58 protein-coding genes (2 of these 58 only partly in view) are annotated in these 54351 nt (G+C 69.7%); 31 read left to right on the forward strand and 27 right to left on the reverse strand.

From position 1 onward, the window contains the following. The 3 genes from cbiQ to ilvD all read left to right on the forward strand — a co-directional run. Positions 1 to 662 carry the 3' portion of a cobalt ECF transporter T component CbiQ gene (cbiQ, locus tag AC0QTQ_RS16345; RefSeq protein WP_480257448.1) on the forward strand. Its footprint begins 49 nt before the window's first position, so the window shows 662 of its 711 coding nt (coding positions 50-711); its start codon lies off the left edge, out of view; its stop codon occupies positions 660 to 662. Further along, positions 659 to 1363, forward strand: coding sequence for an energy-coupling factor ABC transporter ATP-binding protein (locus AC0QTQ_RS16350; protein ID WP_113901290.1), 705 nt, complete (start codon positions 659 to 661; stop codon positions 1361 to 1363). Before cbiQ ends, AC0QTQ_RS16350 begins: the two co-directional genes overlap by 4 nt. Before the next feature lie 106 nt (positions 1364 to 1469). Then, on the forward strand, positions 1470 to 3305 hold the full coding sequence (gene ilvD, locus AC0QTQ_RS16355; protein WP_480257449.1) for a dihydroxy-acid dehydratase: 1836 nt from the start codon (positions 1470 to 1472) through the stop codon (positions 3303 to 3305). A 61-nt stretch (positions 3306 to 3366) separates the two neighbouring features. Here the strand turns inward: ilvD and AC0QTQ_RS16360 are convergent, their stop codons facing one another. The 4 genes from AC0QTQ_RS16360 to AC0QTQ_RS16375 all read right to left on the reverse strand — a co-directional run bounded on the left by AC0QTQ_RS16360 (position 3367) and on the right by AC0QTQ_RS16375 (position 6206). Then, a complete protein-coding gene (locus AC0QTQ_RS16360; protein WP_480257450.1) occupies positions 3367 to 3774 on the reverse strand; it encodes a GFA family protein in 408 nt (135 codons plus the stop codon). A gap of 161 nt (positions 3775 to 3935) precedes the next feature. Beyond that, positions 3936 to 4439, reverse strand: a complete 504-nt coding sequence (locus AC0QTQ_RS16365) for an FUSC family protein (RefSeq protein WP_480257451.1) — start codon at positions 4437 to 4439, stop codon at positions 3936 to 3938. A 21-nt stretch (positions 4440 to 4460) separates the two neighbouring features. Then, entirely contained in the window at positions 4461 to 4856 is a 396-nt protein-coding gene (locus tag AC0QTQ_RS16370) for a VOC family protein (RefSeq protein WP_480257452.1), read from the reverse strand. Positions 4857 to 4907: 51 nt separating this feature from the next. Continuing rightward, positions 4908 to 6206: an Nramp family divalent metal transporter gene (locus tag AC0QTQ_RS16375; protein WP_480257453.1), complete on the reverse strand. Its 1299-nt coding sequence runs from the start codon at positions 6204 to 6206 to the stop codon at positions 4908 to 4910. Between the two features lie 145 nt (positions 6207 to 6351). Between AC0QTQ_RS16375 and mntR the strand changes: the two genes are divergently transcribed. Then, positions 6352 to 6810 carry a manganese-binding transcriptional regulator MntR gene (mntR, locus tag AC0QTQ_RS16380; protein WP_480257454.1) on the forward strand — a complete coding sequence of 153 codons (459 nt, stop codon included), beginning with the start codon at positions 6352 to 6354 and terminating at the stop codon, positions 6808 to 6810. A 202-nt stretch (positions 6811 to 7012) separates the two neighbouring features. Further along, a complete protein-coding gene (locus AC0QTQ_RS16385; RefSeq protein WP_245965255.1) occupies positions 7013 to 7339 on the forward strand; it encodes a hypothetical protein in 327 nt (108 codons plus the stop codon). Positions 7340 to 7431: 92 nt separating this feature from the next. Here the strand turns inward: AC0QTQ_RS16385 and AC0QTQ_RS16390 are convergent, their stop codons facing one another. Then, the gene (locus tag AC0QTQ_RS16390) at positions 7432 to 9081 is read right to left on the reverse strand and encodes an electron transfer flavoprotein-ubiquinone oxidoreductase (RefSeq protein WP_480257455.1); all 1650 of its coding nucleotides are present in this window, start codon (positions 9079 to 9081) and stop codon (positions 7432 to 7434) included. Positions 9082 to 9320: 239 nt separating this feature from the next. Here AC0QTQ_RS16390 and greA point away from each other — a divergent pair, with 239 nt between their 5' ends. Both greA and AC0QTQ_RS16400 read left to right on the forward strand, forming a co-directional pair. Further along, complete coding sequence (gene greA / locus AC0QTQ_RS16395; RefSeq protein ID WP_183077503.1) at positions 9321 to 9791, forward strand: transcription elongation factor GreA; 471 nt, start codon at positions 9321 to 9323, stop codon at positions 9789 to 9791. Between the two features lie 25 nt (positions 9792 to 9816). Next, positions 9817 to 10896: a hypothetical protein gene (locus AC0QTQ_RS16400; protein ID WP_480257456.1), complete on the forward strand. Its 1080-nt coding sequence runs from the start codon at positions 9817 to 9819 to the stop codon at positions 10894 to 10896. Positions 10897 to 10962: 66 nt separating this feature from the next. Here AC0QTQ_RS16400 and AC0QTQ_RS16405 read toward each other — a convergent pair whose 3' ends face one another. Both AC0QTQ_RS16405 and mobA read right to left on the reverse strand, forming a co-directional pair. Next, positions 10963 to 11544, reverse strand: a complete 582-nt coding sequence (locus AC0QTQ_RS16405; RefSeq protein ID WP_480257457.1) for a GNAT family N-acetyltransferase — start codon at positions 11542 to 11544, stop codon at positions 10963 to 10965. Further along, positions 11544 to 12128: a molybdenum cofactor guanylyltransferase MobA gene (mobA, locus tag AC0QTQ_RS16410; protein WP_480257458.1), complete on the reverse strand. Its 585-nt coding sequence runs from the start codon at positions 12126 to 12128 to the stop codon at positions 11544 to 11546. Before mobA ends, AC0QTQ_RS16405 begins: the two co-directional genes overlap by 1 nt. Before the next feature lie 84 nt (positions 12129 to 12212). Here mobA and AC0QTQ_RS16415 point away from each other — a divergent pair, with 84 nt between their 5' ends. Both AC0QTQ_RS16415 and AC0QTQ_RS16420 read left to right on the forward strand, forming a co-directional pair. Continuing rightward, positions 12213 to 12929: an AzlC family ABC transporter permease gene (locus tag AC0QTQ_RS16415; protein WP_480257459.1), complete on the forward strand. Its 717-nt coding sequence runs from the start codon at positions 12213 to 12215 to the stop codon at positions 12927 to 12929. Continuing rightward, the gene (locus AC0QTQ_RS16420) at positions 12926 to 13264 is read left to right on the forward strand and encodes an AzlD domain-containing protein (RefSeq protein ID WP_121533450.1); all 339 of its coding nucleotides are present in this window, start codon (positions 12926 to 12928) and stop codon (positions 13262 to 13264) included. The genes AC0QTQ_RS16415 and AC0QTQ_RS16420 overlap by 4 nt, the downstream gene beginning before the upstream one ends. A 58-nt stretch (positions 13265 to 13322) precedes the next feature. Here the strand turns inward: AC0QTQ_RS16420 and AC0QTQ_RS16425 are convergent, their stop codons facing one another. The 5 genes from AC0QTQ_RS16425 to AC0QTQ_RS16445 all read right to left on the reverse strand — a co-directional run bounded on the left by AC0QTQ_RS16425 (position 13323) and on the right by AC0QTQ_RS16445 (position 17401). Further along, complete coding sequence (locus AC0QTQ_RS16425) at positions 13323 to 13949, reverse strand: hypothetical protein (protein WP_480257460.1); 627 nt, start codon at positions 13947 to 13949, stop codon at positions 13323 to 13325. Between the two features lie 36 nt (positions 13950 to 13985). After that, positions 13986 to 14120, reverse strand: a complete 135-nt coding sequence (locus AC0QTQ_RS16430; RefSeq protein ID WP_121533454.1) for an aa3-type cytochrome c oxidase subunit IV — start codon at positions 14118 to 14120, stop codon at positions 13986 to 13988. Between the two features lie 76 nt (positions 14121 to 14196). Then, positions 14197 to 14670: a DUF6173 family protein gene (locus tag AC0QTQ_RS16435; protein WP_121533456.1), complete on the reverse strand. Its 474-nt coding sequence runs from the start codon at positions 14668 to 14670 to the stop codon at positions 14197 to 14199. Then, positions 14667 to 15713: an MBL fold metallo-hydrolase gene (locus AC0QTQ_RS16440; protein WP_480257461.1), complete on the reverse strand. Its 1047-nt coding sequence runs from the start codon at positions 15711 to 15713 to the stop codon at positions 14667 to 14669. Before AC0QTQ_RS16440 ends, AC0QTQ_RS16435 begins: the two co-directional genes overlap by 4 nt. Then, positions 15710 to 17401 (reverse strand): acyl-CoA dehydrogenase family protein, encoded by a 1692-nt coding sequence (locus AC0QTQ_RS16445; protein WP_480257462.1) that lies wholly within the window; start codon positions 17399 to 17401, stop codon positions 15710 to 15712. The genes AC0QTQ_RS16440 and AC0QTQ_RS16445 overlap by 4 nt, the downstream gene beginning before the upstream one ends. A gap of 128 nt (positions 17402 to 17529) precedes the next feature. Here AC0QTQ_RS16445 and AC0QTQ_RS16450 point away from each other — a divergent pair, with 128 nt between their 5' ends. Further along, on the forward strand, positions 17530 to 18480 hold the full coding sequence (locus tag AC0QTQ_RS16450; RefSeq protein WP_480257463.1) for an L-threonylcarbamoyladenylate synthase: 951 nt from the start codon (positions 17530 to 17532) through the stop codon (positions 18478 to 18480). A 21-nt stretch (positions 18481 to 18501) separates the two neighbouring features. On the opposite strand, the gene AC0QTQ_RS16455 is transcribed toward AC0QTQ_RS16450, so the two are convergent. Then, positions 18502 to 19062, reverse strand: coding sequence for a YqgE/AlgH family protein (locus AC0QTQ_RS16455; protein ID WP_480257464.1), 561 nt, complete (start codon positions 19060 to 19062; stop codon positions 18502 to 18504). Positions 19063 to 19226: 164 nt separating this feature from the next. Here AC0QTQ_RS16455 and AC0QTQ_RS16460 point away from each other — a divergent pair, with 164 nt between their 5' ends. Further along, positions 19227 to 20033 carry a protein-disulfide reductase DsbD domain-containing protein gene (locus AC0QTQ_RS16460; protein WP_480257465.1) on the forward strand — a complete coding sequence of 269 codons (807 nt, stop codon included), beginning with the start codon at positions 19227 to 19229 and terminating at the stop codon, positions 20031 to 20033. A gap of 6 nt (positions 20034 to 20039) precedes the next feature. On the opposite strand, the gene AC0QTQ_RS16465 is transcribed toward AC0QTQ_RS16460, so the two are convergent. From AC0QTQ_RS16465 to AC0QTQ_RS16480, 4 genes are all read right to left on the reverse strand, one after another. Next, positions 20040 to 23387: an efflux RND transporter permease subunit gene (locus AC0QTQ_RS16465; protein ID WP_480259243.1), complete on the reverse strand. Its 3348-nt coding sequence runs from the start codon at positions 23385 to 23387 to the stop codon at positions 20040 to 20042. 97 nt (positions 23388 to 23484) lie between these two features. Next, positions 23485 to 24936, reverse strand: a complete 1452-nt coding sequence (locus AC0QTQ_RS16470; RefSeq protein WP_480257466.1) for an efflux RND transporter periplasmic adaptor subunit — start codon at positions 24934 to 24936, stop codon at positions 23485 to 23487. A gap of 114 nt (positions 24937 to 25050) precedes the next feature. After that, positions 25051 to 25866, reverse strand: coding sequence for a uracil-DNA glycosylase (locus tag AC0QTQ_RS16475; RefSeq protein ID WP_480257467.1), 816 nt, complete (start codon positions 25864 to 25866; stop codon positions 25051 to 25053). 9 nt (positions 25867 to 25875) lie between these two features. Continuing rightward, positions 25876 to 26229 carry a DUF2628 domain-containing protein gene (locus tag AC0QTQ_RS16480; RefSeq protein ID WP_480257468.1) on the reverse strand — a complete coding sequence of 118 codons (354 nt, stop codon included), beginning with the start codon at positions 26227 to 26229 and terminating at the stop codon, positions 25876 to 25878. A 170-nt stretch (positions 26230 to 26399) separates the two neighbouring features. Here AC0QTQ_RS16480 and AC0QTQ_RS16485 point away from each other — a divergent pair, with 170 nt between their 5' ends. The 6 genes from AC0QTQ_RS16485 to AC0QTQ_RS16510 are packed head-to-tail and all read left to right on the forward strand — an operon-like array spanning position 26400 to position 30799. After that, positions 26400 to 27365, forward strand: a complete 966-nt coding sequence (locus tag AC0QTQ_RS16485) for an aspartate carbamoyltransferase catalytic subunit (protein ID WP_121533472.1) — start codon at positions 26400 to 26402, stop codon at positions 27363 to 27365. Further along, the gene (locus AC0QTQ_RS16490) at positions 27358 to 27843 is read left to right on the forward strand and encodes a hypothetical protein (protein ID WP_121533474.1); all 486 of its coding nucleotides are present in this window, start codon (positions 27358 to 27360) and stop codon (positions 27841 to 27843) included. The genes AC0QTQ_RS16485 and AC0QTQ_RS16490 overlap by 8 nt, the downstream gene beginning before the upstream one ends. Continuing rightward, positions 27840 to 28421, forward strand: a complete 582-nt coding sequence (locus tag AC0QTQ_RS16495; RefSeq protein ID WP_480257469.1) for a hypothetical protein — start codon at positions 27840 to 27842, stop codon at positions 28419 to 28421. The genes AC0QTQ_RS16490 and AC0QTQ_RS16495 overlap by 4 nt, the downstream gene beginning before the upstream one ends. Further along, entirely contained in the window at positions 28418 to 29695 is a 1278-nt protein-coding gene (gene pyrC / locus AC0QTQ_RS16500; protein ID WP_480257470.1) for a dihydroorotase, read from the forward strand. Before AC0QTQ_RS16495 ends, pyrC begins: the two co-directional genes overlap by 4 nt. A gap of 20 nt (positions 29696 to 29715) precedes the next feature. Beyond that, positions 29716 to 30324: a glycerol-3-phosphate 1-O-acyltransferase PlsY gene (gene plsY, locus AC0QTQ_RS16505; protein WP_121533480.1), complete on the forward strand. Its 609-nt coding sequence runs from the start codon at positions 29716 to 29718 to the stop codon at positions 30322 to 30324. A 49-nt stretch (positions 30325 to 30373) separates the two neighbouring features. After that, entirely contained in the window at positions 30374 to 30799 is a 426-nt protein-coding gene (locus tag AC0QTQ_RS16510) for a DUF805 domain-containing protein (RefSeq protein ID WP_480257471.1), read from the forward strand. A gap of 152 nt (positions 30800 to 30951) precedes the next feature. Here the strand turns inward: AC0QTQ_RS16510 and AC0QTQ_RS16515 are convergent, their stop codons facing one another. From AC0QTQ_RS16515 to AC0QTQ_RS16525, 3 genes are read right to left on the reverse strand one after another with little or no spacing between them, the layout of a single operon-like run. After that, entirely contained in the window at positions 30952 to 32322 is a 1371-nt protein-coding gene (locus AC0QTQ_RS16515; RefSeq protein WP_480257472.1) for a glutamate--cysteine ligase, read from the reverse strand. A 44-nt stretch (positions 32323 to 32366) separates the two neighbouring features. Continuing rightward, complete coding sequence (locus AC0QTQ_RS16520) at positions 32367 to 32891, reverse strand: hypothetical protein (protein ID WP_480257473.1); 525 nt, start codon at positions 32889 to 32891, stop codon at positions 32367 to 32369. After that, complete coding sequence (locus AC0QTQ_RS16525) at positions 32888 to 33613, reverse strand: 16S rRNA (uracil(1498)-N(3))-methyltransferase (protein WP_480257474.1); 726 nt, start codon at positions 33611 to 33613, stop codon at positions 32888 to 32890. The genes AC0QTQ_RS16520 and AC0QTQ_RS16525 overlap by 4 nt, the downstream gene beginning before the upstream one ends. A gap of 30 nt (positions 33614 to 33643) precedes the next feature. Here AC0QTQ_RS16525 and ubiA point away from each other — a divergent pair, with 30 nt between their 5' ends. The 3 genes from ubiA to AC0QTQ_RS16540 all read left to right on the forward strand — a co-directional run bounded on the left by ubiA (position 33644) and on the right by AC0QTQ_RS16540 (position 37369). After that, positions 33644 to 34594 carry a 4-hydroxybenzoate octaprenyltransferase gene (ubiA, locus tag AC0QTQ_RS16530; RefSeq protein WP_480257475.1) on the forward strand — a complete coding sequence of 317 codons (951 nt, stop codon included), beginning with the start codon at positions 33644 to 33646 and terminating at the stop codon, positions 34592 to 34594. Between the two features lie 61 nt (positions 34595 to 34655). Continuing rightward, on the forward strand, positions 34656 to 37019 hold the full coding sequence (locus AC0QTQ_RS16535; protein ID WP_480257476.1) for an OmpA family protein: 2364 nt from the start codon (positions 34656 to 34658) through the stop codon (positions 37017 to 37019). Positions 37020 to 37036: 17 nt separating this feature from the next. Next, entirely contained in the window at positions 37037 to 37369 is a 333-nt protein-coding gene (locus tag AC0QTQ_RS16540; protein WP_480257477.1) for a hypothetical protein, read from the forward strand. A 142-nt stretch (positions 37370 to 37511) separates the two neighbouring features. Here AC0QTQ_RS16540 and AC0QTQ_RS16545 read toward each other — a convergent pair whose 3' ends face one another. The 6 genes from AC0QTQ_RS16545 to AC0QTQ_RS16570 all read right to left on the reverse strand — a co-directional run bounded on the left by AC0QTQ_RS16545 (position 37512) and on the right by AC0QTQ_RS16570 (position 44339). After that, entirely contained in the window at positions 37512 to 37739 is a 228-nt protein-coding gene (locus AC0QTQ_RS16545; RefSeq protein ID WP_480257478.1) for a formate dehydrogenase subunit delta, read from the reverse strand. After that, a complete protein-coding gene (fdhD, locus tag AC0QTQ_RS16550; protein WP_480257479.1) occupies positions 37736 to 38521 on the reverse strand; it encodes a formate dehydrogenase accessory sulfurtransferase FdhD in 786 nt (261 codons plus the stop codon). The genes AC0QTQ_RS16545 and fdhD overlap by 4 nt, the downstream gene beginning before the upstream one ends. Then, positions 38518 to 41394 (reverse strand): formate dehydrogenase subunit alpha, encoded by a 2877-nt coding sequence (fdhF, locus tag AC0QTQ_RS16555; protein ID WP_480257480.1) that lies wholly within the window; start codon positions 41392 to 41394, stop codon positions 38518 to 38520. Before fdhF ends, fdhD begins: the two co-directional genes overlap by 4 nt. Continuing rightward, positions 41391 to 42917, reverse strand: coding sequence for an NADH-ubiquinone oxidoreductase-F iron-sulfur binding region domain-containing protein (locus tag AC0QTQ_RS16560; protein WP_480257481.1), 1527 nt, complete (start codon positions 42915 to 42917; stop codon positions 41391 to 41393). The genes fdhF and AC0QTQ_RS16560 overlap by 4 nt, the downstream gene beginning before the upstream one ends. Continuing rightward, positions 42914 to 43366: a formate dehydrogenase subunit gamma gene (locus tag AC0QTQ_RS16565; protein ID WP_121533502.1), complete on the reverse strand. Its 453-nt coding sequence runs from the start codon at positions 43364 to 43366 to the stop codon at positions 42914 to 42916. The genes AC0QTQ_RS16560 and AC0QTQ_RS16565 overlap by 4 nt, the downstream gene beginning before the upstream one ends. Before the next feature lie 100 nt (positions 43367 to 43466). Then, positions 43467 to 44339 carry a LysR family transcriptional regulator gene (locus AC0QTQ_RS16570; RefSeq protein WP_480257482.1) on the reverse strand — a complete coding sequence of 291 codons (873 nt, stop codon included), beginning with the start codon at positions 44337 to 44339 and terminating at the stop codon, positions 43467 to 43469. 144 nt (positions 44340 to 44483) lie between these two features. On the opposite strand from AC0QTQ_RS16570, the gene AC0QTQ_RS16575 reads away from it, so the two are divergent. The 9 genes from AC0QTQ_RS16575 to AC0QTQ_RS16615 all read left to right on the forward strand — a co-directional run bounded on the left by AC0QTQ_RS16575 (position 44484) and on the right by AC0QTQ_RS16615 (position 51912). Further along, on the forward strand, positions 44484 to 45302 hold the full coding sequence (locus tag AC0QTQ_RS16575) for a S49 family peptidase (RefSeq protein WP_480257483.1): 819 nt from the start codon (positions 44484 to 44486) through the stop codon (positions 45300 to 45302). A gap of 1 nt (position 45303) precedes the next feature. After that, positions 45304 to 45483, forward strand: coding sequence for a hypothetical protein (locus AC0QTQ_RS16580; protein WP_480257484.1), 180 nt, complete (start codon positions 45304 to 45306; stop codon positions 45481 to 45483). Continuing rightward, positions 45484 to 46437 (forward strand): calcium/sodium antiporter, encoded by a 954-nt coding sequence (locus AC0QTQ_RS16585; protein ID WP_480257485.1) that lies wholly within the window; start codon positions 45484 to 45486, stop codon positions 46435 to 46437. It abuts the gene before it with no gap. Positions 46438 to 46447: 10 nt separating this feature from the next. Further along, a complete protein-coding gene (locus tag AC0QTQ_RS16590; protein ID WP_480257486.1) occupies positions 46448 to 47224 on the forward strand; it encodes an SDR family oxidoreductase in 777 nt (258 codons plus the stop codon). Positions 47225 to 47533: 309 nt separating this feature from the next. After that, positions 47534 to 49429 carry an excinuclease ABC subunit UvrC gene (uvrC, locus tag AC0QTQ_RS16595; protein ID WP_480257487.1) on the forward strand — a complete coding sequence of 632 codons (1896 nt, stop codon included), beginning with the start codon at positions 47534 to 47536 and terminating at the stop codon, positions 49427 to 49429. A 64-nt stretch (positions 49430 to 49493) separates the two neighbouring features. Next, complete coding sequence (locus AC0QTQ_RS16600) at positions 49494 to 50558, forward strand: lysine-2,3-aminomutase-like protein (RefSeq protein WP_480257488.1); 1065 nt, start codon at positions 49494 to 49496, stop codon at positions 50556 to 50558. Between the two features lie 44 nt (positions 50559 to 50602). Then, positions 50603 to 51232, forward strand: a complete 630-nt coding sequence (gene pgsA / locus AC0QTQ_RS16605) for a CDP-diacylglycerol--glycerol-3-phosphate 3-phosphatidyltransferase (RefSeq protein ID WP_121533518.1) — start codon at positions 50603 to 50605, stop codon at positions 51230 to 51232. Then, positions 51228 to 51473, forward strand: coding sequence for a molybdopterin converting factor subunit 1 (moaD, locus tag AC0QTQ_RS16610; protein ID WP_480259244.1), 246 nt, complete (start codon positions 51228 to 51230; stop codon positions 51471 to 51473). Before pgsA ends, moaD begins: the two co-directional genes overlap by 5 nt. Before the next feature lies 1 nt (position 51474). Continuing rightward, a complete protein-coding gene (locus AC0QTQ_RS16615; protein ID WP_480257489.1) occupies positions 51475 to 51912 on the forward strand; it encodes a molybdenum cofactor biosynthesis protein MoaE in 438 nt (145 codons plus the stop codon). Positions 51913 to 52069: 157 nt separating this feature from the next. Here the strand turns inward: AC0QTQ_RS16615 and AC0QTQ_RS16620 are convergent, their stop codons facing one another. Continuing rightward, on the reverse strand, positions 52070 to 53116 hold the full coding sequence (locus tag AC0QTQ_RS16620) for an NAD(P)/FAD-dependent oxidoreductase (RefSeq protein ID WP_480257490.1): 1047 nt from the start codon (positions 53114 to 53116) through the stop codon (positions 52070 to 52072). A 53-nt stretch (positions 53117 to 53169) separates the two neighbouring features. Between AC0QTQ_RS16620 and mnmC2 the strand changes: the two genes are divergently transcribed. Next, the gene (gene mnmC2 / locus AC0QTQ_RS16625; RefSeq protein ID WP_480257491.1) at positions 53170 to 53835 is read left to right on the forward strand and encodes a tRNA (5-methylaminomethyl-2-thiouridine)(34)-methyltransferase MnmC2; all 666 of its coding nucleotides are present in this window, start codon (positions 53170 to 53172) and stop codon (positions 53833 to 53835) included. Continuing rightward, positions 53832 to 54351, forward strand: the 5' portion of a protein-coding gene (locus tag AC0QTQ_RS16630) for a DMT family transporter (RefSeq protein ID WP_480257492.1). Its footprint extends 353 nt past the window's final position; only the first 520 of its 873 coding nucleotides appear in the window; it begins with the start codon at positions 53832 to 53834; the stop codon falls past the right edge of the window. The genes mnmC2 and AC0QTQ_RS16630 overlap by 4 nt, the downstream gene beginning before the upstream one ends.

Genomic DNA, 54351 nt, shown 5'->3' on the forward strand with positions numbered 1-54351 from the left:
TACTGGCCGCCTCGCAGCTTGCCCATCTCGGCCCGGCGCTGGCCGCGCTCGCACTCGCCCTGATCCTCGCCCTTGCCACCCGCCCGGACCGCGCGCTCTGGCGCCGGCTGCGCCATGTCGAGGGCTTCGTGGCGCTGCTCCTTCTCACCCTGCCCTTCGCCGTGCCGGGCGCGCCGCTGCTCACCCTCGGCCCGCTCAGCGCCAGCCTCGAGGGGCTGAGCCGCGCCGCACTTCTGACCGCCAAGGTCACCACCGCGGCGTTGGTGCTGCTCGCCCTTCTCGGCACCGTCGAGCCGATCCGCCTTGGCGCGGCACTCCACGCCCTGCGCCTGCCCGAACCGCTGGTGCGGCTTTTCGTGCTGACCCTGCGCTATCTCGGCCTGATCGGCGACGAGGCGCGGCGCCTGCGCGAGGCGATGCGCGCCCGCGCCTTTCGCGCCCGCACCGACCGCCACACCTGGCGCAGCTTCGGCAACCTGATTGGCATGCTCTTGGTGCGCGCCCTCGACCGCGCCCGCCGGGTCGAGGAGGCGATGCGGCTGCGCGGATTTTCCGGCCGCTTCCCCCATGCCGCGCTCGCCGCCCCCACCGCACGCGACTGGACGGGCTTCGCGCTTCTGACTGGCCTTGCGGCCGCCGCGCTGTTACTCGACAGGCTATGATCCCGCTTCTGTCCCTCACCGATGTGCGCGTCTGCCGCGGCGAAAGCCCGGTGCTCGACGCCGTGTCGCTGACCCTGCGCCCGCGCGACCGGCTGGCGATCGTCGGGCCGAACGGGGCGGGCAAGACCACGCTTCTGCGCACCCTCGTCGGGCTCGAACGCCCCGCCTCGGGCCGCGTGCGGCTCTTCGGGCAGGACTGCACGACCGAGGCCGAGTTCCGCGCCGCCCGCCCGCGCATCGGCTTCCTGTTCCAGGACAGCGACGACCAGCTCTTCTGCCCGACCGTGCTCGAGGACGTCGCCTTCGGCCCGCTGAACACCGGCTGCACCCTGCCCGAGGCCGAGGCGCGCGGCCGCGAGACGCTCGCGGCCCTTGGCATCGCCCATCTCGCCGAGCGTGTCACCCACCGGCTCTCGGGCGGCGAGAAGCGGCTCGTCTGCCTTGCCGGCCTCTTGGCGATGCGCCCCGAGGTGCTGCTGCTCGACGAACCGACGAACGGCGTCGATGCCGCGAACGGGGCGCGGCTGCGCGCGGCGCTTGCGGGGTTCGACGGCGCGATGATCCTCGTCTCGCATGACGAGGGCTTCGTCGCCGAGCTTGCCACCCGCGCGCTGCTGATCGCGGACGGCCGCCTGACCGAGGCCGAGATCCACACCCACCCGCATCTGCACGCCCACCCGCACCTGCACCCCCATCCCTGAACGGCAGGGCAGCGCTTCTGACCCTTTGTGCGTTGGCATTTCCGCATTCCCTGCGCTAAGACGGCCCGAGCCGCCACACGGCGCGAGAGGTCCCGGAGGAAGCCAGATGCCCTATTACCGTTCCCGCAAATCGACCCATGGCCGCAACATGGCCGGCGCGCGTGGCCTTTGGCGCGCCACCGGCATGACCGACAGCGACTTCGGCAAGCCGATCATCGCGGTCGTCAACTCCTTCACCCAGTTCGTGCCGGGCCACGTCCACCTCAAGGATCTGGGCCAGATGGTCTCGCGCGAGATCGAGGCTGCGGGCGGCGTCGCCAAGGAATTCAACACCATCGCCATCGACGACGGCATCGCCATGGGCCACGACGGGATGCTCTATTCCCTGCCCTCGCGCGAGATCATCGCGGATTCGGTCGAATACATGGTGAACGCGCATTGCGCCGACGCGATGGTCTGCATCTCGAACTGCGACAAGATCACCCCCGGCATGATGATGGCCGCGATGCGGCTGAACATCCCGGTGATCTTCGTCTCGGGCGGGCCGATGGAAGCGGGCAAGGTCACGGTGAACGATCTCGAGCACGCCGTCGATCTGGTCGACGCGATGGTGGTGGCAGCCGATGATGCCTATACCGACGCGCAGGTGGACGAGTTCGAGAAGAACGCCTGCCCGACCTGCGGCTCCTGCTCGGGCATGTTCACCGCGAACTCGATGAACTGTTTGGCCGAGGCGCTTGGCCTGGCGCTGCCGGGCAACGGCTCGATGCTGGCGACCCATGCCGACCGCAAGGAGCTGTTCCTCGAGGCCGGGCGCAAGATCGTCGAGATCACCAAGCGCCATTACGAGGGCGAGGAAAAGGGCCTGCTGCCGCGCGACATCGCCACCTTCGAGGCCTTCGAGAACGCGATGAGCCTCGACATCGCCATGGGCGGCTCGACCAACACCGTGCTGCACCTGCTGGCGATCGCCCATGAGGGCGAGGTCGACTTCACCATGGACGACATCGACCGGCTCAGCCGCAAGGTGCCCTGCCTGTGCAAGGTCGCGCCGGCGAAGCAGGACGTGCACATGGAAGACGTGCACCGCGCCGGCGGCATCATGGGCATTCTGGGCGAGATGGGCCGCGCCGGCCTGCTGCACACCGACGTGCGCACCGTGCACAGCGAAAGCCTGGGCGAGGCGATCCGGAAATGGGACGTGATGACCGCGAACGACCCGTCGGTCGAGGAATTCTACCGCGCCGCGCCGGGCGGCGTGCGCACCACCCAGGCCTTCTCGACCGGCAACCGCTACAAGGCGCTCGACCGCGACCGCGAGGCCGGCGTGATCCGCGACCTCGACCATGCCTTCTCGAAGGATGGTGGTCTCGCCGTGCTCTTCGGCAATATCGCGCTGAACGGCTGCATCGTGAAGACCGCGGGCGTCGATGACTCGATCCTGAAATTCTCCGGCCCGGCGAAGGTGTTCGAAAGCCAGGACGACGCGGTCTCGGGCATCCTCACCGGCAAGGTGAAGGAAGGCGAGGTCGTGGTGATCCGCTTCGAGGGCCCGCGCGGCGGCCCGGGGATGCAGGAAATGCTCTACCCGACGAGCTATCTGAAATCGAAGGGGCTGGGCAAGAAATGCGCCCTGCTCACCGACGGCCGCTTCTCGGGCGGCACCTCGGGGCTGTCGATCGGGCACGTCTCGCCCGAGGCGGAAGAGGGCGGCACCATCGCGCTGGTGGAAACCGGCGACCTGATCGAGATCGACATCCCGAACCGCACGATCAACCTGGCCGTCGACGAGGCGACGCTCGCCGCCCGCCGCGCCGCCAAGGGCCCGCTGCCGTGGAAACCCGCCGCGCCGCGCCCGCGCCAGGTCTCGACCGCGCTCAAGGCCTACGCGATGTTCGCCTCCTCGGCGGCGAAGGGTGGCGTGCGCATCCTGCCGGAGTGAGCGCCGCGACCAGAGACTGACGAAGGCCCCCGCAAGGGGGCCTTTTGCTTGCCGGGAGCGGCTAGCCGGGCAGCCCGTCGATCCTTGGCACATCCTCGAGACCCTCGGCCCAATCCGCGCGGCTCGCGTAACAGATATGCGCCTCCGGGCGCACCTCGATCCGGCTGTCGAGCGCCCCGGCAGGCACCACAAGCAGCGCGCCGTCCATCTGGACGTTCGGCAAAGCCGCCCCACATTCCCGGCAGAAGCCTTTTGCATGGTGCGTGCCGGGCAACCGGAAGGTCCGGACGTTCTCCTGCCCCGAAAGCCAGGTGATCTCGGCCGTCGTGGAAAACAGGTTCGCGGCGTGGTCCGAGCCTGTGTCCTTTCGGCAGCGCGCGCAGTGGCACAGGAAAAAATGCTCGAACGCCCCCGAGATCTCGAACCTGACAGCGCCACACAGGCAGCTTCCGGTAGTCAATGGCTTCATCGCCTCGTTCCTCCTGACCTCGTCATGTCCGCTTGCCGTGGCGGGCGTCGATGCGAACAGCCCCGTCCCGCCCCGCTTCTTCTTGGCCCCAATACCTCGGGGGTCCGGGGGCAGCGCCCCCGACGGGTCGCCTCGCCCCCGCGAGGCGAAACCGCCACACCTCACTCCGGGTGGTCGATCTTCCCCGCCGCCCCCGCCTGTGCCGGCATCAGCCGCCGGAAAAGCGTGTCGACCAGGAAGTGGATCGCCGCACCGGTCAGCCCGCCGACCAGCACCTCGGCCCCGCGCCACAGCCCGTCGGCAAGCGGCTGCGGATCGGCCGCATGCGAGAGATAGACGATCGGCACCGTCCACATCGCCACCTTCAGCTGCGGCCATTTCCGCGCGATCCAGGCGGCGATCGCGACCCCCGCCGACATCTGCACCACCGTGCCGAACTGCAGCTGAGCAAGCGCAATCCCCGTCGCCATCGCCGTCACCACCCCGGCCAGCGTTCCCGCCAGCCGCTGCAGCGTGGCGCTGCGGGTCTCCGAAAGACGTTCCTGCGAGACGATGATCGCGCTGACCGAGGCCCAGGACGGGTAGTCCAGCCCCAGCCACAGCGCGATCAGATAGGCCGCCGCCGCTGCCAGCGTGCAGCGCAGAACGAAGAGAGCGTCGCGCAACCCCGCCTGCATCCGCCCGCCTTACAGATAGCGCCCGCCGCGTTCGAGCACCTCGATCTGATAGCCATCGGGATCGGCGATGAAGAAGAACCGAGCGATCACCGTGCCAGCGGGGGCGAAATCGACGATCTTGCGCGGGGCGAGCCCCGCCGCCTCCATCCGCGCATGCTCCGCCGCGACGTCCGCGACCGACACCGCCAGATGGCCATAGCCATTGCCCAGATCGTAAGGCTCGGCCCGGCCTTTGTTCACCGTCAGCTCAAGCTCGAACGTGCTTTCCGCATTCGCCAGATAGATCAGCGAGAAGTCGGGGAAATCGAGCCGCTCGGCCACGGTCAGCCCGAAGGCTGCCTCGTAGAACGCCAGCGACCGCGCCTCGTCCAGCACGCGGATCATCGAATGGATCATCTTGGCCATGTCTGCCCTCCGTTTTGCCCCTGTCTGGCAGGGGCGCGGGCGAAGGGCAAGTCAGGCCTGCAGGAAGGGGACCGGCACGCCGAAGGCCTGGGCCAGCAGCACGAAGTTCAGGCACAGCACGACCAGCGCGCCCGCCCCGGCGGCGATGCGCACCTTCAGCCCCGAGACGAAATCGCCCATCACCGAGCGCTGCGCCGTCAGCCACAGCAGCGCCAGCATCGGCACCGGCAGCGCGATCGACAGCACCACCTGGCTCATCACCAGCGCTTCGGTGGCGTTCACCCCCGCCAGCACCACGGCAAAGGCCGGCACCATCGTCACCGCCCGCCGCAGCCAGAGCGGAACGCTGATCCGCAGGAAGCCCTGCATGATCATCTGCCCCGCCATCGTGCCGACGACCGAGGAGGAGATCCCCGAGGCGATCAGCGAGACGAGGAACACCCCGGCCGAGGCCGCGCCCAGCAGCGGCGTCAGCGTGTGATAGGCGGTCTCGATCTCGGCCACCTCGGCATGGCCCTGATGGAAGGCCGAAGCCGCCATCATCACCATCGCCATGTTCACCATGCCGGCGACGGACAGCGCCACGATCACCTCGATGTTGGAGAACCGCAGCACGGCCCGACGCTCGGTATCGTTGCGCACCCTTGCGCGGTGCTGGGTCAGCCCCGAATGCAGATAGATCGCATGTGGCATCACCGTGGCGCCGATGATCCCCACGGCAATCGTCAGCGCGCCGAGATCGGGCAGCACCGGCGTCGTCAGCCCGTGCACCGCCCCGCCCCAGTCGATCGGCGCGATCAGGATCTCGGCCAGATAGCAGATGCCGATGACGCCCACGAGCGCCCCGATGATGATCTCCATCGGGCGGAAGCCGAAGGCCTCGAAGGTCAGGATCAGATAGGTGACGACCGCGGTGATCGCCATGCCCCACAAGAGCGGGATGCCCAGAAGCAGCGACAGCCCGATCGCGCCGCCCAGGAATTCGGCGAGGTCGGTGGCCATCGCCGCCACCTCGCTCACCGCCCACATCGCCATCACCAGCGGCTTCGGCAGATGCTCGCGGCTGAGTTCGGCCAGGTTCTTGCCGGTGACGATGCCCAGCTTCGCCGACAGCGCCTGGAACAGCATGGCGATCAGGTTGGCGAACAGCACCACCCAGAGCAGCGCATAGCCATAGCCCGCCCCCGCCTGGATGTTCGTCGCGTAATTGCCCGGGTCCATATAGGCGACCGAGGCGATCACCGCCGGGCCGAGGAACACCAGCCACACCCGCGGCCCGCGGATCCGGCCATGGATCGCGGCGGTCATCACCGTCTGCGTGCGTCGCGTCAGCCTGTCGCTCGGTTCCATTGCGCCCCTGCTCTCCCCGATTGCTCGGCCGGAATTTAAAGCCTTGGCTACACTTCTGTCAAACGGCTTCCTTCGCTGCCGCGACCTTTCACACGGTTTTCAAGGTGAAGCCGAGGCTGTAAAGTGTTCCGCACCGGAGGATCCCATGACAGAGCCCACCCAGACCGACGACGCCGGGACCACCCCCGCCACGTCCGCCCGCTTCAGCCAGGCCCGCGCCGCCCAGTCGATGGCGGTGCTCGAGGATTACGCCGAGATGATCGACGACCTCACCGCCGAGATGGGCGAGGCGCGGATCACCGACATCGCGGCGCGGATGGGGGTGACGCATCCGACGGCGACGAAGGCGGTGGCGCGGCTCAAGCGCGAGGGGCTGGCGAATTCGCGCCCCTATCGCGGCGTGTTCCTGACCGAGGCGGGCGCGGCGCTGGCCGCGCGGGTGCGGGCGCGACACCGGGTGGTGGTCGACCTGCTTGTTGCCGTGGGCGTGCCGAACGAGACCGCCGAGCTTGATGCCGAGGGGCTCGAGCATCACGTCTCGGAGGTCACGCTGCGGGCCTTCGAGGCCTTCCTCGACGAGGCGCGGGGCGGCAGCGCGGCCTGATCCGCCCCGGGCGTGACGCCGCGGCAACGCCGCCACATCGGCGACACAGAGCCCTCTTGCGAAATGCCGGCTTTCGGTCACACTTGCGTGAGGGCCGAAGCTTTTCGGCCCGCCGTTCCCGGGGCGGGCGAACGGATTTCCGACACTTCTGACAGGACCGGCGCAGCCGGGAACTTCGTTCCAAAAGGATCACAGCAGCATCATGCACTTCAGAAACGCAACCGTGGCGGGCCTCGTGCTTCTCACCCTGTCCGCCGGCGCCAGCTTCGCCCTCGACCGCAAGCTGACAGTCTACAACAAGTCGGGCTACACGATCACCGAGTTCTACGGCTCGAACAGCGGCTCGAACAACTGGGAGGAAGACATCCTCGGCAAGGACGTCCTGCCCCCCGGCGGCTCGGTCACCATCGATTTCAACGACGGCACCGGCTACTGCATGTTCGACTTCCTGGTGAAGTTCGAGGATGGCGACGAGATGACCGACAAGATCGACGTCTGCACCGTCGGCACCTACAACATCACCAACTGAGCCCGCCGGCACCGCAACGGGATCAGGCCCGAAATGCAAACGGGGGAGGCAACGCCTCCCCCGTTTCGTTTTCCGCTGCGGGCCTTGCGGCCTCACATGTTGGGATAGTTCGGGCCGTCGCCGCCCTGCGGCGTGGTCCAGGTGATGTTCTGCGACGGGTCCTTGATGTCGCAGGTCTTGCAATGCACGCAGTTCTGGAAGTTGATCTGGAAGCGCGGATTGCCGGCCTCGTCGGTCAGCACCTCGTAGACCCCCGCCGGGCAATAGCGCTGCGCGGGCTCGGCATATTTCGCCAGGTTCACCGCGATCGGGATCGACGGGTCCTTCAGCTTCAGATGACACGGCTGGCTCTCTTCATGGTTGGTGAAGGAGAAGGCCACGTTCGTCAGACGGTCGAACGAGATCTTGCCATCGGGCTTCGGATAGTCGATCGGCTTGAACTTCTTCGCCTCGCCCGTATGCGCCGCGTCGGTCTTGCCGTGCTTGATCGTGCCGAAGAACGAGAAGCCGAACAGGTTGTTCGTCCACATGTCGAGCCCGCCGAGAACCAGCGAGGCGGCCAGCCCCCAATGCGACCACAGCGGCTTGACGTTGCGCACCTTCTTCAGGTCGGCCGCGATCGGGCCCGAACGCAGGTCGGCCTCGTACTCGACCAGCTCGTCCCCCTCGCGCCCGGCCTTGATCGCCGCCGCAGCCGCCTCGGCCGCCGCGATGCCCGACAGCATGGCGTTGTGGTTGCCCTTGATGCGCGGCACGTTGACGAGCCCCGCCGAACAGCCGAGCAGCACGCCGCCCGGGAAGGTCACCTTCGGGATCGACTGCCAGCCGCCCTCCGAGATCGCCCGCGCGCCATAGGCCACGCGCTTGCCGCCCTCGAGCAGGTTCTGCACCATCGGGTGATGCTTGAAGCGCTGGAATTCCATGTAGGGGAAGAGATACGGGTTCTCGTAGTTCAGGTGCACCACGAAGCCGATGAACACCTGATTGTTCTCGAGATGGTAGATGAAGGCGCCGCCGCCGGCGTTCTTGCCCAGCGGCCAGCCCATGGTGTGGGTGACCGTGCCCTCGCGATGCTTCGCCGGGTCGATCTCCCAGATCTCCTTCATGCCGAGGCCGAACTTCTGCGGGCAATGGCCCTTCGACAGGTCGAACTTCTGCATCACCACCTTGGAGAGCGAGCCGCGCACGCCCTCGGCCAGCATCACGTATTTGCCGCGCAGCTCCATGCCCGGTTCATAATGCGGGCCGGGCGTGCCGTCCGACTCGAGCCCCATCTCGCCCGCGACGACGCCGGCGACCCGGTCGCCGTCCCAGACGATTTCCGAGGCCGACATGCCCGGGAAGATCTCGACCCCCAGCTCCTCGGCCTGCTCGGCCATCCAGCGGCAGACATTCGCCATCGAGACGATGTATTTGCCGTGGTTCGACATCAGCGGCGGCATCGGCCAGTTCGGGATGCGCATGTGCCCGGCCGGCCCGAGAATGAAGAAATTGTCCTTCTTCACCTCGGTCTTGATCGGCGCGCCCTTTTCCTTCCAGTCCGGGATCAGCTTGTCGAGCCCGACCGGGTCGAGCACCGCGCCCGACAGGATATGCGCGCCGACCTCCGAGCCCTTCTCGAGCACCACGACGTTGAGATCCGGGTCGATCTGCTTCAAGCGGATCGCCGCCGACAGCCCCGCGGGACCGCCACCCACGATCACCACATCATATTCCATCGACTCGCGTTCGATCTCCGCCATGGCCTGGCTCCCTCGACTGGCTTCAGCACTACGGCCCCGTTGCTAACTTACCTGACGGAACGAAGCAATTGTGACGCAGCGACTATGCGCAACATTCTTTCGCTTTTTCGCGGCACCGGCGCGACCGCAACGGCGGCCGGCGGCGCAAATTCCGGCGCGACCCTTGACTTCGGGGGGCGATGGCGGATTTACACTCCTGTCAACACGATGTTGCCAGCAAGCTCGGAGCAGGGGCTCTCATGGAAAAGATACCGATGACGCGCGCGGGTTTCGACGCGCTCGATGCCGAACTGAAAACCCTCAAGACCGTCGAACGCCCCACTGTCATCAAGGCGATCGCCGAGGCGCGCGAGCATGGCGACCTGTCGGAAAATGCCGAATACCACGCCGCGCGCGAGAAGCAGAGCTTCATCGAGGGCCGGATCAAGGAGCTCGAGTCGATTCTCGGCCGCGCCGAGGTGATCGATCCCTCGAAGATGTCGGGCGCGATCAAGTTCGGCGCCACCGTCACCCTCGTCGACGAGGACACCGACGAGGAACGCACCTATCAGATCGTGGGCGAGGCCGAGGCCGATCTCGAACGCGGCCTGCTGAACATGAAATCCCCGCTCGCCCGCGCCCTGATCGGCAAGGACGAGGGCGACAGCGTCGAGGTCCGCACCCCGGGCGGCGAACGCAGCTATGAAATCCTCACGGTCCGCTACCTCTGAGGACCAGACCGAAAGGTTTGCCGTGATGAGCGACGCCAAACCGGATCGCATCGCCCCCGAGCCGCCGGCGCCCGTCGCCGCGGCCACGGCGGGCGCGCCGATCAGCCCCCCGATCGCGGATGTGCGCACGCGCGCCGAGGCCGGCCGCGGCTTCGGCCCGATCGAGCGCATCGCCGCCGGGCTCAGCCTTGTCTGGCTGGTGCTCGTCGCGGCGTTCTGGCTGTTCGTGCCGGGCAATGGCGCCGGGCTCGACGCCGCCTCGCTGGTGATGGCGGTGACCGGTATCCTGCTGCCGCTGGTGATGATCTGGATCGCCGCGATCACCGCCCGCACCGCGGCCGAGATGCGCGCCGAGGCGCAGGCGCTGAAGGCCTCGGTCGAGACGATGCGCGCAGCCTGGCTCAGCCAGTCGCAGCTGCGCGCCGGCGCCACGATCGAGAAGAAGCTCGACGAGGTGGCGCAGGTCGCCCGCCAGGCGGAAACCGCAATCGCCACCTTCACCTCGCGGCGCGACGCCGGTGCGACGCCGCCCTCGGCCGACCGCAAGGCGGCGCTCGCGGCGCCCCGCCCCGCCGCGCCCGGCGAGGACCAGCCCGCCCTTGCCCTCGGCACGCCGGCCGAGGCGCTCGCCCAGCCGGTCTCGGTCGCCGATTTCATCTGCGCGCTCAATTTCCCCGACAATGCCGATGACCGCGAGGGCTTCCGCGCGCTGCGCCGCGCGCTCGAGGACCGGACGATGGCGAAGCTGATCCGTGCCGCGCAGGACGTGCTGAACCTGCTCGCCCAGGACGGCATCTACATGGACGACCTGACGCCCGACCGCGCCCGGCCCGAGCTGTGGCGCCGCTTCGCCCAGGGCGAACGCGGCCGCGAGATCGCCGCGCTCGGCGGCGTGCGCGACCGCTCCTCGCTTGCCCTCACCGCCGGCCGGATGCGCTCGGACACGATCTTCCGCGACGCCGCGCACCACTTCCTGCGCCAGTTCGACCGCACCTTCACCGAATTCGAGACGAACGCCTCGGATCAGGAAGTGGCGGAACTTGCCGAGACCCGCACCGCGCGCGCCTTCATGCTGCTCGGCCGCGTCACCGGCACCTTCGACTGAACGCCTCGGCTTTCACCTTGCCCGAAAGACCTCGGGGTGCGGGGCAGCGCCCCGCGCCGCCCACCGTCACAGGTGCCGCGCCATGGTGATGCTCGAGCGATAGCCGAAGATCAGCGCCTTCAGCCGGCTCTCGCGGCGCCCGATCACCTCGAAGCCGAGCCGGTCATAGAGCGCGCGCGCCCGCAGGTTCTCGCCGATCACATCGAGCCGCAGCTGCGAAAAGCCACGCATCGTCGCCTCGCGCGACAGCGCCTCGACCAGCGCCGCCCCCACCCCGGTGCCGCGCGCCTCCTCGGCCACCGCCAGCCCGTCGACGGAAATCGTGCCCGTCGCCAGATCCTCGGCCAGCACGCCAAGCGCATGCGCCCGCCACCAGGCGCCGAAGCGGCCATAGACCGCGATCAGGTCCGACATCCGGCCACCGACAAAGGATCCTCGCGCCGTGCGATAACCGATCACGCCCAGCAACGCCCCCGCCTCGTCGCTGGCCGAGATCACGTGATCGGGCGACATCACCCGTTCGATGAAGGCCATCGCCTTCGGCTCGGGCCCCATCACCGCGCCAAGCTTGCCGCCGAAGGCCTGCCAGTAAAGCCGCGCGGCCTGCGCCCGCTGCCCCGGGGTGACGCCGTGACGAATGATCGTCATCACCGCGCCCCCCCGAGCCGAACCGCGGCGGCGGCCAGATCTTCGGGCGTGTTCAGATTGGCGAAAGGGTCCTCGGGCAGATCGTCGAAGGCGACCTCGGTCGCCGCGCCAAGCGCCACCCGCACACGCCGCTCGCCGGTCGCGAACAACGCCTCGATCCGATCCGCCTCGCAAAGCGGCCAGAGCGCCGCGGTGTAATGCGCCCGGCCGCGCCAGGTGGCACAGGCGACGCCCCCCGGCGCAGCGAGCCGCGCCACCAGATCCGCGGGCAGGAAGGGCGTGTCGGTCGCCGCGGTCACCAGCGCCCCGGCGCCCTCGGCGGCGGCCCAGCGAAACCCGGCGCGCAGCCCGGCCAGCGGCCCCTCCCCCGCCTCGCCCGGCAGATCGGCCAGCACCGGCAGGCCGAATCCCGCAAGGCGCGCCGGATCGCCATTGGCTGACAGCGCCAGCCGGTCGACCTGCGGCGCCAGCCGCGCGATGACATGGGCCGCGAGCGGACGGCCGGAGAGCGGCAGCAGCGCCTTCGCGACACCGCCCATGCGGCGGCCCTGCCCGCCGGCCAGGATCAGCCCGGCGATCCGCATAATGCCTCCGATACAATCGCGCCCTTGGCGCCCTTCGTCACTGCCCCTAGAACTGGCGCAACACGCCTCAGCGAGCAAGCCACCATGACCGACCGCCCCTCACTTTCCGCCGCCTACTGGCGCGGCCTGCGCAACGGATTGCCCTTCATGCTGGTGATCGTGCCCTTCGGCACCCTCTTCGGCGTCGCGGCGACCGAGGCCGGGCTGAACGTCGCCGAGGTGATGGGCTTCTCGATCCTGGTCATTGCGGGCGCCTCGCAATTCACCGCGGTGCAGCTGATGAACGACCACACGCCGGCGCTTCTGGTGATCCTGACCTCGCTCGCGGTCAATCTGCGCATGGCGATGTATTCGGCCTCGCTCGCGCCGCATCTGGGCGCCGCGCCGCGCTGGCAGAAGGCGCTCGTCGCCTATTTCATGATCGACCAGAGCTTTGCCGTCGCCGCGCAGGATTATGAGCGCGCGCCGCAGCAGAGCCTGGCCGAGAAGCTCGCCTATTACGCCGGGGCCTGCACGCCGAACTGTCCGACCTGGTATGTCGCGACGCTCGCGGGCGCGCTTCTGGGCGCGGCGATCCCGCCCGAATTCGCGCTCGACTTCGCCGTGCCGGTGACCTTCCTCGCGATGATCGCACCGATGCTGCGCTCGCTGCCGCATCTGGTGGCGGCGACGGTCTCGGTCGTCGCGGCGCTCGTCTTCTCGTTCCTGCCCTCGGGGCTGGGCGTGCTGGTCGCCGCGGTGCTGGCGATGGTCGCGGGCGCGCGGGCCGAAACCTTCCTGACCCGGAGGGCGGCACGATGAGCGCGGATTTCTACGGCCCCACCGAGATCTGGATCATCATCCTCGCCCTCGGCATCGGCACTTTCTTCCTGCGCTATTCCTTCCTCGGCCTCGCCGGGCGCCGGCCGCTGCCGGAATGGGCGCTGCGCTATCTGCGCTATACCGCAGTGGCGGTGCTGCCGGGGCTCGTCGCGCCGCTGGTGCTCTGGCCGCAGGCGACGGGCGGCGCACCGGACCCGGCGCGGCTGATCGCCGCCGCGGTGACGGTGCTGGCGGGGCTCGCCACGCGCAACACCCTCGCCGCGATCCTCGGCGGCTTCGTCTCGCTCTACCTCGCGCTCTGGCTGGTCGGCTGAGACGGAAACGCCCGGGGCAAGCCCCGGGCGTTCGTCTTTCCGAAGCGGCCCAGCCGGATCAGAACGGCAGCTCGGTGCCGTGCTTGATCTCTTCCTGCTGCACCATCAGCACGCCCGAATTGTCGTCGGGATCGTTGTCGTAATGGTCCTTGGTCACCACGCCCGGCAGCTTGCCGAAGGCCTTCGACAGCTTCAGCGGCGAGAAGGTATTCGGCAGCGATTCGAAACCCGGGATGTCGCGCAGCACCGCCGAGGTGTCATTGGCGCACATCATCTTGTTCACCGCGCCATTCGCCTCGGCCCGGCGGATCATCGCATCCGCCTGCGCAAGCGTCACCGGCACGCGCTGCTCGCGCACGAACCAGGTCTCGCGCGCGTGGTAGTCGATGTAGAACTTGTACATCCGTTCGGTGATGCCGTAGTCGACGTCGTTGCGCTCGGGCACCCAGGGGTGGTTCCAGGTCCCGGCCGGGTCGAAGATCACCCGCTGCGTGCCGTCGATCATCAGCGACGAATGCCCGCCCGAGCCGGTATGGGTGCCGATCACGGTGAACAGCGTCACCGAGGGCGGGTTGCCGGTATGCACCGCGGCCTTCTGCACGACATCGTCCGGTGCCCAGACGGGTTGCGCCCCGCACGCGGCCAGCGCCAGCGGCAGGATCAAGCAGATGATAAGTCGGCGCATCTGCCGGTCTCCTCAAACTCGTGACGGGGCTGACGATCAGCCGTTTGCCAGAGCGAGGAACACCAAAAATGCCACGATGACAACCGCCCCGACGGTCACGAAACGCAGGAATCCCGCGAATGTTCTCTCATGAGCACGGATATCCATGCTGCCCATTCTGTAATCGGCCATCGTTTCCTCCCGACTGTCTCCCGGGGCAAGCCTAGCGCAGCGTCACGCGCCTGTCATCCATGCGCTGCAGGGCGCCTCAGCCCTTGCGCTCGGCCGTGAGCCCGCGGGCCAGGCGGAAGCCGATCCGCCGCGCCTCGTCCTCGGCCGCGGGTTTCGGGATCGCCACCAGCATCACGTTGAGCTGGCTCACATGCTGGATCAGCTGGGTGCGCGCGCCATCCTCGTCGCGGCCGTAGAAGGTGAGGATATCGGGGGCGAAATAGCCCAGCCCCTCGATCTGCAGCACGCCGACATCGCCGCCGGTGATGCCAAGCGCCACCTCCTCGTCGGGCTGCAGCTGGCTTTCGAAGTTCTGGATATAGAGGACCAGCCGCTCATAGGCCCATTGCGCGGGCGACTTGTCCTCGAACGGCTCGTCGGCCACACCGGGCGGCAGTGGCAGGGTCTCGAAAGGGGCGCCGGCGTCATCATCGGTCAGCACCGCATGGGCGCGCGGCAGCGCGCTGTCCTCATGCGCCTCGGCAAGGGTGCGGATCGGGGTGTCGCTCATGCGAGGGACCAGTGCCAGATATCGTCGTCCCCAAGCGTGCGGCGGACCTCGCCGCAGTGCAAGAGGTGATTGAGATGGGCCACCGCCTCGACCAGCGCGAGCCCGTATTCGCCCTCGCCGATCGGCCGCTTGAAGAGCGCGGGGAAACAGGCGGTGGCCGGCCGCGGCCCCTCGGCCAGCAGCGTGCGCAGACGGGCAAGCGCCCCCTCGTGGTTCTCGATCATCTGCCGCAGCCGCAGCGGCAGGCCGGTGAACGGCGTCTTGTGGCCGGGCAGCACCAGATGGTGGCGATGCGCGAAGGGCTGGAAGGCGCGGCAGCTCTCCAGCCAGTCGGCGACCGGATCGGCCATCGGCTCGGTCGCATAGACGCCGAGATTGGCCGAGATCGAGGGCAAGAGCTGATCGCCGCCAAGGATCAGCTCGTCATCCTCGGACCAGAGCGTGGCATGATCGGGCGCATGCCCCTCGCCGATCCGCACCCGCCAGCGCCGGCCGCCGGCCACGACCCGGTCGCCCTCGCGGATCCGGGTGAAGCCCAACGGCAGCGGATGCACGCAATCGGCAAAGTTGAAGGGGCGTTCGGTGGCACGGCGGGCATGCAGGTCGGGGGTCATCCCGGCCCGGCGCCAGAAGTCGAGCGTCTCGGCGACCGGCACCGGCTGCTCGTCAAGGATCAGCATCCGGGCAAAGAGCCAGGAGGTGCGGGTGGTCACCAGCTCGGCGCCGCGCGCCTGCAGCCAGCCCGCCAGGCCGATGTGATCGGGGTGGTAATGGGTGACGAGGACACGGGTGACGGGCTTGCCCGCAAGCCGCCCGTCGAGCGCCGATTGCAGCGCGGCGCGGCAGGCCGGGGTGTCGATGCCCGGGTCGACCAGCGTCCAGCCGTCGCCATCGTCGAGGGCATAGGCATTGACGTGGTCGAGCGCCATCGGCAGCGGAAGGCGCAGCCACAGCACGCCCTCCGCGATTTCAACGGTCTCACCCGGGGCCGGCGGATCGGGCCAGGGGTAGTGCAGCCCTTTCCGCGCGGTCCCGTGGCTCATGCGCTCAGGTCTTCGACCGACAGCGCATAAAGCCCCTCGGCGCCTTCGCGCGCCTCGACCAGCGCCGCGGCGAACTGCGGCAGCAGGCGGCGGATATAGACCGCGGCAAGCTTCGCATGACGCGACCCGGCACCTTCGGCGATCGCCGCACGCAGGTGGAAATGCGCGCCGAGCACGCGGGCAAAGGCCTTGAGATAGGGCACCGAGCCCGCAAAGCGGTCCTGCATGTCCTGGCCGATCATCCATTCGGTGTGCTCGCGCAGGGTCTCGGCGGCCTGCCAGACGGCATCGGCAAGATCGGGCAGCGCCTCGCGCCCGGCCTTGGCGTCTTCCTCGACCTCCTGCAGCAGACGGAACGCGGCTTTGCCGCCGTCCATCATCTTGCGCCCGACGAGGTCCATCGACTGGATGCCGTTCGTGCCCTCGTAGATCGCGGTGACGCGCACGTCGCGGAAATACTGCGCGGCGCCGGTCTCCTCGATGAAGCCCATGCCGCCATGCACCTGGATGCCCTGGTCCGAGACCCACATGCCGGTGTCGGTGCCATAGGCCTTGGCGATCGGGGTCAGCAGCGCGGCGCGCGCCTTCCATGCCTCGTCACCGGTCGCGTGCCCCATGTCGATCGCCACGGCGCAGGCAAGCGCGATCGAGCGCGCGGCAAAGACCTCGGCCTTCATCGAGGCGAGCATCCGGCGCACGTCGGCATGCTCGATGATCGGCTTGAACTGCACGCGGTCCTGCGCATAGGCGAGCGCCTTCTGATAGGCGCCCTCGGCGATACCGATGCCCTCGACGCCGACGTTCAGACGCGCGTTATTCATCATCGTGAACATCGCGGCCATGCCCTTGTTCGGCCCGTCGACCATCCAGCCCTTCGCGCCCTCGAAGCTCATCACGCAGGTGGGCGAGCCGTGCAGGCCCATCTTGTGCTCGAGCGAGACGACCTTCAGGCTGTTCGCCACGCCCGGCTCGCCGTTCGCGTCGGGCAGGTATTTCGGCACCATGAAGAGCGAGATCCCCTTCGTGCCCGGCGCGCCATCGGGCAGGCGGGCGAGGACGAGGTGGCAGACGTTCTTCGTCATGTCCGAATCGCCCCAGGAGATGAAGATCTTCTGCCCGGTGACCGAATAGGTGCCGTCGCCATTCGGTTCGGCCTTGGTGCGCAGCGCGCCGACGTCGGAACCGGCCTGCGGCTCGGTCAGGTTCATCGTGCCCGACCATTCGCCCGAGATCAGCTTCGGCAGGTAAAGCTCCTTGATCTCGTCCGAGGCGTGGTGTTCCAGCGCGTCGATCTGGCCCTGGGTCAGCAGTGGATTGAGCTGCAGCGCCAGGTTCGCGCCCGACATCATGTCGTTCACCGCGATCGCCATGGTCAGCGGCAGGCCCATGCCGCCGTATTCGACCGGCGAGGAGATCCCGACCCAGCCGCCCTCGGCGATCTGCTCATAGGCTTCCTTGAAGCCCGGCGAGGAGCGCACCACGCCGTTTTCCAGCTTGGCCGGCGTCAGGTCGCCATTGCGGATCAGCGGCGCCATCACCTCGTCGCACAGCTTCGCCGCCTCGGTCAGGATCGCGTCGACGGTCTCGCCGGTCGCCTCGGCGAATTTCTCGGTCGCGGAGACCGGCGCGAGCGGCACCACCTTGTCGAGAATGAACCGCAGTTCCGCGACGGGCGAACGATAGGACATGACTTCCTCCTTGGAGCGCTTGGCAACGGGCGCCGGCACGCTTATGACCTGGATACTCGGGCCACAAGTTACCGCAAGGGAAGGCGCCTTCAACCGCTACGCAGCGTCACCGGAGGTGAATGGATCGCATGACGGAACGTCTCGCAACCGATGCCGCGGGGATCGCGCGGGCGGCGGAGCTGCTGGCCGCGGGCGATCTCGTCGCCTTCCCGACCGAGACGGTCTATGGCCTCGGCGGCGATGCCCGCTCGGGCGAGGCGGTGGCGCGGATCTATGCGGCCAAGGGCCGGCCGCGCTTCAACCCGCTGATCGTGCATGTGCCCGACCTTGCCGCGGCCGAACGGGTGGCGGTGTTCTCGGACAAGGCGCGGGCGCTCGCCGCGGCATTCTGGCCCGGCCCCCTGACCCTCGTGCTGCCCTTGCGCCCCGAGGCGGGGATTTCCGACCTCGTCAGCGCCGGACTTGATACGGTGGCGGTGCGGATGCCCGCCCACCCGGTCGCGCGCGCGCTGCTTGCGGCCTTCGGCGGCCCGGTGGCGGCGCCCTCGGCCAATCCCTCGGGCAAGGTCAGCCCGACGACCGCCGATCATGTGCTCGAGGGGCTCGACGGAAAGATTGCCGCGGTGGTCGATGGCGGGCCCTGCGCAGTGGGGCTCGAATCGACGATCCTGATGCTCGATCCGCCGACGCTGCTGCGCCCGGGCGGGCTGCCGGCCGAGGCGCTCGAGGCGGCGCTTGGCTGCGCGCTGCCGACAGGGGGGGATGCGGCGAAACCGAACGCGCCCGGCCAGCTGAAATCGCATTACGCCCCCGGCGCCGCGGTGCGGCTGAACGCCACCGAGAAACGCCCGGGCGAGGTCTTCCTCGGCTTCGGCCCCGGCCCCGCGGCCGATCTGACGCTGTCGGAAAGCGGTGATCTGGTCGAGGCGGCGGCGCACCTGTTCGGCGCGCTGCGCGAGGCCGACCGGCTGGCACAGGCACACGGCGCCGCAACGATCGCCGTCGCGGCCATCCCCGACACCGGGCTTGGCCGCGCGATCAACGACCGGCTGCAGCGCGCCGCCGCCCCGCGCAGCTAGGGGGCGCCCCCCCCTCTGCGCTCAGGCGTGGCCCGCCGCGGCCGAAAGCGAGCGCGGATCGACGCCCATGGTGGCCAGCGCCCGGGTCCATTTCGTCGCGTGATCGGGGTCGAGTGCGATCGTGGCATCGCCATCGGCAATCAGCCAGCCGTTCGACAGGATCTCGGCCTCGAGCTGACCGGGCCCCCAGCCGGCATAGCCGAGCGCCAGCAGCGCCCGGTCCGGCCCGCGCCCCTGCGCGATATCCTCGAGGATGTCGCGGGTCGCGGTCATCGCCACCTCGGGCATCACCTCCATCTCCGGCCCCTGCCCCTTCCAGTCGCGCGAATGCAGCACGAAACCGCGCCCGGTCTCGACCGGACCGCCGAAAAGAATGGGCGCACTGGCCGGCCGGTCGGAGGCCGCGACCGCGATGCCGAGCTGTCCGAGCAGGTCGCTCAGCCCGGGTTTCGGCAGCGGCTTGTTGACGATCAGCCCCATCGCGCCTTCGGGCGAATGGGCGCAGACCGCCACCACCGCATGTTCGAAGCGCGGGTCACCCATGCCGGGCATCGCGATCAGGAGTTTTCCGGTCAGGTCCATGTCGGTCTCCGCCGGCGCGGGATGCGCCTTTCCCCAAAGGTGGCCCCGGCCCCCGGCCGGATCAAGCCCCGCACCCGCCCCGACTGTGGCAAAGCCGCACAGACACGCCGCGCTGGCGCGTTTGTGACTTGGACTGCCCGGCCCCAAGGCGTTATCCGAAGGTCATGCCCAGACATCTCGCCCCCCTGCTTCCGCTCTGCCTTTGCCTTGCCGCGCTGCCCCTGCACGCCGAGGAGCCGCTGCCGCCCGGCATGGAGGGGGCCGAGGTGCTGCCCGGCTGGGAGGCCCCCGACGGCAGCCGCATCGCGGCGCTGAAGATCGAGCTCGACCACGGCTGGAAGACCTACTGGCGCAGTCCGGGCGATGCCGGGGTGCCGCCGGTGATCGATTTCGCCGGCTCGGACAATGTCGCCAAGGTGCAGGTGATCTGGCCCGCGCCGCAGGTCTTCGACCAGAACGGGCTGCGCACCGTGGGCTATCACGACGAGATGATCCTGCCGCTCGAGATCACCCCCGCGGACCCGGCGAAACCGGTGACGCTGTCGGCCGGTCTCGACATGGGGATCTGCCACGATGTCTGCGTGCCGGTCTCGCTCGAACTGGGCGCCGACCTTGCCGGGCCGGGCACCCCCGACCCCGAGATCCGCGCCGCGCTGAACGCCGTGCCGCTGCGCCAGCCCGGCCTTGCGCATTGCACGGTCGAGCCGATCGCCGACGGGATGCGGGTGAAGGCGGCGATCGATCTGCCCGAGGCGGCGGGCGAGGTGGCGTTGTTCGAACTGCGCTCGACGCCGATGTGGGTCTCGGATTCCGAGGCCGAGCGGCAGGGCAACACGCTGCTCGCCAGCGCCGAATTCGTGCCCGACAGCGGCAAGCCCTTCGCGCTCGACCAGACCGATCTGCGCATCACCGTGCTGAGCGAGGCGGGCGCGATCGAGATCGACGGCTGCCCGGCCACCCCGGCCAACTGAGCCCGCTCAGCGCGCCGGGCCGAGCCGCCGGCGCGCGATCCGCGGCGCGATCAGCCCCGCGCCCGCCACCACCAGCGCCGCAAGCCCGATGAACAGGCCAAGCGCCGCCCCCACCCCCTGCCCCGCCAGCATCGCCCGACCGAGCGTCGCGACGAAGGCGAGTGCGATCAGCCCCGCGGCCGCACCCAGCACTCCGCGCAGCGGCCGTGCCCGCAGCCCGTGGCGCAGCGCCCGCAGCTGCCGCGTCACATCGAGCTGGATCGCCAGCATCGCCGGCACGACGAGCAGCACGATCACCATGCCGAAGCCGAGCCCGTAGCACAGGGTGATGACCGTGGGCTTGAGGAACACCGCCGAGGCCGAGGTCTCGTAGAGCAGCGGCGCCAGCCCCAGCACCGTCGTCAGCGTGGTCAGCAGCACCGGCCGCAGCCGGTCCGCCACCGCATCGACGATCGCCGGGGCAAGGCCGCGCTTTGCCGCATATTCGTCGACGGTCGAGATCAGCACGATCGCGTCGTTGATGATGATCCCGGTCATACCGATCAGCCCGACGACCGAGAACATCGACATCGGCAGGCCCCAGAGCGCATGACCCCAGATCGCCCCCACAAGGCCGAAGGGAATGACCGACATCACCACCACCGGCCGGGTCCAGCTGGCAAAGATCCAGGCAAGCACGATGTAGATGCCGACGAGGCACAGGATCAGCCCGATCATCGCGTCGGACATGAAGTCGCGCTCCTGCTCGGCCGCGCCGGTCAGGGTGAAGACGACGCCGCGCTCCTCGGCGATGCGGGGCAGGATCTCGTCGCGCAGCGTGCGCTGGATCTCGTTCGCCCGCGCCGGGTCGTCCTCGGAGATGTCGCCGGTGACGCCCACGCGCCGCACCCCGTCCTCGCGCCGGATCGTCGAGAAGCCGGTCTCCGAGCGCAGGGTGACGATGTCGGAGAGCGGCACCCAGTTCCCCGCCGGCGTGCGCATCTGCATCCGGTCGATGAAATCGGCGGTGAGCTCGCCCTCGGGCAGCTCGACCCGGATCGAGGCCGAGCGCACGCCGTCGGGATAGGTCGCCGCCTCGGTGCCGTTCAGCCGCGCCCGCAGTTCGCGCCCGAGGCTGTCGATGTCGAAGCCGAGCGCCGCGCCCTGCGGGGTGAGCGACAGGATCAGCTCCTCCTTGTCATAGGCGAGCGTATCCTCGACCGCCGAGACCTCGGGGAAGGCCGCGAGTGCCGCCTTCAGATCCTCGGCCGCCTCCTTCAGCACCCGGCTCTCGGCGCCCGAGAACTGCACCGAGATCCCGTCCGACGCGGGCCCGCTGCGGAAGCCGCGGAAGCTAAGCTCCTCGAGCAGCGGCATCCGCTCGGCCTCGCGCTGCAGACGGGCGACGAACTCGGCCGAGGAGAAGGGGCGCAGGTCGGCATCGACCAGCTCGACCGAGATCGAGCCCAGAAGGTCGGTGTCCTTACCCTCGGCCGAGGCGAGCGCGCGGCCCGAGGCGCCGCCGATCTGGCCGAGCACATATTCGACCGGATTGCTGCCGGTCTCGGCCGCGTAGTCCTGCCCGACCCGGTCGACGGCGCGTTGCAGCGCCTGCATCTGCGCCATGGTGTCGGCGCGCGAGGCGCCCGCCAGCATGGCGAAGGCACCCGAGACGGTCGACTGCTCGGGCGGCGAGAAGAAACGCCATTGCACCGTGCCGCCGATCAGCAGCGCGACCTGGCTGAGCAGCAGCGCGACCGAGCCCGCCACCACCGCATAGCGCGCCCGCACGATCAGCCGCACCAGCGGCCGCATGATCCGCACCCGCACCCAGTCGAGCCCGCGGTTCACCACCCGCGACGGCGCGTCATACCAGGCGCCCTTCGCGGTATGGGCGAGCGCGTGGCTCATGTGGTTGGGCAGGATCAGGAAGCACTCGACGAGTGAGGCGCTCAGCACCGCGATCACCGTCCAGGGAATATCCTCGACCATCCGCCCCATCGGCCCGCCGACCACCGTCAGCCCGGCAAAGGCGATGATTGTGGTCAGCGACGAGGCCAGCACCGGCGCCGCCATCCGCCACGCGCCCTGCTCGGCCGCCAGCACCGGGTGCTCGCCCAGCTCGCGGGCACGGAAATCGGCGTGCTCGCCCACCACGATCGCATCGTCGACGACGATGCCGAGCGTCAGGATCAGCGCGAAGATCGAGATCATGTTGAGCGTCATGCCGCCGAGGTACATGACCGCCAGCGCGGCGGCCATCGAGGTGGGAATCCCCATCGCCACCCAGAAGGCGGTGCGCGCGTTGAGGAACAGGAACAGCAGCACGAGGACCAGCGCCAGCCCCTGCGCGCCGTTCTTCATCAGGAGTTCGAGCCGCTGGATGATCGCGGCCGAGCGGGTGCGCACAAGGTCGATGGTGGTGCCCGCGGGCAGCGTCGGGCGGATCTCGGCCACCACCGCCTCGACCTCGTGCTGCAGCGCGATCGCGTCGCCCGCGGCCGAGCGCGAGACATTCACCGTCATCGCCGGGTTCGCGCCGACAAAATAGGCCCGCGCCCGGTTCGCCCCCTCGACCCGGATCTGTGCCACATCGCCGATGGTCAGCAGCGAGCCGTCCGGGTTGGTGCGGATCACGATGCCCGCGATGTCGCGCGCGGCGCGGCGCTCCTCGCCGGTGCGCACGCGCGCCGCGCCCCCCGCCACGTCGCCCGCGGGGCTCGTTGCCGCCTCGGCCGCGATCAGCGCCGAGATCTGGCCGAGCGTCACGTTGTGGCGCATCATCTGCGCCGTCGGCACCTCGACCAGCGTGCGCGGCGCGGCCATGCCCTGCACCGTGGTGCGCGTCACGCCCGCCGCATAGAGCCGCACCACCAGCTCGTCGGCCAGCCGACCGAGCTGTTCGGGCGGGATCGGGCCGGTCAGCACGATATCGGTCACCGTGTCACGCCAGACGCCGCGGGTGACGACGGGCTCGTCGGCCGCCTCGGGCAGGTCGCCCGCGGCGGTGATCGCCTGCTCGACATCGTTCACCGCGCGGCCCATGTCCCAGCCCGGCTCGAATTTGAGAGTGATCGTCGCCTTGCCCTCGATCGCGCGGCTTTCGGAACTGTCGACGCCCTCGACCGAGATCAGCGAGGGTTCGAGCACCTGCACGATGGCGCGGTCGACATCCTCGGCACCGGCGCCCTCCCAGGTCACCTCGACCTCGACCTCTTCGGTCACCGAATCGGGAAAATACTGCGCGCGCATCTTAGGCAGCACGGCAAGGCCGGCGCAGAGCATGACGACCAGCACGATATTCGCCAGCGTCCGGTGCCGGGTGAAGCGGCCGATGAGGCCGCGCGGCGGCGGCAGGGGCTCGCCCGGGCGCACGAAATCGCCCTCGGCCCGGGCGGCCTCGGCGGCAGCGGCGTTCGCCTCGACGGCAGTGTCCTCGGAGGCGGTGTCCTCGGGGCGCGCGCTCACCGGCTCAGCCCCCGGTCCGCGCTTCGAGCCGGTCGATCAGCTCGGCCGGCACCGCCTCTTGCGCGAGCTGGGCAAGAAGGCGCGCCTTCGTCTCCGACGGCATCCGCACATTCGCCTCGACCTGCGCGATCAGCCGCGCCCGGCGGTCGGGATCGAGCGGCACCAGCGCCGGCGCGGCGGCCGCGCCCGGCCGCAGCGGGCGCAGCTTCAGCCCCTCGCCCAGCAGCGGCGTGCGCTCGGCCACGATCTCCTGGCCCGTGGCAAGCCCTGCCGCGCGGATCAGCACCGCGTCGCCCTGCCGGTGCAGCACCTCGACCGGCACCGCGGCGAGCCGCTCGCCCGCGCCCAGAAGCAGCACCTTGCCATCCGCGCCCACCGCCGCCGCCGGCACCTCGGCCACCGCGTCAAGCGGCGGCGCGTCGAGGGTGACGGTGACGAAATCGCCGGCCTTGAAGCCCGCGGGAACATCGAGCCGGGCAAACAGCTGCCGCCCGGTCAGCCCGGTCTCGACCGCCGCCCCCGCCCGCACCAGCGTCGCCGGCGCAGCGAGGCTGCGGCCCTGCAGATCCAGCGCCACCTCGGCCCGCATCGGCACCAGCGCACCGGCCGCATCGGTCAGCCGGGCGAATTGCGCCGTCGAGACCCGGAACGAGACCTCGAGCGCGGCCGGGTCGATCAGCTCGCCCAGCATCTCGTTCATCGAGACGACACGCCCCTTCACCGCCGAGATGCCGGTCAGATCGCCCGCAAAGCCCGCCCGGATCACCGTGTCGCGCAGCTTGCGCTCGGCCTCGCCCAGGCTGATCTCGGCGCGGCGCAGGGTGTTGCGCGCCTGATCGAGCCCGGCCTCGGCCGCCGACAGCGCCGTGCGTTTCGTCAGCACTGCCTGATCGGCCGCGGAAACGGCCAGCTCGGCGGTCTCGGTATCGGCGGCCTTGCCGAAGCCCTTCGCGTCGATCGAGCGTTGCCGGTCGAGCGCCGAGCGGCGCAGGTCCGCCTGCCGCCCGGCCGCCGTCAGGTCATCCGAGGCGATCGCCACGGTGCGCTCGGCCAGCGCCAGCGCCGCCTGCGCCTCGCCGCGCGCCGCAGCCGCGGTGTCGCGCGCAGCCTGCGCCTCGGCCGGGTCGAGCTGCACCAGCAATTCGCCCGCAGACACCGTGCCGCCCTCGACGAAGTTCGGCGACAGATCCAGGATTCGCCCCGCCACCGCCGCCCGCAGTTCCAGCCGCCGTGCCGCGCGGATCTCGCCATAGGCGGTGAGCCGCGGCACCCGCGTGCCGAAATCGAGCGTCACCACATTCGCCGCAAAGACCCGCTCGCGGGCCTGCGCCGGGCGCTCGGGCGCGGCGTTGCGGGCGCTGATCGCGGCCTTGACGGCATAGCCCCCCGCCGCCAGCAGCCCAAGCGTCAGCGCGGTGAGGAACAGCCCCATCAGGGAGCGGGTGAGAAACTTCATCGTCCGTGTCCTGTCGGTCGGTGCGGGGGAAAGGGGCCGGCCCCAGCCCTTACGCAAACTCTAGCGCGCATCCCACGGGACCGAATGTCGCTTCGCGCCCCGTTCACACATTTGTCAGGGCGCGAGCGCATTCAGCCGCGCGCGCAACGACAGCAGATCGGCCCAGGCCTCGCGCTTGGCATGGGGCTGGCGCAGCAGATAGGCCGGATGCGTCATCGGCAGCGCCGGCCGGCCGAAGGCCTCGGCCCAGGTCCCGCGCAGGCGCAGAATGCCGCGCTTGTTCAGCGCCGCGGCGCAGGCGGCATTGCCCATCAGCACGATCAGATCGGGATCGGCCAGTTCGACATGGCGGGCGAGGAAGGGCAGCATCTGCGCGATCTCGGCCGGTTCCGGGTCGCGGTTGCCCGGCGGGCGCCAGGGCAGCACGTTGGTGATGTAGAAGGCCGCCTCGGCATCGGGGCTCGTCCGGCTCAGCCCGATCGCGGCGAACATCTTGTCGAGCAGGTGCCCCGCACGGCCGACGAAGGGCTTGCCCTGAATGTCCTCGTCGCGGCCGGGCGCCTCGCCGATGATCATCACCCGCGCCTTCGGGGTGCCATCGGCAAAGACCGTGGTCTTCGCGCCCTTCTTCAGATCGCACAGCTCATAGGCGGTGACCGCCTCGCGCAGCGCCTCGAGGTCATTGGCCGCGGCGGCGGCCTGCCGCGCCACGGCCACCGGATCGGGGCCCGCCTCGACCACACGCAGCGGCGGTCCGCCGGGGCCCTTCGGCGCGGCGACCGCGGGCGCGGGTTTCGGCGCGTTCAGCGTGTCGGGAAGCGCATAGGCATCGACCGGCTCGTCGAGCACAGCCGAATCCACCCCGAGCTCGATCAACCATTCGAGCGCGGCGCGGGCAGCGTTGTAATCGAGATCGGCTCCGGCGGTCATGCCGCCAAGCTATGCCGGGGCGCGGCCGGGGTAAAGCACCCGTCCGGTCGACGGACGGTCGCGCTCGACGCGCAGCATCGCCTCGGCCCGACCAAGCGCCCGCTTGCGCCAGGCAGGATAGGCCAGGAAGGGCGACAGGACGAAACCGATGACCATCAGATCGAGCAGCAGAACCACCAGCGCGCGGGCATAGAAGCCGTGCACGAGGTAGTAGAGCGGCCCGAAGACCAGCGCCCAGAACCAGCTCAGCCCGGTCGACTCGTCGAAACTGTCGGCAAGTGCTGCTGCCTCGACGCGGCTCGCCCTGGCCTCGCGCCGCAGACGCAGGCGACGCTCCTGCGCGGAAAGCGGAACATCCGGCATGGCACCCCTCCTGAAATGGCTTCGTCACGGCGATGCCATGACCCTGCCCTACCCCCGCGGCAAAACTGCGGCAAGGATGCGACGTTTTCCGGCCCCGCCCCGGCCGCTTCATGCTGGACGGATGCCCCCCCTTTTGCCATAAGCGGCCCCGGACAACTTCGGAGGCAGTCATGTCATTCCGCGCAAGGCATCTTCTGGGCATCGAGCATCTGGCGCCGGAGGAGATCCGGACCGTCCTCGATCTCGCCGACCGCTACGTCGAACTGAACCGCCGCACGGTGAAGCGCACCGACGTGCTCGCCGGCATGACGCAGATCAACATGTTCTTCGAGAACTCGACGCGCACGCAGTCGAGCTTCGAGCTGGCCGGCAAGCGGCTTGGCGCGGATGTGATGAACATGTCGATGCAGACCTCGTCGGTGAAGAAGGGCGAGACCCTGATCGACACCGCGCTGACGCTGAACGCGATGCACCCCGACCTGCTGGTGGTGCGCCACGCCAGTTCGGGCGCGGTCGAGCTGCTGTCGCAGAAGGTGAACTGCGCCGTCATCAACGCCGGCGACGGCAAGCACGAGCACCCGACGCAGGCGCTGCTCGACGCGCTGACGATCCGCCGCAGCAAGGGCCGGATCGAGGGGCTGACCGTGGCGATCTGCGGCGACGTCTCGCACAGCCGGGTGGCGCGCTCGAACCTGTTCCTGCTCGGCAAGATGAAGAACCGCATCCGCCTGATCGGGCCGCCGACGCTGATGCCCTCGGGGATCTCGGAATTCGGCTGCGAGGTCTTCGAGAACATGCGCGAGGGGCTCGAGGGCGCCGATGTGGTGATGATGCTGCGCCTGCAGAAGGAACGCATGGACGGCGGCTTCATCCCCTCGGAACGCGAGTATTTCTTCCGCTACGGGCTCGACGCCGAAAAGCTCGCCTGTGCGAAACCCGACGCGATCGTCATGCACCCCGGTCCGATGAACCGCGGCGTCGAGATCGACGGCACCATCGCCGACGACATCACCCGCTCGGTCATCCAGGACCAGGTCGAGATGGGCGTCGCGGTGCGCATGGCGGTGATGGATCTGCTCGCGCAGAACCTGCGCGCCGAGCGGGGCCGCGCCGCCGTCGGGGATGTCTATGTCTGAGATCAAGCGCGACAGCGTCCACGACTATCGCCCCGGCCCGGCCTCCGAGCTGCCGCTCGATCCGGGCGAGAAGGTCGCGGCGGTGTTCAGCGCCGATCCCCGGCGGTATTGGTATGACACGGCGGTTCTGGCCGGCATCGGCATCGTGCTGGTCTCGGCCGCGCTCGTGTGGATGGGCCACACCGACCAGATCGCGGTGGCCGCGCTGGCGATCGCCGTCGGCATGGCGCTGCGCGCGCTCTACTTCCGCTCCGAGGCCTTCGCGCGGCGCTGGCAGCTGACCGACCGGCGCCTTGTCGGACCGCAGGGGCGGCAGGTGATGCTGCTCGAGATCACCACCGTGCGCCGGCTAATGGGCGATGTGCAGATCGTCACCAAGGCCGGCGACAAGCACCTGATCAAGCATCTTGCCGACGGCGCCGCCGTGATGGCGGCGATCGAGGCAGCGCGGGCGAAACGCGCGAAGGTGAAGCGGTGAGCGACACGCCCGCCTCCGCCCCCGGCCCGGCCGCGGCAGACACGCCCCTGCCGCAGGTGGGCCGCGACGGCGCCGCCTTCTGGGGCGGGCTGCTGACCCCGGGCGAGACGCTGCGCTGGCACGGCGCCCCCGATCCGCGGCTGTTCACACCGGCAGGCGGGCCGGCGATCCTTGCCGTGCTTGCGGGCGGCGCCGGCACGGGGATCGTCATCGCCCTGCGCGCCGGAGGCTCGGCCGCGCAGGCGGTGGCGGGGATCGGGCTTTTCGTGCTCTCGGCGCTGCAGCTCGCCCGGCGCAGCGGCTTCGGCAACCGCCGGCTGCTCGACACCCGCTATGCGCTGAGCGACCGGGCGCTCTACATCGCGACGCTGCGCCCGGGCGCCGCCCCCTACCTCGAACGCTATCCGCTGACGCCGCAGCTGGCCGTCGGGCTTGGCCGCAATTCGGTCACCTTCCCGGTCGGCGTGATCCAGCGCAAGGACCGGCCCGAACGCCCGCTGATGCGCGGCTTCTTCCACATTCACGACGCGGCGGCGGTGCAGTCGCTGGTCCGCGAGATCCAGAGGGGAATGACATGACCCTGTTCCTGCAGAACGCCCGCCTGATCGACCCGGAGCACCTGACCGAGACCCCCGGCAACCTGCTGATCGAGGATGGCCGCATCGCGGCGCTTGGCGACATCGCCGCGCCCGAGGGGGCCAAGGTGATCGACTGCGCCGGCAAGTGCCTTGCGCCCGGCATCGTCGATCTCGGCGTGAAGATCGGCGAGCCGGGCGAGCGGCACAAGGAAAGCTTCCGCACCGCCGGGCGCGCGGCGGCGGCCGGCGGCATCACCACGGTGATCGCCCGCCCCGACACGCTGCCCTCGATCGACACCCCCGAATCGCTGGAATTCGCCACCCGGCGCGCGGCCGAGGCGCCGGTGCGCATCCGTCACATGGCGGCGCTGACCAAGGGCCGCGACGGCCGCGAGATGACCGAGATCGGCTTTCTCATGGACGCGGGTGCCGTCGCCTTCACCGATGCCGAGGCGGTGACCACCGACGCCAAGGTGCTCAGCCGCGCCTTCACCTATGCCCGCGCGCTTGGCGCGATGGTGGTGGGCCACCCGCAGGAGCCGGGGCTGAGCCATGGCGCCGCCGTCACCTCGGGCAAGTTCGCCTCGCTGCGCGGCCTGCCCGGCGTCAGCCCGATGGCCGAGCGCATCGGCCTTGAACGCGACCTCGCCCTCGTCGAGATGACCGGCGTGCGCTATCACGCCGACCAGATCACCTCGGCCGCATCGCTGCCGGCGCTTGCCCGCGCCAAGGCGGCGGGGCTCGACGTCACCGCGGGCGTCTCGATCCATCACCTGACGCTGAACGAATTCGACGTCGGCGATTACCGCACCTTCTTCAAGATGACGCCGCCGCTGCGGTCCGAAGAGGACCGTCTGGCCGCGGTGCAGGCGGTGGCCGACGGGCTGATCGACGTGATCTGCTCGATGCACACGCCCGCCGACGAGGAAAGCAAGCGCCTACCCTTCGAGCAGGCGGCCTCGGGTGCGGTCGGGCTCGAGACGCTGCTGCCCGCGGCGCTGCGGCTTTACCACGCCGGCGCGCTGAGCCTGCCGCAGCTGTTCCGCGCGATGGCGCTGAACCCGGCGAAACGGCTGGGCCTCGCGCAGGGCCGGCTGGCCGAGGGGGCGCCCGCCGACCTCGTTCTCTTCGATCCGGATGCGCCTTTCGTTCTTGATCGCTTTACCCTGCACTCGAAATCGAAGAATACCCCCTTCGACGGCACCCGGATGGAAGGCAAAGTTCTTGCCACATTCGTCGCCGGGGTGCAGGTTTATCCGCATAACGAAAAATAAAAGAACGAGGCAGAGCAGTGATGCCTGGAATGGAGAACGGGGCCGCGGTGCTGACCGGGGTGGCGGTGCTGGGCTATCTGCTCGGCGCCATTCCCTTTGGGGTGGTGGTCACCCGGCTGATGGGGCTGGGCGATCTGCGCACGATCGGCTCGGGCAATATCGGCGCGACGAACGTGCTGCGCACCGGGCACAAGGGCGCGGCGCTGGCCACGCTGCTGCTCGATTCGGGCAAGGGCGCGGTGGCGGTGCTGCTCGCGCGTTATTTCCTCGACGACACCGCGGCGCAGATCGCGGGCGGCGCGGCCTTCGTCGGCCATCTCTACCCGGTGTGGCTGCGCTTTCGTGGCGGCAAGGGCGTGGCGACCTTCCTCGGCACGCTGATCGCGCTTGCCTGGCCGGTCGGCCTCGCCGCCTGCGCGGTCTGGCTGGTGACCGCGGCGCTCAGCCGGATCTCCTCGCTCTCCGCCCTCGTCTCGGCCGCGACCGCGGTGCCGCTCGCCCTCGCGCTCGGCCACCGCGAGATGATGCTGCTGGTGGCGGCGATGGCGGTGCTGATCTTCTGGCGCCACCGCGCCAATATCCAGCGCCTTGCCCAGGGGCGCGAGCCGAAGATCGGAAAGAAGGGTTGATCCCGGCGCGCTTCGCTGGCCAGATGCGCGCATCAGCCAGGAGGCCCCGATGGATTTTCAGACCGCCGTTCGCTCGTCATTGACGAAATATGCCACCTTTTCCGGCCGCGCCGCGCGCTCGGAATACTGGTGGTTCGTCCTCTTCGCCTTTCTCGGCCAGATCGTGCTGAACATCGTCGATTCGATGCTGTTCGGCACCGGCCGCTTCATGCATGGCCCGGGCTATGCCAGCTGGGTCAGCAACGGCGGCCCGCTGAGCACGATCTTCACCCTGGCGATCCTGGTGCCGATGATCGCGGTCGGGGTGCGGCGGTTGCATGACCTCGACAAGTCGGGCTGGTGGCTGCTGATCGCCTTCATTCCGCTCATTGGCGGGCTGATCCTGCTGTTCTTCTTCGTCCAGCCCTCGCAGCCCGGTACCAACCGCTTCGGGCCGCAGCCGGGCAACACGCCGCCGCCGGTGCCGATGGGCTGAGCCGTCGCGGGGGGCGCTGCCCCCCGGCTGCATCCGCAGCCTCCCCCCGAGGTATTTTGGGCAAGATGAAACACCCCCCATTCATCTTGCCCAAAATACCTCGGGGTGAACTGGCCGCAGGCCAGGAGGGGCAGCGCCCCTCCCTGTCCGTCTCAATAGCTGTAATCGGCGTAGATCTTGGTCAGATCGCCGTTCCAGTCGCCCGTGTAGCGATCAAGCAGCTCGTCGGCCGGCACCTTGCCGGTCTCGATCGATTCCTCGAGCGCATTGAGGAAATGCGTCTCGTCGGGGATCAGACCGTTCGCCGAGGGGCGCGCCCGCGCGGCGAGGCCGGTCTTCGCGATCGCCACCACCTCGCGCGCGAGGTCGTGGAGCTTCACGCCTCCGGCCTCGCCCTGCAGCGCATCCTTGGCAGCGGCGCGGCGCAGACCCTCGCGGGTGGCCTCGTCCCAGCCCTTCACCAGATCCCAGGCGGCATCGAGCGCGCCCTGGTCGTACATCAGCCCGACCCAGAGCGCCGGCAGCGCGCACAGCCGCCGCCACGGCCCGCCGTCGGCGCCGCGCATCTCGATGTATTTCTTCACCCTCGCCTCGGGGAAGACGGTGGTCAGGTGGTCGGCCCAGTCGGAGAGCGTCGGCTTCTCGCCCGGCAGTGCCGGCAGCTCGCCCTTGAGGAAGTCGCGGAAGGACTGGCCAAGCGCGTTGATGTACTGCCCGTCGCGGTAGACGAAATACATCGGCACATCGAGAACATAATCGACATAGCGCTCGTAGCCCGCGCCGTCCTCGAACATGAAGGGCAGCATGCCGGTGCGGGCGGGGTCGAGGTTCTGCCAGACATTGCCGCGCCACGACTTGAAGCCATTGGGCTTGCCGTCAAGGAAGGGCGAGTTCGCGAACAGCGCCGTCGCCACCGGCTGCAGCGCCAGCGCCACGCGCATCTTCTGCACCATGTCCGCCTCGGAGGCGAAGTCGAGGTTCACCTGCACCGTGCAGGTGCGGTACATCATCGTCTTGCCCATGGTGCCGACCTTGTCCATGTAGTCGGTCATCAGCCGGTAGCGGCCCTTGGGCATCATCGGCATCTCGTCCCCGCGCCAGATCGGCGCGGCGCCAAGGCCGATGAACTTCGCCCCGATCCGGTCGGCCACCGCATGCACCTCGCGCAGGTGCTCGCCGACCTCGGAGCAGGTGTCGTGGATCGTCTCGAGCGGCGCGCCCGACAGTTCCAGCTGCCCGCCCGGTTCCAGGCTGACATTGGCGCCGTTCTGGGTCAGGCCGATGATCTTGCCCTGCTCGAGCACCGGCTCCCAGCCGAAGCCGTCGCGCAGCCCCTCGAGCATCGCCTTGATCGAGCGCGGCCCCTCGTAGGGCAGCGGCGTCAGGCTGTCGGCGAGATAACCGAACTTCTCGTGCTCGGTGCCGATGCGCCAGTCGGCGCGCGGCTTCTCGCCCGAGGCGATGTATTCGGCGAGCTGCTCGAACCGTTCGATCGGGCCTCCGCCCTGCTGGGGAATGGACATGCACGCGCCTTTCTTGCGGAAACCGAGGGCAACAGGTGGCGCTATCAGCGCGCCGAGTCAAGGGAGGCGCGCGTGGGCCGGCTCCACAGGCTCTGTGCGACCTCGCGCCGATCGAGCGCGGCGGCAAGCCGGCCCATGTCGATGCCGGGCAGCGCCGCGAAGGCGTCATAGAGCGCCGGGGCACCCGCCGCCGCGACCGGGATCAGCAGGGCCTGCCCGTCGCCGGTCTTCAACCGCCAGTGCTGCGCGCCGCGCAGGGTGAGCAGGCGGATCTCGGCCAGATCGGCAAGCGCGATATAGCCGCCCAGCACCGTGCTGCCGGCACCGAAATAGCCGATCCGCCCCTCGTCCACCTCGACAAGGCCCGGATCGGTCACCGCCCGGGCAAAGCGCGTGCGGCGCAGTGCCGTTCCTGCCCAGACCAGGGCCAGCGCGCACAGGCCAAGCCCGAGCGGGCCCAGCAGCCAGCCGCCGCGCGTCGCGATCCAGAGCCCGAGTGCCGCGGTGCCCGCCGCCGCGAGGGTCTCGCGGTGGCGCTGCAGCGCCGCGCGCAGCTCGGGGCGGATCACCGCCAGTCTCCGAGCGCCGATTGCCACAGGGTGATCGCCGCGCAGGCGGCGGTGTCGGCGCGCAGGATGCGCGGGCCGAGCGAGACCGGCGTCACGAAGGGCAGCGCGCGCAGCCGCGCCCGCTCGGGCTCGGAAAACCCGCCCTCGGGGCCGATCAGGATCGCCCAGGGGCCGGGGGCGAGGCCCGCAAGCGTCTCGGCCGGCCCGACCAGGCTTTCGTCCGCCCACAGGATGCGCCGCGCCGGGTCCCAGCCGTCAAGCAGCCGGCGCAGCGGCACGAGGTCGGTGACCTCGGGCACGAAGGTGCCCAGGCATTGCTCGGCCGCCTCGAGTGCATGGGCCTGCAGCCGGTCCTGCCGGATCCGCTGCGCATTGGTGAACTCGGTCTGGACCGGCACGATCCGCGCACAGCCGAGCTCGGCCGCCTTCTCGACGATGAAGTCGGTGCGCTCCTTCTTGATCGGCGCGAAGATCAGCCACAGGTCCGGCGGGTCCAGCTGTGGCGCCGCCTGGCCAAGGCAGCTGAGCGTGCCCCCCTTCTTCGCGGCGGCAACGACCTCGGCGGTCCATTCGCCGTCGCGGCCGTTGAAGAGCGCCACCCGCGCCCCCGGTCCCTCGCGCATCACCGAAAACAGGTAATGCGCCTGCTCGGGCGTCAGGGGCACGGCTTGCCCCGGCCCCAGCGGGTGATCTACACACAGTCTGATCTTGGCGCGGTCCATGCGCGGAAATCTAGGGGAGGCACGGAACAAATGCCAGAGCTTCACGGCACGGTCGCGGATGCGGTGCAGGGCAACTGGGTGGACCGGCTGGCGCCGCCCGTGACGCGCCCCTATCTGCGGCTGGCGCGCGCCGACCGGCCGATCGGCACCTGGCTTCTGCTGATCCCCTGCTGGTGGGGGATTGCACTCGCCGCAGCCGCCGATGCGCCGCGGCTGTCGGACCTGTGGTGGGCGCTGGCCTGCACCGCCGGGGCGTTCCTGATGCGCGGCGCCGGCTGCACCTGGAACGACATCACCGACCGCGATTTCGACGGTTCGGTCGCCCGCACCCGCTCGCGCCCGATCCCCTCGGGCCAGGTCACGGTGAAGCAGGCGCTGGCCTTCATGGGGGCGCAGATCGCGGTCTCGGCGCTGCTGCTGCTGACCTTCAACGGCGCCTCGATCCTGATGGGCATCGTCGCACTGGTGCCGGTGGCGATCTATCCCTTCGCCAAGCGCTTCACCTGGTGGCCGCAGGCCTTCCTCGGCATCGCCTTCAACTGGGGCGCGCTGCTGGGCTGGGTCGCCCATGCCGGCAGCCTGAGCCTGGCGCCCGTGCTGCTTTACCTCTCCGGCCTGATCTGGACGCTGTTCTACGACACGATCTATGCCCATCAGGACAAGGAGGACGACGCACTGATCGGGGTGAAGTCGACGGCGCGGCTGTTCGGCACCGACACGGTGAAATGGCTCTCGGGTTTCCTTGTGGCCGTCGTGGCGCTGATGACTGCCGCGGTGCTGGCGGCGCTTCTGCCGACGGGGGTTCCGCCCCTTGTCCTCGTGCTTGCGCTCTGCGCGCCCTGGGGCATGGGCTGGCACATGCTGTGGCTGCTGCGCCAGCTCGACATCGACGACAATGACACCTGCCTGCGGTTGTTCCGCGCCACCCGCGACACCGGTCTGATCGCTGCGCTGTTTCTCGCCGTTGCCGCAATCGTGTGATTGATCCGCCCCGCCCCGCCCCGTAAGAGGTTGCCCACACACCGGAGGAGGCCCTGACTGCATGCGCTTGCGCACCACTCTCCTGACCACCGCCGCCGTCGCTTCCGCGCTCGTGCTCTCTGCCTTCGTCGCCGGCGGCTCGGCCACGATCATCGAGAAGCGTTCGCGCATGGCGGTGCGCGTCGCGCTTGAGAGCGCGGGCGTCAACTGGGTGCGCGCCGAGGCGGACGGGCTGCAGGTGATCTTGCTCGGCACCGCGCCCTCCGAGGCGGCGCGCTTTCGTGCCATCACCATCGCCGGCACCGTGGTCGACAGCGCCCGCATCGTCGACAGCACCGATGTCGAGGGCGCAGCGGCGATCGCGCCGCCCGAATTCTCGCTGCAGATGCTGCGCAATGATGAAGGCATCTCGCTGATCGGCCTCGTCCCCGCCGATACCGACCGCAAGGCGCTGATCGACGGGCTGCAGACCGCGCTTGGCGATCAGGGCACCGTCACCGACATGCTCGAACGCGCCGACTACCCGGTGCCCGCGGGCTGGCAGATGGCGCTCGACTTCGCCGTCGAGACGCTGAAGACCCTGCCGCGGGCGAAGATCTCGGTCGATCCGGGCCGGGTCGAGGTGCAGGCGATCACCGACAGCCCGGCCGAGAAGACCCGGATCGAGACCACCCTCGCCCGCCGCCGCCCGGTCGAGCTGAAACTGACCTCGGACATCTCGGCGCCGCGGCCGGTCATCACCCCCTTCACCCTGCGCTTCCTGATCGACTCGGTCGGCCCGCGCTTCGATGCCTGCTCGGCCGACACGACGCGGGCGCGCGACCGCATCCTTGCCGCCGCGCGGGCCGCCGGCGCGAAAGGCGCACAGGGCTGCACCGTCGGCATGGGCACGCCCTCGCCGCAATGGGCCGACGCGGTGGTGATGGGGATCAATGCGCTGAAGGAGATCGGCGCCGGCACGATCACCTTCTCGGATGGCGATATCGCGCTTTCGGCCAACGAGGGCACGGACCCCGCCGTCTTCGACAAGGTCGTGGGCGAGCTCGAATCGAACCTGCCCGAGGTGTTCTCGCTGAAGACCGAGCTGCAGAGGAAGGCCGACAAGGCCGGCGCCCGGCCCGAGTTCTCGGCGCTGCTGGGCGAGGACGGCAAGGTCGAACTGCGCGGCCGGGTGACGAACGAGCGTGGCCGCGAGGCGGTTGAGAGCTTTGCCCGCGCCCGCTTCGGCGCGAAAGCGGTCTATGGCGCGACCCGGATCGACGGCGAGCTGCCGCAGGGCTGGCCGGTGCGCACCCTTGCCGCACTCGAGGCGCTCGACAGCCTTGCGCAGGGCAGCGTGACGGTCACCCCCGACCTCGTCACGGTGAAGGGGGTGACCGGCGACGCCCAGGCCTCGGACACGATCTCGCGGGTGCTGACGCAGCGCCTTGGCGAGGGCGCGCGGATCGCGCTCGACGTGCGCTATGACCGCCGGCTCGACCCGGTGCTGGGCCTGCCCGACGGGCCCGAATGCGTGCGGCGGCTGAACGCCGTTCTGGCCGAGCAGAAGATCAGCTTCGAGCCCGGCTCGGCGGTGATCGCGGCCGCGGGCGAAAAGCCGATCGAGGCGCTGGCGAAGGCGATGAAGGATTGCCAGGATTTCCGCATGGAGATCGCCGGCCATACCGACAGCCAGGGCCGCGAGGAGATGAACCAGCAGCTCAGCCAGGATCGCGCGCTTGCCGTGCTGCATGCGCTGCGCGACCGCCGGGTGCTGACCGAGAACCTGGTGGCGAAGGGCTATGGCGAGAGCCAGCCGATCGCCGACAACGGCACCGAGGACGGGCGCGAGGCGAACCGCCGGATCGAATTCGTGCTGCTTGACGCGACCCCGGTCGAGACCGAGGGCGCGCCACTGCCCGCGCCCGAGGCCGCCCCCGTCACCGCGCCCGAGGAGCACGCGGCCCAGCTGCCCCCGGCGGCCGCAGCGGCGACACCCGATGCGGCGCAGGAGGTGCCGGCCGAGGACATGGCGCCCGATCTTTCGCCGCTCGACAGCCCCGATTTCTCGGGCAACGAGGGGCCGATGGAAGACGCGACGGGCGAGCCGCTCGCCGGCATGGGCGAGGAGCCCCCGCCCGAGGCGACGCCGCCCGCCGAGACCGACGCGACCGCGCCGGACGCGACGGCAGCCCCCACCGAGGCAACGTCCGCCGAGGCCCCTGCCCCGGACGCCGCGACCGCGCCCCCGGATCAGCCCGCCCCGGCAGCGGCAGAACCGGCCGCCCCGGCGGAACCGGCCGCCGAGACTGCCGCACCGCCCACGGTGTCGCCCGAGGTGGCCGCAGCCCAGGACCCGACGATCGAGATCCCGGTCGCCCCGGCCAAGGACTCGCCCGGCACGCCAAAACCCCGCCCCAAGGGGCTGAAGACCGACCAGAACTGAGGACGCGAGGGACCGCCATGAACAGACCCGAATTCATCTTCGCGACGGCGCTGATCCTGCTCGTCTTCTTCTTCCTGGGCTGGTTCGCCTCCTGGCTGATCCACCGTCTCACCCGGGTGAGCCAGGCCGACATGGGCGAGCTCGAGCAGATGGCGCAGGCGCTGCACGAGGCCGAGGAAACCCGCGACCGTGCCGTCGCCTATGCCGAAAGCCGCGAGGCCGAGCTGACGAACCACCTCAGCCAGGCAGAGGCCGAGCTGCGCGCCGCGATGGACGGGCTGCGCGACGCGCGACGCGAGGCCGAGGAGCTGCGCGACCATATCGAGCGGATGCAGAAGCGGATCGAGTGAACGGGGGCTGCCGCCCCTTCCTTGCCTGCGGCAAGGTCACCCCCGGGAGTACTTCTCCCAAGAAAACGCCGAAGACCCGGGGCTTTTCCTTGCGGAAAGGCTCCGGGGGAGTGTTCGGAACGAAGACGGGGGCAGCGCCCCCTCAGCCCGCCACGGGCACGCGCGCGGTGCGGATCAGCGGCATGGCGGCGGCGACGAGCGGATGCACGCCCCCGGCCCCGGCGGCGATCTGTGCGGCCAGGCCCGCGCGCATCGGCACCGACCAGTTCTCGTTCAGATGCGCGGCGACGGCCGCGGCACCATCGCCCGGCTGCACCTCGAAGAAGGTGGCGATCTGGTTCGCCATGCGGATGAGACGGTCCTCGCTCATGCGGCACTCTCCTCTGCCCCGGCGGGGCCTGTGTATCGGGTGAAACCGTCGCGCCCGCGCGCGATCAGCGCAAGCCCCGCCGCCCCGGCCTCGGCCACCGCAAGTGCGGTCGGCGCCGAGGGCGAGATCAGCGCCGCGGCGCCAAGGGTCGCGGCCTTCTGCACCAGATCGACCGAGAGCCGCGAGGTCATCACCACCGCCCCGCCTTCGGTCGCGATGCCGGCACGGGCCAGAGCCCCGGCAAGCTTGTCGAGCGCATTGTGCCGGCCGACGTCCTCGCGCAGAGAGATCAGCCCCGCGGCCTCGGTCCAGAAGCCCGCCGCGTGAACCGCGCGGGTCGCATCCTGCAGCGCCTGCGCGGCGCGCAGATCGTCGAGCGCCCGGGCCGCCTGTGCGGGCGTCGGCGCCGCATGCATCGGCCGCGCCGGCAGCTGCCGCAGCGCCTGCTCGAGACTGTCGAGCCCGCACAACCCGCAGCCCACCGGCCCCGCCATCGCACGGCGCCGCGCGGCAAAGCGGGCGCCCGCGGGGGCGGCAAGCCAGGCCCGCGCCTCGATCCCGCGTGGCTGCGCGACGATCTCCGTGCGCAGGATCTCGGCCGGGCCGTCGATCAGCCCCTCGGCCAGCGCAAAGCCCAGCACGAAATCCTCAAGGTCGGCAGGCGTCGCCATCATCACCGCCTGCGTCGCCCCGTCATAGACGAGCGCCACCGGCACCTCCTCGGCCAGCACCTCGGTGCCGGCCGGGACGGGAACACGCCTGGCCCCCGCCGGCAGGCTCATTCCGCGGCCTCGATCCGGCGGGCGGCCTCGCTCAGCGCCTCGTAGCCCTCCTGCCAGTCCGAGGGCCCGTTCGACAGCCCCACCTGCACCGCCGTCACCTTGTATTCCGGGCAGTTCGTCGCCCAGTCGGAATTGTCGGTGGTGACAACGTTCGCCTGCGTCGTCGGGTGGTGGAAGGTGGTGTAGACGACGCCGGGCGAGACCCGCGTGGTCAGCGTCGCGCGCAGCGTGGTCTCGCCCGCGCGGCTGGCGAGCCGGACCCAGTCGCCGTCCTTGATGCCGCGCGTCTCGGCGTCATGGGGGTGGATCTCCAGCCGGTCCTCGGGGTGCCAGACCACGTTCTCGGTGCGCCGGGTCTGGGCGCCGACGTTGTAATGGCTGAGGATCCGGCCGGTGGTCAGCAGCAGCGGGAAGCGCGGGCCGGTGCGTTCGTCGGTCGGCACATAGGCGGTGCGGATGAACCGGCCCTTGCCGCGCACGAAGCCCTCGACATGCATGATCGGCGAGCCCTCGGGCGCCGCGTCATTGCACGGCCATTGCACCGAGCCGCGTTCGTCCAGCATCTCGTAGGTGACGCCGGCAAAGCCCGGGGTGGTCGCGGCAATCTCGGCCATGATCTCGCGCGGGTGGGTATAGCTCCAGCCCGCACCCATGGCGTTCGCCAGGAGCTGCGTCACCTCCCAGTCGGCATAGCCCGCCTTCGGCGCCATCACCCGGCGCACCGGGTTGATCCGGCGCTCGGCATTGGTGAAGGTGCCGTCCTTCTCGAGGAAGGTCGAGCCGGGCAGGAAGACATGGGCGTAATTCGCGGTCTCGTTCAGGAAGAGATCATGCACGATGACGCAGTCCATCGCCGCAAGGCCCGCCGAGACGTGGCGGGTGTCGGGATCGGATTGCAGGATATCCTCGCCCTGGACATAGAGCCCCTTGAACTGCCCGGCCACCGCGGCGTCGAGCATGTTCGGGATCCGCAGCCCGGGTTCGGGATCGAGCGACACGCCCCAGGCCTTCTCGAAGATCGCCCGCGCGGTGTCGTCCGAGACATGGCGATAGCCCGGCAGCTCGTGCGGGAAGCTGCCCATGTCGCAGCTGCCCTGCACGTTGTTCTGCCCGCGCAGCGGGTTCACCCCCACGCCCTCGCGGCCGATGTTGCCGGTCATCATCGCGAGGTTGGCGATGGCGATGACGGTGGTCGAGCCCTGCGAATGTTCGGTCACGCCGAGGCCGTAATAGATCGCCGCATTGGGGGCGGCGGCATAGGCGCGCGCGGCGTCGCGGATCGTCGCCGCGGGCACGCCGGTCAGCGCCTCGACCGCCTCGGGGGCATAATCCGGGTTGGTGACGAATTCGACGTAATCGGCCCATTCATCGAGATCGCAGCGCTCGGCGATGAAGGTGTCATCGGTCAGATGCTCGGTCACGATCACATGCGCCATCGCGGTCAGCACCGCGACATTGGTGCCCGGGCGCAGCGGCAGGTGCCAGCTCTGGCCCAGATGCGCGGTGTCGAGCAGGTCGATCCGCCGCGGGTCGATCACGATCAGCTTCGCCCCCGCCCGCAGCCGCTTGCGCAGCCGCGAGCCGAAGACCGGGTGGCCGTCGGTCGGGTTCGCGCCGATGACGAGCGCCAGATCGGTCTTCTCGACGGAGTCGAAATCCTGCGTGCCGGCCGAGGTGCCGAAGGTCTGCTTCAGCCCGTAGCCGGTGGGCGAGTGGCAGACGCGGGCGCAGGTGTCGGTGTTGTTGGTGCCGAAGACCGCGCGGGCCAGCTTTTGCACGAGGAAGGTTTCCTCGTTGGTGCAGCGCGACGAGGTGATCACCCCGACCGCATCCTTGCCATGCGCCGCCTGGATCGCGTGCAGACGGGTCGCGGCGAAGCTCAGCGCCTCGTCCCAGCTGACCTCGCGCCAGGGGTCGGTGATGCGCTCGCGCACCATCGGTTTCAGGATCCGGTCGCGGTGCGTGGCATAGCCCCAGGCGAAGCGGCCCTTCACGCAGGAATGGCCGCGGTTCGCCTTGCCGCCCTTCCAGGGCACCATCCGCACCAGCTCCTCGCCGCGCATCTCGGCCTTGAAGGCGCAGCCGACGCCGCAATAGGCACAGGTGGTGATGACCGACCGTTCCGGCGTGCCGATCTCCTCGACCGATTTCTCGACCAGGGTCGCGGTCGGGCAGGCCTGCACGCAGGCGCCGCAGCTCACGCAATCGGAGGAGAGGAAATCGGGCGCGGCGGGCGAGATCCGGGCATCGAAGCCGCGCCCCTCGATGGTCAGCGCGAAGGTGCCCTGCACCTCTTCGCAGGCCCGCACGCAGCGCATGCAGACGATGCACTTCGCCGGGTCATAGCTGAAATAGGGGTTCGAGACGTCCTTCGCGATGTAGCGCGGGTTCGCCTCGCCATTCGCGCGCACCTCGAAATGGTTTTCGCCCCTGGCATAGCGCACCTCGCGCAGGCCGACGGCACCGGCCATGTCCTGCAACTCGCAATCGCCGTTCGCGGCGCAGGTCAGGCAATCGAGCGGGTGGTCGGAGATGTAAAGCTCCATCACCCCGCGGCGCAGCTTGGCCAGCTGCGCGGTCTGGGTATGGACCTGCATCCCCTCGCTGACCGGCGTGGTGCAGGAGGCCGGCGTGCCGCGCATGCCGTCGATCTCGACCATGCACAGCCGGCACGAGCCGATCGGCTCGAGGCTGTCGGTGGCGCAAAGCTTCGGGATGGTGATCCCGGCCTCGGCCGCGGCGCGCATCACCGAGGTGCCCGCGGGCACGGTGACGGCCACACCGTCGATCACCAGATGCACCGGCTTGCCCGCGCGCGCGGGCGTGCCCATGTCCTTGGTCCAGCCGGGTTCGGGGATGATGAAGTCCTTCATTCTGCCGCCTCCCGGACAGGGGTGAATTCCTCGGGGAAATGTCGCAACGCGCTTTGCACCGGATAGGGGGTGAAGCCGCCAAGGGCGCACAGCGAGCCGGTCTTCATCAGCTCGCACAGGTCGTCGAGCAGGGCGAGCGCCGCGCCGTCGCCCGCCGCGATGCGGTCGAGCGTCTCGACGCCCCGCACCGCGCCGATGCGGCAGGGCGTGCACTTGCCACAGCTTTCGACGGCACAGAATTCCATCGCGAAACGGGCCAGCGCCATCATGTCGGCACTGTCGTCATGCACGACGAGACCCGCGTGTCCGACCAGCCCCTTCTGCTCGGCGAAGCATTCGTAGCAGAAGGCCAGCTCGAAGTCCGACACCGGGTGATAGGCGCCGAGCGGCCCGCCCACCTGCACCGCCTTCACCGGCCGTCCCGAGGCCGTGCCGCCTGCGATGTCATTGACAATTTCACCCAATGTGATGCCGAAACCGGTCTCGAACAGGCCACCGAATTTCACATTTCCCGCAATTTGCAGCGGAATGGTGCCGCGCGAGCGACCGATGCCGATGGCACTGTAGGCCTCGGGCCCCTCGGCCATGATCCACGGCACGGCGGCAAGCGAGAGCACGTTGTTGACCACCGTCGGCGCGGCCATGAAGCCCTGAAGCGCGGGCAGCGGCGGCTTTGCCCGCACCACGCCGCGCTTGCCCTCGAGGCTGTTCAGCAGCGAGGTCTCCTCGCCGCAGACATAGGCGCCGGCGCCCTCGCGGATCTCCATGTGGAAGGCGTGACCGGTGCCGAGGATGGCATCCCCGATCACCCCCGCCGCGGTCGCGATCCCGACCGCGCGGCGCATCACCGCGATCGCGTCGGGATATTCGGAACGAATGTAGACGAAGCCCTGCGTCGCACCGGTGGCAAGGGCGGCGATCGCCATCCCCTCGATCAGGCAGAAGGGGTCGCCCTCCATCAGCATGCGGTCGGCGAACGAGCCGCTGTCGCCCTCGTCGGCGTTGCACACGATGTATTTCTTCGGCGCGCGGGCGAGCTGCACGGTGCGCCACTTGATCCCGGTCGGAAAGCCCGCACCGCCACGCCCGCGCAGCCCCGAGGTGACGACGTCGTCGACGATCTCCTCGGGCTTCTTCGCCAGCGCCACGCGCAGCCCCGCAAGGCCGCCGCCCGCCTCGTAGTCGGACAGGCTGAGCGGATCGGTGCGGCCGCAGCGGGCGAAGGTCAGCCGGGTCTGGCGCTTGAAGAAGGGGATCTCCTCGGTCGGGCCAAGCGCCTTCGGATGCTTCGCGGGGGCCGCGAACAGCGACGGCACGTCGGCCACCGTCATCGGGCCGAAGCCAAGCCGGCCCTCGGGCGCCTCGATCTCGACCAGCGGCTCGAGCCAGACCATGCCGCGCGTGCCGTTGCGGATGATCTCGACCGGAATGCCGCGCCGCGCCGCCTCGGCCGCGATCGCCGCCGCCACCGCATCCGCGCCGCAGGCCCTGGCCGCCGCATCTGCCGGAACCCAGAATCTCATGCCCGCATCTCCTCGGCCAGCGCATCGACTGCGGCGGCATCGAGCCGCCCCACCAGCCGCCCGTCGACCTGCGCGGCCGGCGCACAGGCGCAGAGCCCGAGGCAATAGACCGCCTCGAAGGTGATGCCGTCCTTCGTCTCGCCGATCTTCTGGCCCAAAGCGCGTTCGAGCCGCGCCTGCAGCGCGACGCCGCCCATCGCCTGACAGGCCTCGGCCCGGCACAGCTTCAGCACATGGCGCCCCGCGGGCTGGCGGCGGAAGTCGTGGTAGAAGCCGATCACCCCCGCCACCTCGGCCCGACTGAGCCGCAGCGCCGTGGCGATCGGGTCGAGCGCCGCCTCGGGGATGAAGCCGAATTCCGCCTGCACGTCGTGCAGGATCGGCAGCAGCGCGCCCTCGCGCTCGGCATGGGAAGCGACGATCTCGCTCAGTCGCGCCGTGTCGGTCATGGCTCTCCTCCCTCAGGTCAGGGCCGGTTGGCTTACCGCCCGATACCGCAGCGCGATAGGCCAATCAACGGCAAGACCCCCGTTGATTGATAGACAACGTCTATCGCTCGGCGATCCGCTCGGCCTCTTCCAACAGCGCGCGCAGGCTGGGCGTGTGGGTGGCGCGATGGCCGACGACAAGGCCCACGGCATGACTCGCCTCGGGCGAGGTCAACGGCCGCGCGACACAGCCCGCCGGCAGCGCCGAGCCCTCGCTCAGCGCCTCGGCCAGGATCGCGGCCCAACTGCCGGTCGCGACATGGGACAGAAGCGCGAGTGTCGAGTTCGACTCGACCCGCGGCGCCACCTCGACCCCGGCCGAGGCCAGATGCGCATCGATCAGCCGGCGGTTCTGCATGTCGGGGGTGAGCAGGCACAGCGGCCGGGTCGCGGCCTCGGCCCAGTTCAACGGCCCGGTCTCGTCGCCGCGCTCGACCAGCCGATAGCGCTCGACCCACAGGGGCACGGCATCGAGCCGCCCGGGCTCGGCGCCCTCGAGATAGGTGATCCCGGCATCAAGCGCCTGCGCCGCGATCCCCTCGCGGATCTCGGCCGAGCTGCGCGACAGGAGCGTCACCCGCGCGGCGCGGTTGCGGGAAAGGAACGGCCCGGTCAGCCGCGCCACCCGCGGCAGCGCGGTGGGAATGACGCCGATGCGCAGATGCCCCGCCACGCCGAACCGCGCCTCGCGCATCTCGTCCTGCATCGCGCGCGCCTCGCCGACGATGCGGCGGGCATGCTCGAGCACCCGCTGCCCCTCGGGCGTCAGCCCCTGAAAGCGCGCGCCGCGCAGCACCAGCTGCACGCCGAGACTTTCCTCGAGCGCGCGGATCGCCGAGCTGAGCGTCGGCTGCGTCACGCCATAAACCGCCGCCGCGCGGCCGAAATGGCCTTCGCGCGCCAGCACCATGAACATCTCGAGCTTGTCGATCATCGCGCCACGCTAGCCGCCCGCGCGGCGCGGCGCCAGAGCCCGGCGGCCGCTTTCCGCGGCAAGCGCCCCGCAGGGCGGGGAAATTCGGTAAAACCCCGGCGCCGCGGCTTGTTCACGCGAATGTGCCCCCCTACATCGAGGCACATGGACCTTGCCCGCCTCTTCCCGCGCCGCCGCGCGCCCCGTGTCGCCCTGATCCGCCTGCAAGGTGCGATCGGCATCACCCGCCCCGGGTCGCCGGGCCTATCGGACGCGGCGCTTGCGCCGGTGATCGAGCGCGCCTTTCGCAAGGGCAAGCCCGCCGCCGTGGCGCTGGTGATCAACTCGCCCGGCGGCTCGCCGGTGCAAAGCTCGCTGATCGCCGCACGGATCCGGCGGCTTGCCGACGAGACCCATGTGCCCGTCCATGCCTTCGTCGAGGATGTGGCGGCCTCGGGCGGCTATTGGCTGGCCTGCGCGGCCGATGACATCTGGGCCGACGAGACCTCGGTCGTGGGCTCGATCGGAGTGATCTCGTCAGGCTTCGGGCTGGACGAGCTGATCGCGAAACACGGGATCGAGCGGCGGGTGCACACCGCGGGCGGCTCGAAGAGCTTCCTCGACCCGTTCCGCCCGGAAAAGCCCGAGGACATCGCCCGCCTGACCCGGCTCCTTGAGGACATGCACCGCGCCTTCAAGGCCCATGTCACCACGCGGCGTGGCACCCGGCTGAGCGGCGCGGATCTGTTCACCGGCGAGGTCTGGACCGGCGCGCAGGCGGTGGCCACCGGGCTCATTGACGGCACGGCCCATGCGGTGCCGAAGCTGAAGGCGCTTTACGGCGACAAGGTGCGGATCGTGCCGGCGAACGGGCCGCGCCGGTCCTGGCTGCGGCTGCTGGGCGCGGGACTTGGCGCCGAGGTCGCGGGCGCGCTGCTCGACACCACCGAGGAGCGCGCGCTCTGGGCGCGCTACGGGCTGTGACATGCTGATCAAGGGCATGACGCTTTTCCTCGTCGCGATGGCGGTGCTTGCCATCTTCGGCAAGCTGCGGCTGCCGGGCGGCAAGGCACGGCGGCTGGCGGGGCGCTGCCCGGCCTGCGGCCGTCCGAAGGTCGGACCGGGGCCCTGCCCCTGCGGACGAAACACGAAAAAGGGGGCCTGAGTGCTCATTGATCTGGTGAAGATCCTGGCCGGTCTCGGCCTTCTCGTGGTGGCCGGCGACCTTCTGGTGAAGGGCGCGGTGAACCTCGCGCTGCGGCTTGGCATTCCGGCGCTGATCGTCGGGCTGACGGTCGTCGCCTTCGGCACCTCGGCGCCCGAGATGATGGTCTCGGTCGCCGCCGTGCTCGACCACAACCCGGGCATCGCGCTTGGCAACGTGGTCGGCTCGAACACCGCCAACATCCTGCTGGTGCTGGGCATTCCGGCGATCATCTCGATGATCCGCACCGACGAGCAGGACACGCGCGAAAGCTATTTCATCATGCTCGGCGCCTCGGTGCTGTTCATTCTGGTCTGCTTCATGGGGCCGCTTGGCTGGCCGCATGCGGCGCTGCTGCTGGCGACGCTGGTGGTGATCCTGATCCGGCAGGGACGTCAGGCGCTCGCCCATCGCGCCAGCCGCACCGAGGAAGAGATCGAGGGCGTCGACGTGCACATGAGCCTGGGCAAGGTCGCGCTGTTCATCGCGATCGGTCTGGTGGGCCTGCCTTTCGGGGCCGATTTCCTGGTGGACGGCGCCAGCTCGATCGCCCGTGCGGCGGGCATCCCCGACACGGTGATCGGCCTGACCCTCGTCGCCATCGGCACCTCGCTGCCCGAGCTTGCCACCTCGGTCACCGCCGCGATGAAGGGGCGGGCCGATGTCGCGCTTGGCAATGTCATCGGCTCGAACATCTTCAACCTGCTCGGCATCATCGGCGTCGCGGGCTTCTTCGGCCGGCTTGACGTGCCGCCGACAATGCTGCGGCTCGACCTGTGGGTGATGCTGGCGGCCTCGCTGCTGATCGCCCCTTTCATCCTGCACCGCTGGCCGTTCACCCGGCTGGTCGGCGTGGGCTTCACCCTGATCTATGCCGCCTATGTGGCGGTGCTGATGACCGCCCATGCGGGCTGAGGAGGACGGCATGGGCAAGGCCCTGATCACCGGCGCGGCGAAACGGCTTGGCCGCGCGATGGCGCTTTATCTCGCGGACCGCGGCCATGACGTGGCGATCCATTGCAACGGCTCGGTCGAGGCGGCCGAGGCAACCGCGGCCGAGGCCCGCGCCCGCGGCGTGCAGGCCGTCGTCCTGCCCGCCGACATCCTCGACGAGGCGGCGGTCGAGACGCTGGTGCCGCGCGCGGCCGAGGCGCTTGGCGGGCCGCTGACGGTGCTGGTCAACAACGCCTCGATCTTCGAATATGACACCATCCGCACGGCCACCCGGACGGGCTGGGACCGTCATTTCGGCTCGAACCTGCGCGCGCCCTTCGTGCTGATCCAGGCCTTCGCCGCGCAGGCGCCGGCCCCCGACCGCACCGGCGGCGAGCCGCGGGCGCAGGCGCTGGTGGTCAACATGATCGATCAGCGCGTGCTCAAGCCGACGCCTGAATTCATGACCTATTCGCTCGCCAAGGCCGGGCTGTGGGCGCTGACCCGCACCGCCGCGCAGGCGCTGGCCCCCGACATCCGGGTGAACGCGATCGGCCCCGGCCCGACGCTGCAGGGCGCGCGGCAAAGCGAGAGCCACTTCACCCGCCAGCGCGCCGCGACCATTCTGCAGCGCGGCGCCGATCCCGACGACATCTGCGCCGCGCTTGGCTATCTGCTCGAGGCGAAGGCGGTCACCGGCCAGCTGATCTGCGTCGACGGCGGCCAGCATCTGGGCTGGAAAACCCCGGACGTGCTCGGCCCCGAATAGGTCCGTTTCGGCCCCTTTAACGATGACCGTGCGGCAAGTTGTCCACCTGGCCGCACCCTGTCACGCAAGCGTTACGAATCTTCTAGCATTTTCAGCCACTTGAAGACGTATAAAATTTTTCATCAATGATTTCATAGCATTGCAAGATTGCCTAAAATTTAGGCCGCCCGTGAAAGGAGGCCGGATTCAAGGGAAAATCGCCGTTCCCGGAAACTTCCCAACAGAGTTATCCACAGAAACCGTGGATTCCTTTCCTCTTGAACGCGGCGCCTTAACATTGCAGCCAGAGACCGGAATCAAGGCTCCGAAATGACCGACCCAGAGATCGCTTCCGACACCGCCGCAGCGCCGCAACCCCCGCGGCTGACCGGCCATGCGCTGATCGCCGATTACGTCTCGCGGCTCGACAGCTCGCCCGGCGTCTACCGGATGCTGAACGACCGGCAGGAGGTGCTGTATGTCGGCAAGGCGCGCAACCTGAAGGCGAGGGTGTCGAACTATGCCCGGACCTCGGGGCATTCGGCGCGGATCGCGCGGATGATCTCGGAAACGCGCTACATGATGTTCCTGACGACGCGCACCGAGACCGAGGCGCTGCTGCTCGAACAGAACCTGATCAAGCAGCTCAAGCCGCGCTACAACGTGCTGCTGCGCGACGACAAGAGCTTCCCCTATATCCTGCTCGACAAGAGCCACCCCTTCCCCGAGATCCGCAAGCACCGTGGCGCGCGCACGGTGAAGGGCGCCTATTTCGGCCCCTTCGCCTCGGCCGCGGCGGTGAACCGCACGCTGAACCATCTCGAGCGGGTGTTCCAGCTGCGCAACTGCTCGGACGCGATGTTCGCCTCCCGCACCCGGCCCTGCCTGCAATACCAGATCAAGCGCTGCTCGGCGCCCTGCGTCGGCAAGATCTCCGAGGCCGAGTATGGCCGCACCGTCGCCGATGCCGAGCGCTTCCTCGAGGGCAAGTCGACGGCGATCCAGCAGGAGCTGGCCGAGGAGATGCAGGCCGCCTCGGACGCGCTCGAGTTCGAGCGCGCGGCGGCGCTGCGCGACCGGATCGCGGCGCTGACCACGGTGCAGCAGAGCCAGGGAATCAACCCGCGCGGCGTGGCCGAGGCGGATGTGGTGGCGCTGCACATGGAGGGCGGGCAGGCCTGCGTACAGGTGTTCTTCATCCGCGCCCATCAAAGCTGGGGCAACCACGACTTCTACCCGAAGACCGGATCGGGCGCCGAGGAGGCCGAGGTGATCGAGGCCTTCCTCGGTCAGTTCTACGACACGAAGGAGGCGCCGCGGCTGATCCTGCTGTCGCATCCGATCGAGGATCTCGACCTGATGGAAGAGGCGCTCGCCGGCAAGGCCGGCCACCGCGTCGAGATCGCGGTGCCGAAACGCGGCGAGAAGGCGGAGCTTGTCGAGAACGCCCTGCGCAACGCCCGCGAGAGCCTGGGCCGGAGGATGTCGGAAAGCGCCGCGCAGGCGCGGCTGCTCAAGGGCCTGGCCGAGGCCTTCGGTCTGCCGAAGCCCCCCGAGCGGATCGAGGTCTATGACAACTCGCACATCCAGGGCACGAATGCCGTGGGCGGGATGATCTGCGCCGGGCCAGACGGCTTCCTGAAAAGCCAGTATCGCAAGTGGAACATCAAGGGCGACGAGCTGACCCCCGGCGACGACTTCGGCATGATGAAGGAGGTGATGACCCGCCGCTTCGCCCGCCTTCTGAAGGAAGACCCCGAGCGCAAGACCGACGCCTGGCCCGACCTTCTCCTGATCGACGGCGGCGCCGGGCAGGTCTCGGCGGTGCACGAGATCATGGTGGCCATGGGCGTCACCGACATCCCGATGATCGGCGTTGCCAAGGGCATCGACCGCGACCTCGGCAAGGAGGAATTCCACCGCATCGGCGCCCGCCCGATGGCGCTGCCGCGGCAGGACCCGGTGCTGTATTACATCCAGCGGCTGCGCGACGAGGCCCACCGCTGGGCGATCGGCGCACACCGGGCGAAACGCGCCAAGGCCGCGATGGCGAACCCGCTCGACGAGGTCCCGGGCATCGGCGCCACCCGCAAGCGCGCCCTGTTGCAGCATTTCGGCTCGGCCAAGGCGGTCAGCCGGGCGGGCGTCACCGACCTTGTCGAGGTGCCCGGAATCTCGCAGGCGATGGCCGAAACGATCTGGAACTTCTTCAACGACAAGATGTGAGCGCTCACATCCTGCCGAAAAATGCGGCTTGACGGATCGTGGCGGCAGGCGTAGCGGCCCGCAAATGACAGACGAAAGCCCGATCCGCCACGCGCTCACCCATCCCGAGGACCTTCTCGCCGAAGGTCTGATCCCTCATGCCGCGCTGCCCGCGCTGAAGGAGGTCGCGCAGGAGTTCCGCATCCGCGTGACCCCGGCGATGCGCGCCGCGATCGCCCGCACCGAGGCCACCGACCCGGTCGCGATGCAATTCGTTCCCTCGCCGAAAGAGCTCGAGATCCGTGCCGAGGAGCTGATCGACCCGATCGGCGACGGCGCGCATTCGCCCGCCCCCGGGGTGACGCACCGCTATCCCGACCGGGTGATCCTGCACATCACCAAGACCTGCGACGTCTATTGCCGCTTCTGCTTCCGCCGCGAGACGGTGGGCGAGACCGGCCCGCTGCCCGAGGAGGCGCTGGTGCAGGCGCTGGCCTATGTCGCCGCCACCCCGGCGATCCGCGAGGTGATCCTGACCGGGGGCGACCCGCTCACGCTCTCGCACCGGCGCCTCGCCGATGTGCTGACCCGGCTCGACGCGATCGCCCATGTCACCACGCTGCGCATCCACACCCGGGTGCCGGTGGTCGCGCCCGAACGCATCGACGCCGATCTGGTGGCGCTGCTGTCGGGCCTGCGCACGCCGGTCTGGGTGGTGCTGCACACCAATCACGCGCAGGAATTCACCGCCGAGGCGCGCGCGGCCATCGCCCGGCTGGTCGATGGCGGCGTGCCGATGCTGTCGCAATCGGTGTTGCTGCGCGGGGTGAACGACACGCACGAGGCGCTGATCGGTCTGTTCCGCCTGCTGCAGGACCATCGGGTGAAACCCTATTACCTGCATCATTGCGACCTCGCCCGCGGCACCTCGCATTTCCGCACCACGATCGCCGAGGGCCGGGCCCTGATGGCCGGGCTGCGCGGCCATCTGAGCGGCGCCGCGGTGCCGACCTATGTGCTCGACATCCCCGGCGGCTTCGGCAAGGTGCCGGTCACCGCCGATCATTTCACCCCCGGCCCCACCCGTGGCAGCTGGCGGGTGAGCGATTGGCAGGGCCGCATTCACGATTACGTGGACCCGCCGCGCTGAACGGCCCTCTTTCCCTCGGGGCGCGCCCCCGCTAGGGTGCGCGCATGACCTGGACCTTGCCGAATACGCTCACGGTGCTTCGACTGCTCGCCGCCCCCGGCGTGGCGGTGATGTTCCTCTATTTCCACCGCCCCTGGGCCGACTGGCTGGCGCTTGCGCTCTTCGTCGGCGCGGCGATCACCGATTACTTCGACGGCTACCTCGCGCGGCTGTGGAAGCAGGAATCGAAATTCGGCGCCATGCTCGACCCGATCGCCGACAAGGCGATGGTGGTGATCGCGATCATGGTGCTCACCGGCTATTCGGGCATGAACCCCTGGCTGATCCTGCCGGCGACGGTGATCCTGTTCCGCGAGGTCTTCGTCTCGGGGCTGCGCGAATACCTCGGCGCCGAGAAGGGCAAGCTCAAGGTCACGAAACTGGCGAAGTGGAAGACCACCGCGCAGATGGTGGCGATCGCCACGCTGTTCCTCGGCACCGGGCTCGATTTCCTCGAAAAGGGCCGCGCCCCCCGCGCGGGCGAGGGCGACCTGCCGACCGGGCTCACCCTCGCCGACATGGCCAACCACGTCGGCCTCGGCCTGATCTGGATCGCCGCGATCCTGACTGCGCTCACCGGCTGGGACTATTTCCGCAAGGCCCTGCCCTTCCTGCGGGACCCCGGCCGTGATTGACGTCGTCTATTTCGCCTGGGTGCGCGAGCGCATCGGCCTGCCGCGCGAGCGGGTCGAGACCCCGGCGGCGACGGTGCGGGATCTGGTGACGGAACTGAGCGCGCGCGAAGAGCGCTATGCCGCCGCCTTCGCCGATATCTCGGCGCTGCGCGTGGCACTCGACCAGGAGCTGTCCGAGTTCGACGCGCCGCTGGCGGGCGTGCGCGAAGTGGCCTTCTTCCCGCCGATGACGGGCGGCTGAGATGCGGATCGCCGTGCAATGCGCCCCCTTCGACGCTGCGGCCGAGATCGCAGGCTTCGGCGCGGGCACCAATGCCGGCGCGCTCGTCACCTTCACCGGCCTCGTGCGCGACGACAGCGGCCGGATGCAGGCACTCGAGCTCGAGCATTACCCGGGCATGACCGAACGCGCGATCGCGAAGATCGCCGAGGAGGCAATGGCGCGCTGGTCGCTGGCCGATTGCCTGGTGATCCACCGCTTCGGCCGGCTGACGGTGGGCGAGCCGATCATGATGGTCGCCACCGCCGCCCGTCATCGCGCCGCCGCCTTCGAGGCCGCCGAGTTCCTGATGGACTATCTGAAATCGCGCGCCCCCTTCTGGAAGAAGGAGATCGGCCCCGATGGCACCTGCTGGGTCGCGGCGAAGGAAAGCGACGAAGACGCGCTGACGCGCTGGTGACTTCGCGCGCAAGGGGGCGCTGCCCCCTCGGCCCTTGCGGGCCTCACCCCCGGGATATTTGAGGCAATTGGAAGCAGAGGACGGTTCCCGGCTTCCAATTGCCTCAAATATCCCGGGGGTGAATTTTGCCGCCAGGCAAAAGAGGGGGCAGCGCCCCCTAGAGATTGTCCTCGACCCGGAACCCCGCCGGGATCGCATCGCGCCCCTCGAGGATCAGATCCGCCATCACCTGCGCCACTTTCGGCGCCATGCCGAAGCCGATCTTGAAGCCGCCATTCGCGATGAACTGGCCGGGCCGTCCGGGCCAGGCGCCCAGCATCGGTGCGCGCGAGCGCGCGCGCGGCCGCACCCCGGCCCAGCGGTCGACGACCTCGGCGCCCGCAAGCACCGGGCAGATCGCCCGTGCCTTCTCGATCAGCGCCTCGAGCTGTGCGTCGGTGCTGTCGGGCGCGTCGAAGTCGCGCTCGGAGGTCGAGCCGATCGCCACGGTGCCATCCGCATGCGGCACGATATGCACGGCATCGGCATAGATCTGCGGCACCGCGCCTGCATCGTGGCGCAACAGCGCCGATTGCCCCTTCACCCCGCCGCCAAGCGTCTTGCCGAAGGCCATCCCGAGATCCGCAAGCCCCGGCGCGCCGGTCGCGTGCAGCACCGCGCCCTCGTCCTCGGCCGCGCCGATCACGATCTCGCCGCCAAGCGCGGTCAGCGCCGCGGCAAGGGCCGCGCAGGCCGCGCGCGGGGCGGCACGGGCCGAAAGCGTGTCGTGGACCACGAGCCCGGTGGGCGAGAGCGGTGCGAAGGGGGCGAATTGCGCGGCCGGCAGCACCCGCCATAGCGCCGCAATGCCCCAGTGCTCGGCCGCGCCGGCGGCGCGGGCCCGCGCCCGCTCGACCGCAGCCGCGTCAACCAGCGGCTGGATCCGGCCGAGTCGGGCATAGCCCGCGCCCTGACCGCCCGAGGCCTCGACCGCCGCCCAGAATGCCTCGGCCCCAAGCAGGCTTTCAAGCTGGAACTGCTTCTTCGGGTTCCAGGTCTCGGGCACATGCGGGGCAAGCGCCCCCACCGTGCCGCCCGACGAGCCCGCGCCGATCCGCACCCGCTCGATCAGTCGCACCCGGGCGCCGCGCCGCGCCATCTCGAAGGCGCAGGCAAGGCCGAACACGCCGCCGCCGCGCACTGTCACCCGATCCCCTCTTGCCATTGCCCGGACCTTTCGCCAGTTTCCACGGGAATTCGCCTCAGGCACTACCCGCAATGACCTCCCCTGACCAGAGCCCTGCCGCGCTCGACTGGCGCGACGGAACGACGCCCGTCTCGACGCGCTTCGACGACCCCTATTTCAGCCTCGCGGGCGGGCTTGCGGAAACGCGCCACGTCTTCCTGGCGGGCAACGACCTGCCGGCGCGGTTCCGCCCGGGCTTCCAGGTGGCCGAGCTGGGCTTCGGCACCGGGCTGAACCTGATCGCCACGGCGCTGTCGACCGATCTGCCGATCCGCTTCACCTCCTTCGAGGCCTTCCCGATGTCGGCGCCCGAGATCGCCCGTGCGCTCGCCGCCTTCCCCGAGGCCGAGGCCGCCGCCGGCCCCTTCCTGGCTGCCTGGGGTCGGGGCGAGACCCGCTTCACCCTGCGCAGCGTTTCCGTCGAGGTGATCCTCGGCGATGTGCGCGAGACCCTGCCCGGCTGGGCGGGCGCGGCCGATGCCTGGTTCCTCGACGGCTTCTCGCCGGCGAAGAACCCCGAGATGTGGGGCGAGGATCTGATGGCCGAGGTCGGCCGCCACACCGCGCCCGGCGGCAGCTTCGCCACCTATACCGCCGCGGGCTTCGTGCGCCGCGGCCTTGCCGCCGCGGGCTTCGCGGTCAGCCGCGCCCCGGGCCATGCCGGCAAGCGCCACATGAGCCGTGGAGTGCACCCATGACCGAACAGAACACCCGCCTCGGCGTCGCGATGATGGTCGCGGTGACCTTCATCTTCGCCGCGCAGGACGGCATCTCGCGCCACCTTGCGGGCACCTACAACGTCTATCTGGTGGTGATGATCCGCTACTGGGTCTTCGCGCTTTTCGTGCTCGGCCTCGCGCTGCGCAGCGCGGGCGGGCTGCGCGGTGCGCTGCGCACCAGACACCCGCTGCTGCAGAGCCTGCGCGGCGTGCTCCTGGTGGTCGAGGTCTGGGTGGCGATCATCGCCTTCGTCAAGCTCGGTCTGGTCGAGAGCCACTCGATCTTCATCTCCTATCCGCTGATCGTCGCGGCGCTCTCGGGCCCGGTGCTGGGCGAGAAGGTGGGCTGGCGGCGCTGGCTGGCGATTGCCACGGGCTTCGTCGGCGTGACGATCATCCTTGCCCCCGGCAGCGGCGTGTTCCGCCCCGAAGCGCTGATCCCGCTCGCCGGCGCGATCATGTTCGCGATCTATGCGCTCGCCACCCGCTGGGTCG

The sequence above is a fragment of the Paenirhodobacter sp. YD-8 genome, assembly GCF_056590935.1.

Coding starts and splice junctions, on each gene's coding strand:
- AC0QTQ_RS16350 (WP_113901290.1), top strand. CDS start 659: ATGATCCCGCTTCTGTCCCTCACCGATGTGCGCGTCTGCCGCGGCGAA.
- ilvD (WP_480257449.1), top strand. CDS start 1,470: ATGCCCTATTACCGTTCCCGCAAATCGACCCATGGCCGCAACATGGCC.
- AC0QTQ_RS16360 (WP_480257450.1), bottom strand. CDS start 3,774: ATGAAGCCATTGACTACCGGAAGCTGCCTGTGTGGCGCTGTCAGGTTC.
- AC0QTQ_RS16370 (WP_480257452.1), bottom strand. CDS start 4,856: ATGGCCAAGATGATCCATTCGATGATCCGCGTGCTGGACGAGGCGCGG.
- AC0QTQ_RS16375 (WP_480257453.1), bottom strand. CDS start 6,206: ATGGAACCGAGCGACAGGCTGACGCGACGCACGCAGACGGTGATGACC.
- mntR (WP_480257454.1), top strand. CDS start 6,352: ATGACAGAGCCCACCCAGACCGACGACGCCGGGACCACCCCCGCCACG.
- AC0QTQ_RS16385 (WP_245965255.1), top strand. CDS start 7,013: ATGCACTTCAGAAACGCAACCGTGGCGGGCCTCGTGCTTCTCACCCTG.
- AC0QTQ_RS16390 (WP_480257455.1), bottom strand. CDS start 9,081: ATGGCGGAGATCGAACGCGAGTCGATGGAATATGATGTGGTGATCGTG.
- greA (WP_183077503.1), top strand. CDS start 9,321: ATGGAAAAGATACCGATGACGCGCGCGGGTTTCGACGCGCTCGATGCC.
- AC0QTQ_RS16400 (WP_480257456.1), top strand. CDS start 9,817: ATGAGCGACGCCAAACCGGATCGCATCGCCCCCGAGCCGCCGGCGCCC.
- AC0QTQ_RS16405 (WP_480257457.1), bottom strand. CDS start 11,544: ATGACGATCATTCGTCACGGCGTCACCCCGGGGCAGCGGGCGCAGGCC.
- mobA (WP_480257458.1), bottom strand. CDS start 12,128: ATGCGGATCGCCGGGCTGATCCTGGCCGGCGGGCAGGGCCGCCGCATG.
- AC0QTQ_RS16415 (WP_480257459.1), top strand. CDS start 12,213: ATGACCGACCGCCCCTCACTTTCCGCCGCCTACTGGCGCGGCCTGCGC.
- AC0QTQ_RS16420 (WP_121533450.1), top strand. CDS start 12,926: ATGAGCGCGGATTTCTACGGCCCCACCGAGATCTGGATCATCATCCTC.
- AC0QTQ_RS16425 (WP_480257460.1), bottom strand. CDS start 13,949: ATGCGCCGACTTATCATCTGCTTGATCCTGCCGCTGGCGCTGGCCGCG.
- AC0QTQ_RS16430 (WP_121533454.1), bottom strand. CDS start 14,120: ATGGCCGATTACAGAATGGGCAGCATGGATATCCGTGCTCATGAGAGA.
- AC0QTQ_RS16435 (WP_121533456.1), bottom strand. CDS start 14,670: ATGAGCGACACCCCGATCCGCACCCTTGCCGAGGCGCATGAGGACAGC.
- AC0QTQ_RS16440 (WP_480257461.1), bottom strand. CDS start 15,713: ATGAGCCACGGGACCGCGCGGAAAGGGCTGCACTACCCCTGGCCCGAT.
- AC0QTQ_RS16445 (WP_480257462.1), bottom strand. CDS start 17,401: ATGTCCTATCGTTCGCCCGTCGCGGAACTGCGGTTCATTCTCGACAAG.
- AC0QTQ_RS16450 (WP_480257463.1), top strand. CDS start 17,530: ATGACGGAACGTCTCGCAACCGATGCCGCGGGGATCGCGCGGGCGGCG.
- AC0QTQ_RS16455 (WP_480257464.1), bottom strand. CDS start 19,062: ATGGACCTGACCGGAAAACTCCTGATCGCGATGCCCGGCATGGGTGAC.
- AC0QTQ_RS16460 (WP_480257465.1), top strand. CDS start 19,227: ATGCCCAGACATCTCGCCCCCCTGCTTCCGCTCTGCCTTTGCCTTGCC.
- AC0QTQ_RS16470 (WP_480257466.1), bottom strand. CDS start 24,936: ATGAAGTTTCTCACCCGCTCCCTGATGGGGCTGTTCCTCACCGCGCTG.
- AC0QTQ_RS16475 (WP_480257467.1), bottom strand. CDS start 25,866: ATGACCGCCGGAGCCGATCTCGATTACAACGCTGCCCGCGCCGCGCTC.
- AC0QTQ_RS16480 (WP_480257468.1), bottom strand. CDS start 26,229: ATGCCGGATGTTCCGCTTTCCGCGCAGGAGCGTCGCCTGCGTCTGCGG.
- AC0QTQ_RS16485 (WP_121533472.1), top strand. CDS start 26,400: ATGTCATTCCGCGCAAGGCATCTTCTGGGCATCGAGCATCTGGCGCCG.
- AC0QTQ_RS16490 (WP_121533474.1), top strand. CDS start 27,358: ATGTCTGAGATCAAGCGCGACAGCGTCCACGACTATCGCCCCGGCCCG.
- pyrC (WP_480257470.1), top strand. CDS start 28,418: ATGACCCTGTTCCTGCAGAACGCCCGCCTGATCGACCCGGAGCACCTG.
- plsY (WP_121533480.1), top strand. CDS start 29,716: ATGCCTGGAATGGAGAACGGGGCCGCGGTGCTGACCGGGGTGGCGGTG.
- AC0QTQ_RS16510 (WP_480257471.1), top strand. CDS start 30,374: ATGGATTTTCAGACCGCCGTTCGCTCGTCATTGACGAAATATGCCACC.
- AC0QTQ_RS16515 (WP_480257472.1), bottom strand. CDS start 32,322: ATGTCCATTCCCCAGCAGGGCGGAGGCCCGATCGAACGGTTCGAGCAG.
- AC0QTQ_RS16525 (WP_480257474.1), bottom strand. CDS start 33,613: ATGGACCGCGCCAAGATCAGACTGTGTGTAGATCACCCGCTGGGGCCG.
- ubiA (WP_480257475.1), top strand. CDS start 33,644: ATGCCAGAGCTTCACGGCACGGTCGCGGATGCGGTGCAGGGCAACTGG.
- AC0QTQ_RS16535 (WP_480257476.1), top strand. CDS start 34,656: ATGCGCTTGCGCACCACTCTCCTGACCACCGCCGCCGTCGCTTCCGCG.
- AC0QTQ_RS16540 (WP_480257477.1), top strand. CDS start 37,037: ATGAACAGACCCGAATTCATCTTCGCGACGGCGCTGATCCTGCTCGTC.
- AC0QTQ_RS16545 (WP_480257478.1), bottom strand. CDS start 37,739: ATGAGCGAGGACCGTCTCATCCGCATGGCGAACCAGATCGCCACCTTC.
- fdhD (WP_480257479.1), bottom strand. CDS start 38,521: ATGAGCCTGCCGGCGGGGGCCAGGCGTGTTCCCGTCCCGGCCGGCACC.
- fdhF (WP_480257480.1), bottom strand. CDS start 41,394: ATGAAGGACTTCATCATCCCCGAACCCGGCTGGACCAAGGACATGGGC.
- AC0QTQ_RS16560 (WP_480257481.1), bottom strand. CDS start 42,917: ATGAGATTCTGGGTTCCGGCAGATGCGGCGGCCAGGGCCTGCGGCGCG.
- AC0QTQ_RS16565 (WP_121533502.1), bottom strand. CDS start 43,366: ATGACCGACACGGCGCGACTGAGCGAGATCGTCGCTTCCCATGCCGAG.
- AC0QTQ_RS16570 (WP_480257482.1), bottom strand. CDS start 44,339: ATGATCGACAAGCTCGAGATGTTCATGGTGCTGGCGCGCGAAGGCCAT.
- AC0QTQ_RS16575 (WP_480257483.1), top strand. CDS start 44,484: ATGGACCTTGCCCGCCTCTTCCCGCGCCGCCGCGCGCCCCGTGTCGCC.
- AC0QTQ_RS16580 (WP_480257484.1), top strand. CDS start 45,304: ATGCTGATCAAGGGCATGACGCTTTTCCTCGTCGCGATGGCGGTGCTT.
- AC0QTQ_RS16590 (WP_480257486.1), top strand. CDS start 46,448: ATGGGCAAGGCCCTGATCACCGGCGCGGCGAAACGGCTTGGCCGCGCG.
- uvrC (WP_480257487.1), top strand. CDS start 47,534: ATGACCGACCCAGAGATCGCTTCCGACACCGCCGCAGCGCCGCAACCC.
- AC0QTQ_RS16600 (WP_480257488.1), top strand. CDS start 49,494: ATGACAGACGAAAGCCCGATCCGCCACGCGCTCACCCATCCCGAGGAC.
- pgsA (WP_121533518.1), top strand. CDS start 50,603: ATGACCTGGACCTTGCCGAATACGCTCACGGTGCTTCGACTGCTCGCC.
- AC0QTQ_RS16615 (WP_480257489.1), top strand. CDS start 51,475: ATGCGGATCGCCGTGCAATGCGCCCCCTTCGACGCTGCGGCCGAGATC.
- AC0QTQ_RS16620 (WP_480257490.1), bottom strand. CDS start 53,116: ATGGCAAGAGGGGATCGGGTGACAGTGCGCGGCGGCGGCGTGTTCGGC.
- mnmC2 (WP_480257491.1), top strand. CDS start 53,170: ATGACCTCCCCTGACCAGAGCCCTGCCGCGCTCGACTGGCGCGACGGA.